Below are 57,671 nucleotides of genomic sequence, written 5' to 3' on the forward strand. Positions count from 1 at the left end.
AATGGATGGCTTAATTAGCCGTGGTGTATTAGAGAAAGTAGAATAATTTAGAGAAACCTGAAGAAACAAGTGAAAGTAGCTTGTTCCTTCAGGTTTTCTGTTTATTTGAAAGCAATAGCTTGTTGGCTGTGTCTTTGTTCCAAGTATTTTCTCATTATACGCCCGGCTTGCTTTACTTATTTAAAAAAAATAGTATAATGAAAAGCACTGAAAAGTTACGACCTTCAAATCGTGGATGATTTCAGAATCTAATTGAAATGATGGTGATAAAATGGCAGATAACAGCAAAACGCGTGTCGTGGTAGGCATGAGTGGCGGTGTCGATTCATCTGTCACAGCGTTGCTTTTAAAAGAGCAAGGCTATGATGTAATTGGGATCTTTATGAAAAATTGGGACGATACAGACGAAAATGGTGTCTGTACCGCAACTGAGGACTATAAAGATGTCGCAAAAGTAGCGGATCAAATTGGGATTCCGTATTATTCGGTCAATTTTGAAAAAGAATATTGGGACCGTGTGTTTGAATATTTTTTAGCAGAATATCGGTTAGGACGGACACCAAATCCAGATGTCATGTGTAATAAAGAAATTAAATTTAAAGCATTCCTAGATTATGCTATGCAACTAGGCGCTGACTATGTGGCAACTGGCCACTATGCGCAAGTAGAAACGGATGAAAATGGCGTAGTGCATATGTTACGTGGAATTGATAATAATAAAGATCAAACCTATTTTTTAAGCCAATTATCACAAGCCCAATTGGCAAAAACAATGTTTCCATTGGGTGGCATGGAAAAATCAGAAGTTCGTGCAATTGCTGAACGTGCTGGATTAGCCACAGCCAAGAAAAAAGACTCAACGGGCGTTTGTTTTATTGGTGAAAAGAATTTCAAAGAATTTTTGAGTAATTATTTACCAGCTAAAAAAGGCAACATGGTGACAGAAGATGGCGAAATCAAAGGACAACATGATGGTCTGATGTATTATACTATCGGTCAACGCCAAGGCTTAGGAATTGGTGGCGGCGGTAAAACACAAGAACCATGGTTTGTAATTGGGAAAGATTTAACTACCAATACATTATATGTGGGACAAGGATTTCACCATGAAAAACTATATGCAACACATTTAGAAGCCAGTGAGGTTCATTTTACTGTTGATACACCAATGCCAAAAGAGTTTGACTGTACGGCTAAATTCCGTTATCGTCAAGCAGATATCCCAGTGCATGTTTCCTTATCTGAAGATGGCACAAAAGCAACCGTTACGTTTAAGGAACCAGCGCGCGCAGTCACTCCAGGTCAAGCTGTTGTTTTTTATGATGGGATGGAATGCTTAGGGGGCGGCTTAATTGATCGCGCCTACCAAGATGAAAAAGAACTACAATACGTCTAAAAAGTTTCACGAGTTGTGAAACAAAAAGGATGAAGTTAACCAAAAGAAAAGCGGATATGCTGGTCATAAAACCAGTAAATATCCGCTTTTCTTTTTTGTTTTATATGCCTATTTTTTTTAAAATAAGAAAAAGAGAAAAATTAAAAATTAAAATTGTGGATAACTTTTCTGTGTATAACTCAGGCATCATTTTTCTCTTTTTTTAATTCGCCGGTGCTTCGACGAACCCATAGAAGGTTAAGGAGAACCAGACAAGAAGTGGAAATAAAGACCCCACGATAACCGAAAGCGGCAGATACGCTTGAACCAATCATAGGACCAATCACATTTCCTGTCGCTTGGAAAGATTGATTGTAACTGAAAATACGACCTGCAGCGTCACTTGGGGAATAACGAGTGATCAACGTTTGAACAGCTGGTAGTAAACAGGCATCGGAAATCCCAACTAAGAAACGAAGCATGGCAAGCTGCCAGACATTTTGAACAAAGGCCATTGGTAGATAAACGAAAATGGCTAAAATTAAGCCAATTGTCAAGATGCGTTCACTGCCAATACGATCGCCTAACCGGCCGAAACGAGGGGCGGCTATTAACGTTGCAATCCCTGGAATAGAAGCAATGACTCCGCTAATTAAGGTGACATTTCCGTGACCACCCAACAATTGTTGAATATATAAACTGATGATGGGACTAATTGAATTATTGGAAGCTTGAATGATTAATGTCGTAATAAACATTCCAAGAATCACGTGGGGATGTTCTAGTTTTTTTAAAATTTGTTTCCCAGATGCGGCTTGATTTTTTTCAATTGGCACAAACTCTTCATGGACAAAGACGAGACTCAAAACAAAAACGAGTAATAAAATCGTACCAGTAATGAAAAAGGTTGGCCGATAACCGAAAATAGAAGCAGTGACACCGCCCAATAGAGGACCAAGCAACGTGCCGGTAACAGAACCAGTTGCTAAAGTACCAAGCACTTGACCGCTTTTTTCCTTAGGTGTGCCTGTAGCAACTAACGCAGTTGCATTACTGATATAACCGGAAAAAACACCTTGTAATAAGCGCAAGCCAATCAATTGATAAACACTTGTGACTGCGCCCATTAAACTAATGACGATAGCCATCCCTAATGAAGCACGTAATAACATTAACTTGCGTCCTTTTCGGTCGGCTAAACGGCCCCACCAAGGAGAAACAATGGTCGTGACTAAAAAAGTGGAGGAGAACGTGATTCCGCTCCAAAAATTCAATTGTTGGTGGGTAAAAGTACCTAATGTGTTGATATAAAGAGGCATGAATGGCATCACTAAGCTAAAGCCAATACCAGCCATAAATGTGCCAAACCATAAAACAAGCAGATTTTTTTCCCAAGGTTGTCTTGGACGGAAAATTTTACTTTTAATTAATTCATACATTCTATTTCCTCACTTTCTAGTAAAGAAATTCAAATTTGGCTTTGGCGAGTCGTTGATCATTCAATGCTTGATGCAATTCATTCGCAAAAAAGCCTTCTTTTAAATTTAGTGGATTTTTTGTAGCGTATACATATAACGTATAGGTGTGCACACCAGAGCGAGGACTTAACCCCAGATAACGTTCGGTTAACTCAGGTAACGTTGCAGTGGCAAGCGCAGGAATCATCTGTTTCCCCAAAGGAGAAGCAAGACTATTTTTTCCTTGAATGGTAGGCTTGAGTGCTGTTCGACTAAAGTCTTCAGGAATCTCATTGGTTACAGGAACATTGGCAGCTAACCAATGAATAAAAGGGAAACCAATTAGAGGAATCGTGTCATAATCAATTAATTCCCAGGATAAATAGCGGGCTTCTTTAGGAATGGCCGCTAAAGAAATAGGAAAAGATAAAATAGGACGTTCGTGTAATAAAAATTCTGCACTGGTTCGTTTGCCATAACGATCGGCCAAATGAGAACGGTTGGTAATATGCATGCCAAACAGCCTTCTTTCAAAAATGATGTTTACAAATTATTATTATAAACTATAATTTATAGTTTAAAAAGAGTCAATAGATATGATAAACTAATACTTGTCCAAAATTTAAGAATTGGAGGCGTCAGAAAGATGGCAAAAAAACGGAATTTAACGAAAGCCAAAATCCTTGAAAGTGCCCGCAACCTAGCGGAAGAATTGGGCGTTCAACAATTAACCTTTCAAAATTTAGCCGTTGATTTAGGCATCAAGTATCCTTCACTCTATAATCACTTTAAAAATATTGCTGAAGTAAAAAATGCTCTAGTGGACTTGTTAATTCAAGAATTAAATGATGCATTGCGACGAGCCTTAGTGGGTAAGAGTGGCGCAGAAGCAATTCGGATATATGCTGAAACGTACCAACAATTTGCTTTTGAAAATTCTGCAGTCTATGAATTACTTATCAGTGTGCCGAAAACGCAAAACCAACAATTAATTGAAGGCATCCATGAAACCAATCAAATTATCTTACAACTTTTAGCTTTTTATCCATTTAATAATGAAGAACGACTGCATAAAAGCCGAGAATTACGTAGCTTAATCCATGGCTATATTACCTTACGTTTTTTAGGTTATTTTCAACGCGAAGAAGCCACGCCGGAAGAAAGTTATCGTCGCATGATTGAAGATTTTATTGCTTCTTTAGAAGTAGCAGGATAAAATAAATTTCAAAAATTTCTCAGTCCGAAACCAAATCCTTGCAACTTTTTCAGAAAGTGACTATGATACCTACAGTAGCAAAAAAAGGAGCGGTTCAATGTATCAAGTAATTACAATGTATGGCGACAATGAACCTTGGTGGTTTTTTGATGATTGGCAAGAGGACATTGTTCAAGAAAAAACCTTCGATAACTTGACCGATGCAGAGACATATTATGTGGAAGTTTGGCAAAAACTTTCTCAGAATTATACATACGTCAACACAAAGCCTAATTATTTAACGGCTTTCTGGAATGATGGGGAAGAACGCTGGTGTGAAGAATGCGATGAAGATTTACAACAATACTTCGGTTTAGCATTACTAGAAAATCATCATGCAGTTACTTTTGAAAATAAAGCTGAGTTTACCACAATATCCAATCATTTAGGCAAAACAAAATTCTGCAAACGGAAAGTTATTTGAAACGCATGAGTTTAAAGAAAAACCTCAGGGAATTTTCTTTAAACTCTTTTTCTATTCTCGGAATTTAGAGAAAATCGAGCTAATATTTGGTATAATACGAAAAGATAGCACTCAAAAAGGAGCGAAACTAGTGGTTGCAAAACAATTAATTATTGCTGAAAAACCTAGCGTAGCAAAAGATTTAAGCCGCGTTTTAGGAGCAAATCAAAAAAATAAGAATTATTATGAAGGACCTAACGTGATTGTCACCTGGGCTTTAGGCCATCTCTTAGGACTAAAAATGCCAGAAGATTTAAACAAAGAATGGCAAACGTGGCAAATGGAAACTTTACCGATGATTCCTAAGAATTTAGGGATTAAACCGTTACCGAAAACGGGACATCAATTAAAAGCGATTAAACAATTAGCTAATCGTAAAGATGTTTCTGAAGCCGTGATTGCCACCGATGCTGGTCGTGAAGGTGAATTAGTGGCCCGCTGGATTTTAGAATATGTCCGTTTTAACAAACCAGTCAAACGCTTATGGATTTCATCTCAAACAGACAAAGCCATTAAAGACGGGTTTAAGAAAATTCGCCCAGCGAAAGACTACGATAATTTGTATTACTCTGCCTTGGCACGCGCAAAAGCTGACTGGTTGGTGGGGCTAAACGTCACACGGGCCTTGACAGTGAAATATCAAGATAACTTATCCGCAGGTCGTGTTCAAACACCAACTTTAGCAATGGTACGCCAACAAGAAAAAACGATTGAACAATTTAAGCCTCAAACTTATTTTACTATCTCGTTAACTGTTGAATCAGAAAAAGCAAAGATGACCCAAAAAAATCCATACGCTTTGAAAGAACGGCAGGAAGCAGAACAATTAGTCAAAGAACTCTCAAAACAAAAGGGCTTAGTTACCGATATCCAAGAAAAAGTTAAAACAGAAAATGCGCCGTTACCATATGATTTAACCGAAATCCAGCGTGAAGCCAATCAGCGATTCCAATTTTCTGCAAAGAAAACGTTGTCTCTTGTACAAAGTTTATATGAAACCCATAAAATTGTTTCCTATCCTCGAACTGACAGCAAATATCTAACAACGGATATGAAAGGAACGATGAAAGAACGACTTCAAGCCATTGCTGATTTTTCACCAGAAGTGAAAGGCTACCTTAAAAATGGGGCTGTTGTTAAACAACAAAAAGTTTTCCAAAATGCAAAAGTCACGGATCACCATGGGTTGATTCCAACTGAACAACGTCCTCGTTATGAAAAGCTAAGCAATGATGAACAAAAAATCTATCAAATGATTGTTCAACGATTCTTAGGTTTGTTTGCTGAGCCAAATCAATCCAAACAAACAAAAGTTACAGTCGCTTTTGGAAAAGAAACATTTGTCTTTCATCAAAATAAAGTAGTTGTTGCTGGCTGGAAAACAACAGCCGAACAGCCGCTATCCACTGTCCAATGGCAAAAAGGCATGACCGTTGCGCCAAACTTTACCATTAACAAAGAATTAACGTCGCCGCCAAAACCATTAACCGAAGGAACGTTGTTAGGAAAAATGGAGAAACACAGTTTAGGCACACCGGCAACGCGAGCTGAAATTATTGAAAAACTGATTAAATCAGAATTGATGGAACGAACCAATAGCGGTTTAAGTGTCTCTGCCAAAGGAAAGCAACTATTAGACTTGGTGAATCCATCACTTGTGACACCTGAACTAACGGAAAAATGGGAAAAATCGCTCGAAGCAATCGCTTCGGGTCAACAAAAGAGTCAACTTTTCTTAAAGGATATTGAAGAGGATACGAAAAAATTAGTCCGTGAAATTAAACAAAGCGAGAAAAAATATCAAGATTTTTCCATTACGCAAAAAAAATGTCCAGATTGTGGCTCAAACTTACGGGAAAAAAATACAAAAGATGGGAAGATTTACGTTTGTACAAACCAAGAATGTTCTTATCGTCGGCGAAAAGATCCTAAAGTATCCAATCACCGTTGCCCACAATGCCATAAAAAAATGGTCATCATAGAAGGAAAAAATGGTCGTTCTTTCAAATGTAAATTCTGTTCGATTACTGAAAAAATTCCCGATAAAAAAGAACGAAAACAAAAAATGACTAAACATGAAGAACGTCGTTTGATGAAAAAATATTCACAACCAGACGAACCAGAAGAAAGTGCTTTAGCACAGGCTTTAAAAGCCGCTATGAACCAAGAGTAGCGATTTGACGAATGTTGGCTCTAAATAATCAAGTCATCCTTGTTGGTCTTTAGTAAACTTTCAAATAGAAAGAGAGGGACACGGATGCTCGTAAATTTGAATCAAGCAATGGATTATATTGAAGAACATTTAACGGAAGAAGTATCCTTCGATGAATTGGCGAAAAAGACAGGGATTTCTGTTTACCATTTTAAACGAACTTTTTCGTTTATTGCGGGGATGAGTCTGGCTGAGTATATTAAAAAGAGACGTTTGGCGGAAGCAAATTTAGCATTACTTGCTGGTGAAAAAGTGACAGATGTAGCTTTTAAATATGGTTATCAAAGTATTGAAGGATTCTCAAGAGCCTTTCGCGATTGGTCAGGACAAGCCCCTTCTGAAGTAATGAAAACACAAATCCAAAAAACGTTCCCTAAATTCTCTTTCTATATTGATATTAAAGGAGGACAATCAATGGATGTTAAATTGATTGAAAAACCAGCGTTTCAAATAGTCGGAGTTAGTCAGAAGGTTCCCTTGCAGTATCAAGGGGAAAATCAAGCAATCATGGAATTAGCACAGCGCATTACACCACAACAACGAGCGGAAATGCATACATTTGATGACATATATCCTTATCAAGTAGTAAATGCTTCTTTTGACTTTCAAGAGGGACGAACAACAGAAGGTGGAGAAATGACACACATGATTGGCTTTGCCACTTTGCAAGAAAATATCTATGAAGATTTGGAGCAACTAAGCGTACCTGCTCATACATGGGCGGTTTTTCCAAATGAAGGTCCTTTCCCACAAATTTTACAAGAAACCTGGGCAAGGATATTCTCTGAATGGTTGCCTTCATCTGGTTACCAAGTCGTTGCAGCACCAGAAATTTCGTTTACGCAATATCAAGGACCAGCAGAAGCTAAGTACAGTGAAATCTGGCTCGCTGTTACAGCTACTAAATAAAGAAGAGGTCGGGACAGAAGTGTTTAACTCCGAGAAATAAGAAGGAATTTCCGAAAATTGTTCTATAATTTTTGGAGAATTTCGGCTTATTTCCGAAGGAGTTGCTTCTGTTCCCGCCGTTTATCAATTTTTAAGCCTGGGACAAAAATCCAAAGTGATTTTTGTCCCAGGCTCTTTTCCGCCAATAAAGGAGAAAGTTTGGTATAATATATAATAAACGTGAAGAAAAAAATCAGACCTTCTAAACTGAAATCTAGCTATGGATAAGTGATGCGAATACGGAATCATGGAGAAAAAAATAATTCTCCGATGTTTTAGAGTCATGTTGTTTGGAATGGTACCAAAACAAAAAACTAGCTTTAAAGTATCACCCAGACAGTTTTAGAGTCATGTTGTTTAGAGTGGTACCAAAACAAGAAGCAAAAGAGAACATGATTGCCGTTTGTTTTAGAGTTATGTTGTTTAGAATGGTACCAAAACATTTATATTCAATCACAGTAGCAATACCTTGTTTTAGAGTCATGTTGTTTGGAATGGTACCAAAACTGATCGTGGATTTTCTGACAGGTTGGATCAGTTTTAGAGTCATGTTGTTTAGAATGGTACCAAAACAACAAACCCTTGTTCAGCATAATGACTATAGTTTTAGAGTCATGTTGTTTAGAATGGTACCAAAACCCAAGTTGGTACGATTACTCAAAAATTAGAGTTTTATAGCCATGTTGTTAAAAAACAAACTATCACCTCAAGCAATCCGTAATTTTCATCACAAGATTAGAATTTTTATCATCAAAGACGAGCTGCTTCAATTTTTGGAAACTAATCAAGTGATAAGTCAAAATGTTGATAGATTGAGATTAGTTCTTCCTTTTTTTAGGAAGGGCTTTTTTTATTGATAGAAGAAAGGGAAGAAATCTTGGTAGCACCTAAAAAAATTGTGAGAAATGCTTCTGTATTGTTTGGTTTCTGCCTCAGAAAGTTGTATACTTAGATTGGAATTATTCTATATTACATGCATTTTCACACTTTTTGGAAAAGTTCACTTGAATTTTCTTTTAGTTTCGTAGATAAAAGGAGTCATCGCTAATGGAAATGAACAATTCAGGTAAGCTTGTTTCTTTGTGTGGAGGCAAATCAGGGAGGAAATAATATGTTTGATATTGTAACATTGGCGAGAATCCAATTTGCGATGACAACAGTTTTCCACTTTTTCTTCGTACCGTTTTCAATAGGATTAGCACTTGTTGTAGCAATTATGGAAACAATGTACGTTGTGAAAAAAGAGGAACGTTATCGTAAAATGGCCAAGTTTTGGGGAAATATATTCCTATTAAGCTTCGCTGTTGGGGTTGTAACCGGGATTATTCAAGAATTTCAGTTTGGGATGAACTGGTCTGATTATTCTCGATTCGTCGGAGATATTTTTGGGGCACCGTTGGCTGTAGAAGCGCTCTTAGCTTTCTTCTTAGAGTCAACATTCTTAGGTTTGTGGATCTTTACTTGGGATAAAATGAATCCGAAAGTTCACGTAACCTTTATCTGGTTAGTCGTATTCGGTTCAATGATGTCTGCTTTCTGGATTTTAGTTGCCAATAGTTTTATGCAACATCCAGTAGGTTATGTCATCAATAATGGCCGTGCTGAAATGGTGGACTTTGTAGCTGTCATCAGCAATCCAAAAGTTTGGTATGAATTTTCACACGTTATCATGGGCGCCTTTACATTGGGCGGCATGGCAGTAGCTGGTATGGCTGCTTTCCAATTGTTGAAAAAACGGGATATTTCATTCCACAAAGCATCTATGCGCATTGGCTTATGGGTTACTTTGTTCGGTTCAATCGGCGTTTTATTAGCTGGCGACTTGCAAATGAAAGCTCTAATTGAAGGACAACCAATGAAATTTGCGGCGATGGAGGGGGCCTATGAAGACTCTGATGATCCTGCTGCTTGGACATTAATTGCTTGGGCAGATGAACGAGAACATAAACAAGTTTTTGGTATCGATATTCCATATATGCTAAGTATTTTATCGTATAACAAATTATCAGGTTCGGTTGATGGAATGGATACAGTCAACAAGCGTTTGGTAGAAAAATATGGGGATGATAAAAATTATTATCCACCAGTTAACACTTTATTCTGGAGCTTCCGTATCATGGCTGGTTTTGGTGCCTTAATGTTATTGGTTGCTGCCTTAGGACTATTCTTTACAAGGAAGAAAAAACCATCGCTGTACGAGAAGAAATGGATGCTGTGGATTGTTGCTTTATGTACGTTCGCACCATTCCTTGCGAATACAACAGGTTGGTTAGTCACTGAATTAGGTCGTTATCCGTGGACTGTCTATGGATTATTTACGATTGAACAAAGTGTTTCACCAAATGTATCGGTTGCTTCATTAATTACGTCAAATGTCATTTATTTCTTATTATTTGCTGGTTTAGGTAGTGTCATGGTTTACTTGGTCATTTTAGAATTACGTAAAGGACCAGACTATGAAGCGAAAAAATTAGCGAAAGAAAATGAACCAGCGTTGGATCCATTTGATAAGGGGGTATTTGGCGAATGAGTACACTACAATTATTATGGTTTGTCCTTATCGGCGTCTTGTTCTCAGGTTTCTTCTTCTTAGAAGGATTTGACTTTGGTGTTGGAATGGCCGTTCAAACGTTGGCACACAATGACGACGAAAAAGATCAAGTCGTTGCAACAATTGGACCTGTTTGGGACGGAAACGAAGTTTGGCTATTAACAGCGGGCGGCGCAATGTTTGCCTCTTTCCCATATTGGTATGCTTCATTATTTAGTGGCTACTATTTAATTCTATTTACGATTTTATTTGGCTTAATTATTCGCGGAGTTTCCTTTGAATTCCGCCACAACATGCCGGAAGGTAAACGTCGTCGGATGTGGAACTGGACGCTATCAATTGGTAGTTTCCTTGTACCGTTCTTCTTTGGTATTTTGTTTATCAGCTTAGTCCAAGGAATGCCTTTAGATGCAAACGGCAATATGCATGCGCAATTTACGGATTATTTTAATCTGTTTTCAATTGTTGGTGGAGTAGCCTTAACATTACTTTGCTACTTACACGGCATGAACTATATTGCTTTAAAAACAGAAGGCCCAATTCGCGAACGTGCTCGAAATTATGCAGAAATCTTATACGGCGTTTTATATGTCGGTTTAGTTGTTTTTGCAGTGTTGATGTACTTCAAAACGGACTTTTATGAAAAGAACTTTACGGTCACTTTAATTTTAACGTTAGCAATTGTGGTCTTAACGGTCATTGCCAATGTTGGGGTGTTTAAACGCAAAGAGATGTTAGCTTTTCTAGCGAGTGGTTTAACGTTAGTTGTACTAGTTGCTCTCTTGTTCAGTGGCTTGTTCCCACGTGTTATGATTGGTAGTGAAGGTTTTGATTTGTTGATTAAAGATGCAACAAGCACACCATATACACTAAAAATTATGACGTGGATTTCTTTAAGCATTTTACCATTCGTGTTAGCTTATACTGCTTGGTCCTATTATATTTTCAGAAAACGTATTTCACAGACAGCCGTACCAGAGGGGTATTAAAACTATGATTGATAAAGACATCTTACAGATGCCTAAAATCAAAAAAATTCTTGTCTTGCTTGCAGGTTTTTCTTTCCTGCAAGCAGTCTTTATAATTGGGCAAGCTTTTTTTCTTTCAAAAGCCATTGTCGGCCTTTGGAGTGGCGGGCATCTTAACCAACAACTACAGAGTATTTTACTCTTTTTTATTTTTTATCTTGGTCGACATGTTATTACGTATTTTCGTGAGAGAATGCTCGATACATTTAGTTATGAACGCTCAAAAGAATTACGCGAACAATTGTTAACCAAAATTTTCCGTTTGGGGCCAAATGTTGTTCAAAAAAATGGGACTGGAAATATGGTTACCATGGCTTTAGAAGGCATCAGTCAAACCGAAAATTATTTACAATTGATTTTGACAAAAATGATGAATATGATGATTATTCCTTGGATTATTTTGGCCTTTGTTTTTACACAAAATATTCGTTCAGGCGTAACATTGCTGATTGTTTTTCCGATTATTATTATTTTTATGATTGTGTTAGGTTATGCAGCACAAAGTAAAGCGGACAAGCAATATGCGGCGTTTCAAATGCTCTCCAATCATTTTATTGATTCCTTGCGAGGAATTGACACGCTGAAACTGTTTGGGTTGAGTAAAAAATATGCTGGGAGTATTTACCATACAAGTGAACGATTCAGAAAAGCGACCATGAGTACGTTGAAAATTGCTATTTTATCAACCTTTGCGTTAGACTTTTTTACGACATTATCGGTAGCTGTTGTGGCAGTTTTCCTTGGATTAAGTTTATTAAACGGCACGATTTTATTATTTCCTGCCTTGGTTACTTTAATTTTAGCACCCGAGTTCTTTTTACCGATTCGTGATTTTTCAAGTGATTATCACGCAACCTTAGATGGAAAAAACTCTTTTCAAGCGATCCAAGCGGTATTAGCATTGCCAGAAGCAGAACAGACCGATGTGCTCACGTTAGATGATTGGCATCAAGAAAGTCAGTTGTCAGTCACAGCGTTAAATTTTTCCTATGAAGATGCAACGCAAGAAGCGATTCAATCGTTGCAATTTTCTGTTGATGGTCGCAAAAAGATTGGAATTATTGGGGCGAGTGGTTCTGGTAAGTCAACGTTAATTAATTTATTAAGTGGCTTTTTATTGCCAACAGAAGAAACGAGTCAATTGGCGATAAATGGTCAGACGATTCCACATTTTTTACAAAAAGACTGGCAAAAACAAATCCTTTATATTCCGCAAGCACCATATATTTTCCAAGATACTTTGGCAAACAATATTCGCTTTTATACACCTGAAGCAACAGATGAGGCGATTCAGCAAGCGATTCAGTTAGTTGGCTTAGACGAGCTGGTTAAAGACCTTCCCGAAGGAATTCATACCTTGATTGGGGAAAGTGGTCGAATGTTAAGTGGGGGACAAGCGCAACGAGTAGCGTTGGCCCGCGCCTTTGTCGATCAAAAACGCCACGTCTTGCTGTTTGATGAGCCGACAGCGCATTTGGATATTGAAACAGAAGTTGAAATGAAAGAGCGCATGTTGCCATTAATGAACAATCATCTTGTCTTCTTTGCGACACATCGTCTGCATTGGATGGAAGAAATGGATTACATTTTAGTGATGGAAAAAGGTCAATTAGTGGAACAAGGAACGCTAGCAGAGTTGATTGAAAAAGATGGCTACTATGTTCAATTAATGAAGCAAATGAGAGGAGGACGCCAATGATGGAAAAACAGCCGACAACGAAAGACGTTTGGAAAAACGATCAATGGGTTCGTCCTTTCTTAAAACGCTATAAAAAAACCTTGTATTTTGCCTTACTTTTAGGCTTCTTGACGTTCTTTAGCGCAGGGGCATTAATGTTTACGTCTGGTTACTTAATCAGTCGTGCGGCTTCCTTACCAGAGAATATTTTATTAATTTATATTCCCATTGTTTTAACAAGAGCATTTGGGATTGGCCGTCCTGTTTTTCGTTATGTGGAACGTCTAACGAGTCATAACTGGGTGTTAAAAATGACCTCTGATCTGCGCTTGAAACTTTATAATGTGCTAGAAAAAGATGCGATTTTCTTTAAGACAAAATATCGCACTGGGGATATCTTAGGTTTGCTTTCGGAGGATATTAATCATATCCAAAACTTGTATTTACGAACGATTTTCCCAACCGTTATTGCTTGGATTTTGTATATCTTTTTAGTGATTGCATTAGGTTTCTTTTCTTGGTGGTTTGCTTTATGCATGTTACTGATGTTAGGAGTGGTTGTTTTTCTATTACCACTTGTTTCAGTTCTAGTGAATGGTGCGCGTCAAGAAAAACATAAATATGCCAAAAATGAGTTATATCAAACACTAACCGACAATATTCTAGGTGTGTCTGATTGGGTATTTAGTCAACGTGGCTCTGAATTCGTTGCTCGTTATGAAACAGATGAAGCAAACGTTCGTGCATTAGATGAAAAAATGAAGCAATTTAACCGTGGCCGAGACTTTGTTTTACAACTTCTGTTCGGTGTGATTGCGATTGCTGTCTTAGCTTGGACTAGTGTGCGGTTTCCAGGTAATCATGGGGGCGCAGCCAATTGGATTGGTGCCTTTGTTTTAACCGTTTTTCCGTTAATTGATGCTTTTGCTCCGCTACCTGCTGCAGCACAGGAAACAACGATTTATAAGGATTCCATTCGTCGTTTTAATGAGCTTCCTGAAGGGGAAGATGACTCAACAGAAGCGCCTGTTCAGCCAAATGGCACCAGTTTATCGATAGAACATTTGTCTTTTGCATATGAAAATCAAGAGAAAAAGGTATTAAATGACTTATCGTTAACAATTCCTGAAAAACAAAAATTAGCGATTTTAGGGCGCAGTGGTTCCGGAAAGAGTACGTTGGCTTCGCTCATTCGTGGTGATTTACGGCCTACTTCGGGAGAAATCCTTTTAGGAAACATCCCAACTGAGGCATTTGGTGAGACGATGACTGAATATATTGGGGTTATGCACCAAGCACCGTACCTATTTCGAACAACCATTTTAAATAATATTCGGATTGGTAGAGAAGAAGCAAGCGAAGCAGAAGTTTGGGCGGTTTTAGAAAAAGTGGGCTTAAAAGAAATGGTTGCCCAATTACCAGAAGGTTTACAAACAATGGTGGATGAAGCAGGTTTGCGTTTTTCTGGTGGCGAACGACATCGCTTGGCACTAGCACGGATTCTTTTGCAAGATACACCGATTGTGTTATTAGATGAACCAACTACTGGTTTAGATCCAATTACAGAACAGCAATTGCTGGAAACCTTTTTTGAGGCATTAAAAGATAAAACCGTCATCTGGATTACCCACCATTTGCAAGGCGTAACTTTGATGGATCAAGTGATCTTTATTGAAGATGGCCAATTAGAGATGAGTGGTACACCAGAAGAATTACTTGCAACCAATGCGCATTATCAGAAACTTTACCGAATTGATCGTGGCATTAGTTCTTTCGAGGAATAAAAAAACGACTGGTTGTTGATTAAAGCAAACAATCAGTCGTTTTTCTATTTCAATTAATGGCAATTCTTTCATAAAACGTTTAAAATGAACGATGTAATAAGAGCTCAGTTAAGGAAAGTAAGGTTTCTTTTGCTGTGCCATCAGGCAATTGTTGAATATCAGTGATTGCTTTGTTGGTTACTTTTTTAGCAAAAGCTTGTGCTTCTGTAACGCCATGATAGTCATTGACTAGCGCCGCAACTTCAGCTGCCTCTTCTAAGGTAATGGCGCGTCCTTTATCCAAATAAGGGCTGAATACGTCAGGCGCTGCTTGATAAGCGAAGAGAAGAGGTAACGTATAAACACCTTGTGACAAGTCTTCTAAAGCGGGCTTTTTCAAGGTTTCCGTGTCGGCAGTATAATCTAAAATATCGTCATAGACTTGAAAAGCAATGCCAATATGACGGCCAATTCGTTTAGCTAAACGTTGGACTTCTTTTGAACTATGACCGAAATAGGCCCCTTCAAGACAGCTTAGTGAAAAAAGTTCGGCTGTTTTGCCGTTGACACTTCTTAAATAAGCTGGAATCGACATGCGGCGGTCAAATCGATGACTCATTTGATCGAGTTCACCAAGTAATAACCGTTTCATTCCTTGTGCATTGATTTTCATAAATTCAGAGCCATTCATGGCATCTGCAATCAAAGTAAAGAATTCAGTGAATAGTAAATCACCTGTGTAAACAGCAACGTCTTTACCATATTGTGATTGAATAGTCACAGCGCCTCGGCGCAATGGAGAATCGTCAATAATGTCATCGTGAATCAACGTAGCCATATGTAGGATTTCCAAAGATGCAGCTATTTTTAATAGTTGTTGTTTCTCTTGTTTTTCTTCATCACCCAGTTGAGCAAAAAGAAAGAAAAAAGCGGGGCGTAATAATTTGCCGCCAGAACGAGCCAAAGTTACTAAGGCTTCTTCAATGTCTTCGTTGCGTGTATGCAACGTTTGTTCAATTAATTCACATGTTTCCGTTAAAGAACGTTCAACGTCAGGAAACGACTTCCAAAATGTGTTCATAAATATACTACGATCCTTTCAGTGGTTCAATACTATTTGATTGTATACGAATTGGCGACAGAAATACAGTAATTAAGTTTTAAAAGTAACAAAGTTTGTAAAAAAGTAGCGGAGGGATAGTTTGAATCGAGAAATATTTTTTGAATTAGTAGAATTAAAAGCAAAAACAGCGAGTGTTTTGCCATTTTTGTTAGGAATTTGTTTTAGTTGGTACCAATATGGGCGGCTTCATGTTGGTTATGTTTTAATTTTTTTCATTGCGATGTTTATTTTTAATATGGCGGTCGATATTTTAGATAATTATAATGATTACCATCATGCCACAGAAGTTCATGATTATAAGGAAAAAACGAATATTATCGGTCGAGAAAATTTATCTTTGCCATTAATACGCAAAATGATTTTTTGGATGATTCTCGTTTCTGCTTTAATGGGGATTGGGTTGTCATTTATTGTCGGCTGGCCGTTATTAATTATGGGTCTTTATTGTTACTTAATTGGTATTTTTTATTCATCAGGACCGAAACCTTTATCCAGTCTACCATTAGGGGAAGTTTTCTCAGGATTTACAATGGGGTTCATGATTACCCTTATTTGTGTCTACATTAATACGTTTGAAGTTTTCAATTGGTCAGCAGCTAATTTATGGGGGATTTTCTTAGTCGCCTTACCTAACACTTGTTACATTGCTAACTTAATGTTAGCAAATAATATCTGTGACTTAGAGGAAGATGAAAATAACAAGAGATATACATTAGTTCATTACCTTGGCAAAGCAAGTTCTTTGAAATTATTCGTCGGATTAAATACAATAGCAATGTTAGCCATTTTGTTAGCTGTCGGTTTAGGATTAACCCCGCCAACAATGTTACTCATGCTTTTAACTTTACCTTTTGTACGGAAACAAACCCAAGCCTTACTGAAGGAACAAGTGAAGAGTAAAACATTTGTTTGTGCTGTGAAGATCTTAGCTGTGGGAGCAACTGCACAAGTGCTATTTTTTGCCATAGGTTTGTGGTGGCTGTAAATTTTTTATAGAGTGGAAGGGAATCAAAATGAATAAGAAACATGTTGTTATTTTAGGTGCTGGTTACGCAGGCTTAAAAACATTACGCGAATTACAAAAAGGCGCCAAAGACGTCGAAATTACTTTAGTGGATCGTAACAACTATCACTACGAAGCAACGGATTTGCATGAAGTTGCTGCTGGAACACAACCAGCTGAAAAAATCACATACAATATTATGGATGTTGTCGATGAAAAAATGACCACCTTTATCCAAGGAACAGTTAAAACAATTGATGCTGCAACACAAACAGTTGCTTTAGAAGATGGCCAAACAATCAATTATGATTACTTAGTTGTTTCTCTTGGGTTTGAATCAGAATCATTTGGTATCCCTGGTGTGCAAGAACATGCTCTACAAATGGTAGATGTGAAAACGGCTTTAAACGTGTATGAACATATCCAAGAACAAATGCGTCAATACAAAGCAACTCAAAACGAAGAATTCTTAAAAATTGTTGTCTGCGGAGCAGGCTTTACAGGGATTGAATTATTAGGTTCTCTTGTTGAAAACAAACTAAAATTTGCTGAAATCGCAGGTGTCTCAGCAGATCAAATCCAAATTTATTGTGTCGAAGCAGTTACTCGCCTATTACCGATGTTTAACGAAAAACTTGCGAACTATGGTGTGCAATTATTAAAAGATTCAGCTATTCATTTATTATTAGGTAAACCGATTAAAGAAATCAAACCAGGCGCAGTTGTTTATCAAGATAACGAAGTAGGCGACTTGGCAGAACTTTCTGCTAAAACAATTATTTGGACAACGGGTGTTAGTGGAAGCCACGTTGTAGGCGATTCTGGATTTGAAGCTCGTCGTGGTCGTGTCATGGTTCAACCAGATTTAACAGATGCGAACCATAGCAACGTCTATATTATTGGTGACTGCTCAGCAGTGATGGATACAGAAACTAATCGACCTTACCCAACAACAGCACAAATCGCCTTGAAGATGGGCGCTCATGCTGCTAAAAATATTCAAGCACAATTGAAAGGGGAAGCAACTAAACCTTTCAGCTTTAAATCACAAGGTTCTGTTTGTTCTGTCGGAAATACACGTGCTTTAGGAATTGTTGGTAAAACAGACATTAAAGGATACCCAGCTTCATTCATGAAAAAAATTATCATGAACAAAGCGCTCTTTGAAACAGGTGGTACCAAAGAAATGATGGCTAAAGGTCGTTTCGACTTATACCATTAAGAATCAGCAAAATAAGAAATAATGGAACAGTGGTTGAGAGACCATTGTTCCATTTTTCTTAAATGAAAGTTTTTAAAAAATTTCCATGATTTTTCAAGTAAAATGAGGTGGGCACTTTTGTTCGATTCCATTTTTATGTATAATGAGAAGTGATGGAAAGAGGGAAGTTAAATGGCACAAAAAAGAGCAACAAATAAGAAAAAAAGTACGACAAAGAAAAAGACCAAAAAACAACAGCAACAACAAGAACGTTTAAATTATATGTTTCTTGGCCTGATTTTTATTTTATTCGGTGTCTTTGGACTCTTTCGCTTAGGGTTTTTAGGCACGTTATTAGCAAATTGTTTACGCTTAGTTGTAGGTAATACCTTTCCATTTGCAGCGATTTTACTAATCCTGTATGGCTTATTAGTCATGATTTATGGGAAAGATTTTCCGTTAAAAAGAGGGCGCCCTATTTTTGGAGCTGCTCTGATTTATATTAGTGTTTTGTTATTTTTCCATGCCTTTATGTTTCGAAATGTTAGTGGTAGTCAACCAGATATTTTAGGTAACACTTGGGAATTTTTGCAAAGCGATTTAAAAGCCAACCAAGTGACGCAAAACGTAGGGGGCGGTATGATTGGCGCGCTGCTTTATCAAGGAACGTACTTTTTGGTGGCACAATTTGGTAGCTATTTAATTGCTACATTGCTACTGTTAGCGGGTATTTTCTTGATGAGTATGTGGGATTTTCAGCAAATCGTTGATCATTTCCAAAGTATTCAAGATCGCCTAAGTCATGTTTCGGCAAAATCACAGGCGCGACAAGAAGAAAAAGAGGCGAAGCGAGCAGCGAAGAAAGAAGCCAAAGCTGCAGAACGCCAAGCAAAAATTGAAGCCGCTGCCCAACAAAAATTACAAGAGCGGGAACGCATGGAACAAGCGGCAGCCGAGCGCTTAACAAAAACACCAGTTGAAACCCACCAACCAATGGTGGAAGAACCGTCCGCACCAACGCCTGTTCAAATTGATTCGTTTCAACAGCAAAACCAGGCGATGCCTACTGTACCACCAATTGCAGCAACAAAACCGCAACGAGAGCAGGAAGAAGAGGCGGCAGATGAAGCTGGTGTTCTCGAATTTGAAATTTCTGAAGAAGCGGAAGATCGTGATTATCAACTACCACCAACTGATTTGTTAGATACAATTCAAGCAACGGATCAAAGTGGTGAATATGAAAAAATCGAAAAAAATATTGGCGTCTTAGAACAAACCTTCAAGAGTTTTGGTGTTGATGCTAAAGTGGTCAAAGCTAGTTTAGGACCATCTGTCACAAAATTTGAAGTTCAACCCGCTGTTGGGGTAAAAGTTAGCAAAATTGTTAACTTGACGGATGACATTGCTTTAGCGCTTGCGGCCAAAGACGTTCGTATGGAGGCCCCAATCCCTGGCAAATCACTAATCGGGATTGAAGTTCCTAATAGTGCAATTAGTACAGTATCCTTTAGAGATATTGTTGAGGCACAACCAAGTCATCCAGATAAACTACTAGAAGTACCTTTAGGTCGAGATATTTCAGGGATGGTTCAAACTGCGGATCTATCAAAAATGCCGCATTTATTAATTGCGGGATCGACAGGGAGTGGGAAATCGGTTGCTATCAATGGCATCATCACAGGTATTTTGATGCAAGCGAAACCCCATGAAGTAAAATTAATGATGATTGACCCGAAAATGGTGGAATTGAATGTGTATAACGGGATTCCTCATTTATTAACGCCAGTGGTTACTAATCCGAGAAAAGCGGCACAAGCCCTACAAAAAGTAGTTCAAGAAATGGAATTTCGTTATGAAAAATTTGCAGCAACAGGCGTCCGAAATATTACTGGTTACAATCAACTAATTCAACAGAAAAATGCGGAAGATGGCGAAAATCGTCCGATTCTGCCATTTATTGTTGTCATTGTGGATGAGTTAGCTGATTTAATGATGGTGGCAAGTAACGAAGTAGAAGATGCGATTATCCGCTTAGCCCAAATGGCACGGGCAGCGGGTATTCATATGATTTTAGCGACACAACGGCCAAGTGTGGATGTCATTACAGGAATCATCAAAGCAAATGTCCCTTCTCGAATGGCTTTTGCGGTCTCAAGTGGGACAGACTCGCGTACCATTATTGATACCAACGGGGCGGAGAAACTATTAGGTCGAGGCGATATGCTCTTCTTACCAATGGGAGAAAATAAACCAATTCGTATCCAAGGGGCCTTTATCTCTGATCAAGAAGTCGAACGAGTGGTTGCGTTTGTAACGGACCAACAAGAAGCTGAATATCAAGAAAGCATGATGCCAACAGATGAACCGACCACTTCAGGCGGTGGCGAAGCTCCTCAAGATGAGTTGTTTGAAGAAGCGAAAAACTTGGTGGTTGAAATGCAGACAGCTAGTATTTCGTTGCTACAAAGACGTTTTAGAATTGGCTATAATCGTGCGGCTCGCTTAGTAGATGAATTGGAAGCACACGGAGTTATTGGACCATCAGAAGGTAGTAAACCAAGAAAAGTCTTTCTACAAGCGGAATCAGAAGAGGCAGCACCTGAAACGCCAGAACAATAAACAAAAAGAACAAAAATAGATAAATTTATCTATTTTTGTTCTTTTTTTATAATTTCAGCAAAGCATCATGTTATAATCATCATTTTCTGGTAAAATAGAAAGGAATAGTGCGGTTGGGAGGGAGCGTATCATGAGAAGAAAGAGCGTGCTTTATTTAGAAGTAGCAGATCAGATTAAAGAAGATATTTTGAGTGGCAAGTATCCAGTAGGAACGTTTTTACCAACAGAAACAGAATTGGAAGAGATGTTTAACGTTAGTAAAATTACGATTCGGCGAGCAATCGAAATGTTAGCAACAGAAGAATTTGTTGAGAAAAAAAGTGGCCGAGGCACAACTGTGTTAAGCAATCGTCCCTATAATAAACTATCAAAAGCAGGGACATTCACTGAATTTTTGAATGAATCAGGTCAGAAAGTCACTAAAAAAGTTTTACAAGTTGAAAACTTGACGTTGTCAAAAGAGATGCCGGCTTATCAATTTTTAGGAGAAGAAGTGGTTCACCTTTCACGATTATATCTAATCGATGAACAACCCTATATTTATTTTAATTACTATTTGCCAGCTGCCATGAAAGACGTATCATTGACTGAATACAAAGAAGAATCCTTGTATCGTTTGATGGATCGCCATGCCATTGAAATTTATAAATTTGAAGACCGTTTTGAAGTTGCAACTTTGACAGAAGCAGAGCAAAAGATGTTGCAAACAACTGAAACAACGGGCTTAAAAAGAATTCGGCGGTCGTTAAGCCCAACAGGTCGTTGCGTAGAATATTCAGAAGCTATTTATAATACGAAGATTCATCCTTATGTGATTGAATATGAAGCATAACTTTTAAAAGAATAACAGTGCACTTACAGTAATGTAAGTTCATTGTTATTCTTTTCTATTGTCGTTTTTTTTCGTTTTCGATACACTAAATGAGTGAGAAGAATAGGAGTGGAAAATATGTTAGAAGTACAAAATTTGAAAAAAGTTTACGGAAACGAAATTAAATATGAAGCCTTAAAAGGGATTAATTTAACTGTCCAAGATGGTGAATTTATTGGTATTATGGGACCTTCTGGAAGTGGAAAAAGTACACTTTTAAATTTATTGGCAACAATCGATAGTCCAACAGACGGTGAAATACTTTTAAATGGAAAAAATCCAAACAATTTGAATCAAGAACAAATTGCTAAATTCCGTCGTACAGAATTAGGATTTGTTTTTCAAAGCTTTAATTTAATGCCAACATTAACCGTTGAAGAAAATATTATTTTGCCATTGACGCTTGATGGAGAAAAAGTCTCTGTAATGAAACGACAATTAGCAGAATTAAGTGAACGTTTGGGTATCAATCATCTGTTGAAAAAACGAATTGCAGAAATTTCTGGTGGACAAGCACAGCGTGTCGCCGTTGCGCGGGCAATGATTCATCATCCACAATTATTATTGGCTGATGAACCAACAGGAAACTTAGATACGAAATCATCTAAGGATGTGATGGGCTTGTTACAACAATTAAATGAAGAAGAAGCGGCGACTATTTTAATGGTGACCCATGATCCGCTAGCCGCAAGTTATTGCAAGCGCATCGTCTTTATTAAAGATGGTGAATTAATTGATGAAATTGTCCAAAATGGCAATCAAAAAGAGTTCTACGATTTAATCATGATGAAACTGGCTGAGATTGAAGGTGTCGATAATGAATTTTAATCAGTTTGTTATAAGAAATACGATTCGAAATAAGCATTTATACTTGGCTTATTTCCTAAGTACAATGTTTTCTGTGATGATCTTTTTTACGTTCACTGGTTTTGTCTTTCACCCAGCCTTAGCTAATGGTTTAAATCCTAAAGCACAAATGGGAATGACGGCTGCGGCTATTATAATCTATGGTTTCTCTTTCTTATTCGTTTTATACTCGATGGATGTCTTTATCCAATCTCGGAAAAAAGAGTTTGGAACCTTGATGATTCAAGGGATGAGTCCAAAACAGTTAAAGAAAATGATTTTTATTGAAAACTTAGTGATTGGTTTCTTTGCTACAATTTTTGGTAGCATTTTAGGTGTTGGATTTTCACAGTTTATTTTATGGATTAGCAATTTATTGATGCATCTAGGTTTAGGTTTTTATTTGCCAGTGATGCCGTTTATCATTACTGTCATTTCATTTGCGGTCTTGTTTTTAGTAATTTCTTTCTTTATTCAATTCCGCTTGCCAAAAGCGACACTTCAAGAGCTATTAAAAGCAGGAGAAATGGGTAAAGGTGAAATCAAAAGCTCTAAAGTTAAATCTTTCTTAGCCGTGTTACTTTTAATTGTCGGTTACGGAATTGCTTTAGTTGCTAAGGGACAGTTAGTTTTAATGGTGATGTTCCCAGTAATTTTCTTAGTTATTTTAGGGACAAAATTCTTATTTGACCAATTGAGTGTTTCTGTCATTGAACGTTTAAAACGGAAACCAAAAATCTTTTGGAAAAAAACCAATATGGTCGTTTTATCAGATTTGGCTTTCCGTATGAAAGATAATGCACGTTCGTTCTTCTTGGTTTCGGTGATTTCAACGGTCGCTTTTGCTGCCATTGGAACGTTATACGGCGTGAACGAGATGATTTTTAAAGGAATAAGTTCTGTACCGTACGAACTGACATTGTCTGATTCGACCAACCCAGAAAATCAAGAAATGAAACAATTTGCGACAAAAACATTCCAAGAAAAAAATATTCAGTTTGATCAGATTGATTACACAATGTACAAAACAAGTGCCGGTATCCAATTAATCAAAACATCTGAATATAATAAACTTGCAAAATTTATAGATGAACCAACTTTAACAGGTGAGAAAGTAGTTAATTTATCACAAAAAGATGCTCCTTCTGCTGCATCAGTAGATGTTAAATCTGTTAAATTGGGAAATGATCAAGTTTTAAACATTGATAAAACAGAAGAAACCAATGTATTACCGACTTTTGGCGGTGTGGTTGTTATCCCAGATAATACCTCAACAGATGGAATCAAAGCGGAAACAGAAACAATTTGGCAGCCCAAAGCAGGAACCAATCGTGAAGAATTGATAAAAGCAGAAAATATTATTGGTGACAAGTATCCCATGTTAGTAGGAACAGCTGCAATGTCGGCAGCCATTACGCAATATTATACGCCAGTTCTATTTGTCGGACTATTTATCGGTATCGTGTTCTTTGTCTCTGCGGGTAGTTTCTTATACTTCCGTTTATACAGTGATATGAATACGGACGTTGAAAAATTCAAGATGATTTACAAACTTGGTTTGACGAAAAAAGAATTGAAGAAAATGATTTACCAACAAGTAGGTATTTTATTCTTTACCCCAATTGTTGTTTCATTTATTCATGGAGCTGTTGCTTTGAAAGCAATGTATGCTGTCTTAGATCAGCCAATGCAGTTAGCTGGCTGGGAAGTTTTAGGTGTTTTCTTATTGATTCAGGTCGTTTACTATTTAATTGCCAGAACGTTCTACTTCAAAAAAGTTTATCACTTAGTGAAAGATTAATTATAAAAAATCGTTAAGCATGCACGCTTAACGATTTTTTTTGAGGCTCTTCGTGATATTGCATTCAAAGTGAGAATACGTTATAGTTATGAAGCGAATGTAATAGCAGAAATGAGGAAAAGAAATGCAGAAAGAATCCATTTATGGACTGACGAGAGAACAGCTTGTGGACTGGTTTTTAGTCCATGGCGAGAAGAAATTTCGCGCAACACAAGTGTGGGAATGGTTGTATACAAAACGTGTTGCTTCATTTAGTGAAATGTCGAACATTTCTAAATCGTTGATGACTTTATTAGAAGAAAATTTTTCATTAAATCCATTAAAACAAGTTATTGTGCAAGAAGCGCAAGATGGTACCGTGAAATATTTATTTGAATTACCAGATAAAAATATGATTGAAACAGTCTTGATGCGTCAAGAATATGGATTATCTGTTTGTGTGACCACTCAAGTTGGTTGCAATATTGGGTGTACATTTTGTGCTAGTGGGCTATTAAAAAAACAAAGAGATTTAACTGCTGGCGAGATTGTTGCCCAAATTATGTGGGTGCAACATTATTTCGATGAACGTGGGTTGGATGAACGTGTTAGCCATGTCGTTGTGATGGGAATTGGTGAACCATTTGATAATTATGCCAATGTCATGAACTTTTTACGAACGATTAATGATGATAAAGGCTTGGCCATTGGTGCCCGCCATATTACAGTTTCAACAAGTGGTTTAGTGCCAAAAATTCGTGAATTTGCAGACAGTGGACTACAAGTAAACTTAGCAATCTCATTACATGCTCCTAACAACGAAGTCCGTACATCAATTATGCGGATTAATCGTAGTTTTCCAATTGAAAAATTAATGGCAGCAATTGATGAATACATTGAAAAAACCAACCGACGTGTTACATTTGAATATATTATGTTGAGTCAAGTGAACGACCGACCAGAACATGCTCAACAATTAGCAGATTTACTACGGAATAAGAAAAAACTTTCTTATGTTAATCTGATTCCGTATAACCCAGTGAGTGAACACGATCAATATAGCCGAAGCTCTAAAGAAGCGGTTTTAAAATTTTATGATGTACTCAAAAAGAATGGCATCAATTGTGTTATTCGTAAAGAACACGGAACAGATATTGATGCGGCTTGCGGACAATTACGCAGCAAACAAATGAAAAAAGAAAAAGTCAAAAACCAATAACGTAGTTAAAATCGGATCAAAAAGGTTTCTTTTTGATCCGATTTTTTATTTATTTAATGAAAAATCGTAAATTTCTCAATTCTTGTTTATAAACAAAAGATGAATGCTCTAAAACTTTTATGACAAATTTTCTTTTTGTGGTTTTCAAACTTGAAATTCTAAAAGAAATAGCTATACTGAAAAGAGATCGTCACAGAATTTTTCATGAAAACAGCTATTATTTTCGTTATCTTTTCAAGAAAGTGAAAATTTTGTTACGCTTGTTTAGTTTAAATGAAATGAGGGAGTCTATGGAGAAAAAGCAATTAAAAAGAGAGATCACAACGTTTGGTGCGTTATCCACGGTAATGGGTACGGTGATTGGCGCTGGTGTTTTCTTTAAAGCTGCGAGTGTCGTTGGACACGCACAGTCAGCTAGTTTAGCTATCTTTGCTTGGGTGTTAGGTGGTGCCTTAACCATTTGTGCAGGATTAACCAGCGCCGAACTTGCTACAGCAATCCCTGAAACAGGTGGCGCCGTGAAGTATATTGAATATACATATGGTAAATTAGCTGGTTTTCTTTTAGGGTGGGCACAAAGTATCATTTATTATCCTGCCAACATTTCGGCGTTATCCATTATTTTTAGTACACAACTAATCAATTTGTTTCATCTATCGGCAAATTTATTGATTCCAATTGCCATTCTTGCGGGAACCAGTATCACGATAATTAATTTATTAGGAACAAAAATTGCTTCTTTGGTCCAATCCACGACATTGGTAGTAAAACTGATTCCAATTGCCTTGATTTCTTTAGTGGGGTTATTTACTCCAGGACAAGTAGCTGTTTCACTTTTTCCCATTGAAACAACAGCGAATACTGGCTTTTTAGTTGCTTTTAGTGGCGCCTTAGTCGCCACCATGTTTGCTTATGATGGCTGGCTAGGTGTGGGTAACGTGGCTGGTGAAATGAAGCGACCAGAAAGAGACTTGCCTAAAGCCATTATTTTTGGTTTGTTATTGATTACTTTAATTTATGCTTTAATTAATTTTGTGTTTCTAAAAACATTACCAATTGAGCAAATCGCTGGGAATTTGAATGCAGCTTCGGATGCTTCTGTGGCTATTTTTGGACCAATTGGCGGCAAAATCGTAACTATTGGGATTTTAATCTCTGTATATGGTGCGTTAAACGGCTACACAATGACAGGGATTCGAATTCCTTATGCCTTAGCCTTAGATAATCTGATGCCTTTTAGTCGTCAGTTTCAAAAGTTGTCTAAACGCTTTGTTGTTCCTTACGTTGCTGGAATTTTTCAGTTAGCCGTGGCCATTATTATGATGTTTTTCGGGACCTTCGATTTATTGACGGATATGTTAGTTTTTGTTATGTGGCTGTTTAATCTATTAATTTTCTTAGCCGTTTTTATTTTAAGAAAACGAGAACCTGAATTAAAACGACCGTATAAAGTTCCTGGCTATCCAATTATTCCAATTATCGCAAGTCTAGGTGGTATCTTCATCTTGGTTACAACAAGTATTACACAGCCTATTCTTGCATTGATTGGTATAGGGATTACGCTTCTAGGAATTCCAGTTTATTTAGTTAATAAACAAAAAACGAAGCCAAAAACGTAAACGATCCGATCTGATTCTGATAGTTTTTCTCAAAAATTTTGTGATTCAGAGAAATTTTTGAAAACTAAACGCAAGATTTTTTTAGTATAATATTAAGTGTCTAGGAGTTCCACTATTTTGGGGAAGATAGATGGACAGCGCAAACTTCAAAAAAAGAACCTTCATCTTATTGGTGAAGGTTCTTTTTTTTTTGCTGAAATCATAAAATAAATGCGTAGTTTATTAGTGAGAGGAGGAAATGAATGACTGAAAATGTAAAAAAATTGGCCCATCAATTAATTGAATGGGGCGTCCTTCATGGGGCGCAAGACGTTTATTTTTTACCCAATGATACCGAAATAGCCATCTCTTTTCGGACAGGGATGCAACGGACACTTTACACACAAGTTTCCGCAGAAATAGGCGAAAAGTTAATTTTCCACTTTAAATTTATCGGCGGCATGGATGTCGGAGAAAAACGAAAAGCGCAATTAGGCGCGACAACTTATCTAATTGGCGAGACGAAGCAACGCTTGCGTTTATCATCTGTGGGAGATTTTCAGAATCGAGAGAGCTTAGTGATTCGTTTTTTGCACCGATTTGGTGAACAAGCTGAACATTTTTTCTTTCCCCACCAGCTGAATGAAATTGAAGCATCTTCTCAGAAACGAGGACTTTATTTATTCAGTGGGCCAGTTGGTTCTGGGAAAACAACAACCATGTATCGTGTGGCTAAACAAAGAAGTGGCGAACAACAAGTGATAGCGATTGAGGACCCTGTTGAAATTGAGGAAAAGCAGTTTTTACAGTTGCAAACAAATGAAAAAATTCAGTTAACGTACGAAGCCTTGATCAAAGTTTGCTTGCGCCATCATCCTGATATTTTGATTATTGGTGAAATTCGTGATGGCGAGACGGCTCAAGCAGTTATTCGAGCCGCCTTAACGGGTCATACTATTTTTGCGACAATTCACGCCCGTAACTTATTGGGGGTGCAACGGCGTTTGATAGAATTGGGTGGCCCAGAGCATGAATTGGCTGAATGCTTGCAAGGTATCATTTACCAACAGATTTTGACAACCACGATTAATAAGGAACAAGTAGCGGGAATTCTTTATGATTATTTCTTCTTTAAGGAAGCTGTTATAAAGAGTAGTTGGCAAAAGAATCTAAGAAAGGCGTGGGCGTATGGGTTTATTACAGAAAAAACGTATTTTCAAGCCATCGAATAAACTAACGAAAAAACAACAGCAGCTTTTTCTGAAACTATTAGCGGATTTACTTGCCAATGGTTTTAATATACAAGAAAGTTTTTCCTTCATGAAAAAATCAAACGCATTACCTCAGCACAGTATAACTTTTTTAGTTGAAGGTTTTTCCTCAGGCATTGCCTTACAAGCTTTAGTCGAAGAATTAGGATTTTCAACAATGGTCTCGGCTCAATTATCGTTTGCTACCGCACACGGGGATTTGGTAGGGACACTACAAGCGATTTCCGAACATTTTTTTCAAACGGAAAAATATCGGCAACAGTTCTTTAAAATAATTAGTTATCCGCTGCTCCTGATTGTTTTTTTGATTCTCGTCATTGTTGGTATTCGGCAATTTTTATTGCCCCAATTAATGGAAAATGATGCCAATAGTTATTCTAAAAATATTGGGATTCTTCTGATTGTGTACAGTCCGTACATTCTGGTTACCTTAGTTTTTGTCCTCTCATTTAGTTTCTTTATTTTAAGCCGTTATTTGAAGCATCAGTCTGCTATTCAGCGAGCGTTCATTTATCTGAAATTGCCAATTATCCGTGGCCTTTATCGGGAATACGTCAGTGCTTTTTTTGCACTAGAATGGGGGAAGTTGCTTGCACAAGGATTAGAAATGAAAGAGGTCATCGATTTGATGCGCCATACAACCAATTACCCCTTAATGAAAGAATTAGCTGGAGCAATTAGTGAAGGACTGCTGGTTGGTGAAACCTTACATAGACAATTAGCTGCTTATCCTTTTTTTACAAAAGCATTGGGTTTAATGATTCAACAAGGAGAAGTAAAAGGAAAATTAGGCAAGGAGTTGATGGTTTATAGTAATGTCTGTTTCCAAGGTTTTTTCAAAAAAATTGAACGAGTCATTACTCTCGTTCAACCACTTATTTTTATCATAATTGCTTGTTTAATTATCGGTGTTTATGGGGCAATGTTGCTGCCTATTTATGGCAATATGGAAGGAGTTTTATAATGAAAAAGAAACAAAAATACGCAGGGTTTACATTATTAGAAATGTTGATTGTCTTATTGATTATTTCCGTATTGATTTTACTTTTTGTTCCTAACTTAGCGAAACATAAAGAAACAGTTGATAAAAAAGGCAATGAAGCAATCGTAAAAATTGTAGAATCACAAATCGAGCTCTACACACTAGAAAAAAATAAGACGCCTTCCTTAAATGAATTAGTCAACGAAGGCTACATTACTAAAGAGCAGTTAGATAAATATACAGCAGAAAAGCAATGAACAAGTCAGCAGGATTTACATTAATGGAAACACTTGCTAGTTTAACGATTGTTTGCTTTATGACTATGCTCCCAACACTCGCTATTCACCGCTGGCAAGAAACGTTAAAAATTGAACAGTTTCTTGCTACGGTAGAAAAACAACTTCGTTTTACGCAACAGCAAGCAATTGTTTTAGAGGAAACACAAGAAGTTTGGTTTTTTGAAGAACAACAAAGCTTTTCATTTCCAGATAAATTGAACCAATCAGCTAGAAGGACTTCGCTAGCTGTACCTGAAAAAATGACAGTGAGTGGCCCAAGCAAACTCAGTTTTCTTCATTCGTCAGGGAACAATGGCCGTTTAGTGAAATATATTTTTACTTGGACTGAAAAGAAACAGCAACTTATTTTACAATTTCAGATGGGGAGTGGCAAATATACGAAGAAAATTAACTATTTATAGCGGTTTTATTTTATTAGAGAGTCTCGTTAGTTTTAGTATTGTATGTGTGGTAGCAGGGATATTCTCCCTGACTATTACACAATTAATTCAGCAAAATTATCAACGGGAGCAAGAATTAACGCGCACTCGTCTAGGATACGAAGCAATTTTATTTTTAGAGCAGACGGGTGATTTACGTTTCAAAGAGCGGATATATCAAGGAGAAACTTACCGATTTTCTTTGATGGAGAACAAGGGAAGATGGATACTTAAAGTCACAGATTCAAGAGGAGCGATTTTGATTGGTCAATAAAAAATATGCGGGTTTTACGATGTTAGAGTGTTTAGTGGCACTAGTCGTTTTAAGTTGTATGTGTCAATTGTTTCAGTTGATGATTCAACAAAGTTTTATCGGAAATCAATATTTGAAAAACAATGATTCGAAATCCTGGCATATATTTTTAATTCAATTAGAAAAAGAATGTCAAAAGCTTGTTTTCCAAACAGGCTCTGCTCAAGAGATTTCTTTCCTCGACTCAGAAACAAACAAGACTATTTCAATTCAAATCAAAGAAGATAAAATTATTAAGCGAGTCAATGGTAAAGGCTATCAACCGCTGTTAATTGGTATCAAAAATGGACAGTTTAAAAATGAAGGACAATCGTTTACTTTGGAAGTTACTTTTACTTCTGGAAAAACATTTGATAGTTTTTTTCCGATAAAGGGAGAATTTTAATGAGGCAAAAATATTCAGGAAACTTATTGTTCACGGCCATGGCCTTTGTTTATTTGATGAGTTTTCTCGCCCTTCAGTTACTAGAAGAACGTCAGTTAACACAAAAATTTACGCAAGCTACCCAGGAATACTATGCAGGGAAAAGTATCCTTCATTTATTTCTTGCAGATATTAAACAAAATAGACGAAAGTTAAAAACAGAAGAAAAGCTCATGTACGAGCAAGTAACCCTCGATTATACATATAAAAATGAACAATTAAGAATAACTGTTTTATTAAACAAATCTGGTCGAAAATACCAATATCAAGAGAGAGTTTCTCATCAAAAAAAAGCGGAAACAATGCTGGAATAGCGTTGTTTTTCTACAAATTATTAGATTTTAGAAGAAAGACAGTAAAGGCATTGATTATTCTTTCTTTTTTCGTTAAAATAAAACAGGTATGGAAGTTGTTACATTTTGAATAGAATAGAGGTGCTAATTTGTTCCCAGAAAAAATTGAAGAGGCTTTCGAGCCAATGGAACAAGCAATCCAGTTATTGCAACAGTCATTGGATACTTCTTTTTTAGATGCGTATATTGAAAATGGTGAAAATATTTTAGATGATTTTCAAGTACGAGTACTTGACGGAGTACCTAATCCAGAGACAGTGAAACAATTAGAAACGCTGTATCATACGATTAAAAATATTGATTTAGCTCCTGAAGATGTGCGACGCTTGTCCCAATTACTTTTGTTAAAAGGAACGAGAAAAGAGCAGCTTCAAGCAAATCATCAATTGACGCCAGACGGTATTGGCTTTTTGTTTGTTTATTTAGTAGAACAATTAACAAATAAATCAGAGCCATTAAAAATTTTAGATCTTGCTTCAGGAATGGGAAATTTACTGTTAACGGTTCTGCTGAACCTTGAAACAGCTGGTTACAAAGTTTCTGGTTATGGTGTGGATATTGATGAAACACTTTTGGCAGTATCTTCTGTGAACAATGCTTGGTCACAAGCCAATATTCAGTTGTTCCATCAAGACGGATTGCAAGATTTGTTATTGGATCCAGTTGATTTAGCATTAAGTGACTTGCCGATTGGCTATTATCCAAATGATGAGCGAGCAAAGGGATTTGCTGCTGCTGCTGAGGAAGGCCATAGTTATGCGCATCATTTATTAATGGAGCAAGCTATGAAATACGTGAAGCCAGCAGGGTTTGGCTTATTCTTAATCCCGACCAATATTTTAGAGACTGAACAAAGTGAATTCTTTAAAAATTGGTTGACAAAAAATGTCTATTTACAAGGAATGATACAGTTACCTGATGAATTGTTTAAGTCAGAACAATCACGTAAAAGTATCTTGCTTGTTCAAAACAAGGGTGCAGATGCTGAGCAAGTGAAGGAAGTTTTGTTAGCAAAACTTGCCTCTTTGAAAGATATCAATAAAGTAACGGAGTTCTTTAAACAATTTGAAGCTTGGAAAGCTTCAAATTTAAAATAAAATAGTAACGAAGAGGAGAAAATTATGTCTAAAACAATTGCAATTAATGCAGGTAGTTCAAGTTTAAAATGGCAATTATACCAAATGCCAAATGAAGAAGTGATCGCTAAAGGAATCGTTGAACGTATTGGCTTAAAAGATTCTATCTTCACAATTAAATATGGTGAAGGACAAAAATATGAAGTAATTGTTGATATTGATAACCATGAAGTGGCAGTAAAAATGTTACTAGACCAATTAATCGACTTAAACATTTTAGGTTCTTATGATGAAATTACTGGGGTTGGTCACCGTGTAGTTGCTGGTGGAGAAGAATTTAAAGATTCTGTTGTTATTACAGACGAAGTATTAGAAAAAATTGAAGCTTTATCTGAATTAGCACCTTTACACAACCCAGCGAATGCAATGGGAATTAAAGCATTTAAACATATCTTACCAGAAATCATTAGCGTGGCAGTCTTTGATACGTCGTTCCACACAACAATGCCAGAACACAACTATTTATATAGTGTACCGCGTGAATATTATGAAAAATTTGCTGCACGTAAATATGGGGCACATGGAACAAGTCATCGTTATGTCTCTCAACGTGCTGCAGAAATGTTAGGTCGTCCAATTGAAGACTTAAAAATTATCACTTGTCACTTAGGAAATGGTGCTTCAATCACTGCAGTTGATGGTGGTAAATCAGTCGATACATCAATGGGCTTCACTCCTCTTGCTGGCGTTACAATGGGGACTCGTTCAGGGGATGTTGATGCGTCACTATTGCCTTATTTAATGACAAAACTTGGCTTGACTGATGTACAAGACATGGTTGATATTTTAAACAAAAAATCTGGTTTATTAGGTTTAACAAATGGTTTATCAAGCGACATGCGCGATATTCAATCAAACTTAGATAAACCTGAAGTTCAAACAGCATACAACATTTTTATCGATCGTATTCGTAAATACATTGGTAGCTATGTCACTGTTATGAATGGCGTTGATGCGATTGTCTTTACTGCTGGAATCGGTGAAAATGCAGTTGGCGTTCGTAAAGATATTATTGATGGCATGACTTGGTTTGGTTGTGAAATCGATGATGACAAAAATAATGTACACGGTGAAGAAGCAGTTATCTCAACTGATGATTCAAAAATCAAGCTTCTATTAGTACCAACTGACGAAGAGTTAATGATTGCCCGTGACGTAGAACGTCTAAAATAATTAAACGAACACACCTTGTGAGACGCTCTCACAAGGTGTGCTTAATAGGTAAATAAGAAAAAAACTGAGCCAACTATCAAAAGTGATAGTTGGCTCAGTTTCTTTTTATTTTTTATTTTTCTTCATTTTTTGGTAATTTGTTGTCTAAATCCGTCCGTACAACGAGAACATCGCAACTAGCGTTACGGATAACTGATTCAGAGACAGAGCCAATAAATAAACGCTCAACGGCATTTAATCCAGTTGCTCCTAACATAATTAAATCAATGTTGTATTCTTTTGGTAATTCTTTGGCAATAATGTTCTTAGGAGAACCATAGGCTAGAACGCTAGAGACTTTTGTTTGTCCCATATCCACCGCTTGTTGTTGGTAGGTGTCTAAGGTTTCTTTTGCCATTGACATTGCTTCTTCTGCTAGCGCACCATCAAAAGAGGACACTGATTGGAAAGAGCGCGTATCAACAACATGTGCTAATAGTAATTCAGCATCGTTTCGTTTAGCGACGTTGACCGCTTTTTTAAAGGCTAAGTCTGCTTCGTCAGAACCATCGATTGCTATCATAATTTTTTGATATTGTTGTAACATAATAACCGCTCCTTTCAGCGTAAAAAAAATCATTAATTGTTTCTATAATAATTGTAAAACAAATAAAGAAAAAAAGAAACTGAAACCGCTTCTTTTTTTCTGAATATTGGCATTTTTTTGTAAAAAAAGAGGTCGGGATAGAAGCGTTTAACTCCGAGAACCAAGTAGGTACTGTTTAACATCTATTTGCTTTGCAAATAGTGTTTCTCAGCAATAAGAAGGGATTTCCGAAAATTGTTCTTTAATTTTTGGAGACCAAGTAGGTATTGTTCATCATCGAAACACTACGTTCTTCGTGATTCTCAACAATTCCGGCTTATTTCCGAAGGACCTTCAACTCTTAGAGCTTTAGCTCTTAGAAGTTGTTGCTTCTGTTCCCGCCGTTTATCAGTTTTTGAGCGTGGAGCAAAAATCCAAAGTGATTTTTGTCCCACGCTCTTTAAATTCATCGTCTTTTATGACATTTTTTTTGCAAAAGTTAAACTAAACAACGTTGAAAGTAATAAAACAAAAAAGATAAAACCAATTGACAATAACGGGCGATTAAAAATAGCCGCTAGAACACCTAGAATGGCGATAATCAAGTAATAACGCCCAAAACGTTCGATAAACTGTTGACTTTCTGTTGCAGTTTCTTTTTTTAAGAGTGGTAAAAAAGCTGCACTTTTCTTCATCAAATAATAACTGGCTACGCCTGTGACAACGGCGAGTAATAGTACGAGTATACGAATCATCTTGTCCTCCAAAAAAAAACAACTTGCCAGAGCAAATTGTTTAGAAATCTTCATAAAAATGGTAAAATCCGTCGATGCCGGTAATCGTCCTAGAGTATTGAACCCGCAAGATAAGCAGGTGGGTTCCTCGATCGCAGTATTGAACTACCAAAAGAAAAGGCATGTTACCAACTTTGATACAAGCAGGATCCCTAGATATCAATAAAAATGTTCGGTCAACACAGTGAAAGGACAACGCGTACATCACAGATTTACCATCTTTATAATAGCATACTCTCTCAAAATCGGCAACGAGATTGTTTCTTTTTTTGAAAGCGTATTATTTTGTTATTTTTTCTGTTTCCATTCTTGGATACGCTTGAGTTGCTGATGTAAGGCTTGTTCATATTTACCAATATCAATCGGCTCGTAATAACGTGCCTCTTTTAATTTGTCAGGTAAGTATTGCTGATTGACCCAACCGTTTTCAAAATTATGTGGGTATTGATAACCAATACCACGGTTTAATTCTTTGGCTCCAGCATAGTGGGCATCACGCAAATGATCAGGAACGTCTCCCACAGAGCCTTGTCGAATATCTGCCAAAGCAGCATCAATCGCTGTGACTGCAGAATTTGATTTTGGCGATAAACATAAATCAATGACGACACTAGCTAGAGGAATCCTAGCTTCTGGAAACCCTAGCTTTTCGGCGGCTTGAACAGCGGTGACTGTCCGAGCGGCGGCCGCAGGATTCCCAAGACCGATATCCTCGTAAGCAATGACCATTAAACGACGACAAATAATCGGTAAATCACCTGCTTCAACTAAGCGACCCAAATAATGAAGTGCAGCATCTACATCGCTTCCTCGGATCGACTTTTGGAAAGCGGAAATCACGTCATAATGGGCATCGCCATCTTTATCATGGGTTAAGGCTTTTCGTTGCACGCACTCTTCAATAATCGGTAAGGTGATCTTAATTTCGCCTTGTTCATTTTTGGATGTTGATTTAACAGCTAATTCTAGTCCATTTAGCGCACTACGTAAGTCACCGTTCGTTGCGCGTGTCAAATGTTGTAATGCTTTTTCTTCTAAGTGGACGGGATAATCGCCTAAGCCACGTGTGCTATCGGTTAAGGCTTCTTGAATCGCTTGCTGAATGTCTGTTTCTGTTAAAGGCTTTACTTCAAAAATTTGCGTGCGACTACGAATCGCAGGATTAATTGTGATATATGGATTTTCGGTAGTGGCTCCAATCATAATAATTCGTCCGTTTTCTAAATGAGGGAGCAAAAAATCTTGTTTTGTTTTATCTAATCGGTGAATTTCATCAAGCAGTAAAATCACTGTGCCACTCATTTTGGCTTCTTCAGCAACGATTTGTAAATCTTTTTTGGTGTCTGTGGCCGCGTTCAACATGCGAAAGGCATAATTTGTTGAACCAGCGATTGCGCTGGCAATACTGGTTTTACCAGTACCAGGCGGCCCATAAAGAATCATCGATGAAAGCATTTTGGCTTCGACCATCCGACGAATAATTTTACCAGGGCCGACTAAATGTTGTTGACCAACTACTTCGTCTAAGTGACGAGGTCGCATTCGATAGGCTAAAGGTTGTTGCATAAAAGGACCTCCTTTTTCATAATCATCTTATTATAACATAAAGAACGTACATTCGCTTTTTGGTGGTTTTTTGGGTTTTAGATGGATATAGCGGAAGGTTTCGTGTATGATAGGGAGTGGTGAAAGAAATGAAAGAAACGATAAATATCTTTAACACAAAAACAACTGAAGAAGTGGCACAATACTTGTTAGGGATGTATTTAGAGCACGAAACAGCAACAGGCGTTTTAGGTGGGTACATTGTGGATGCAGAAGCTTATTTAGGTCCTGATGATGAGGCGGCCCATAGCTTTGGCTTGAGAAAAACGCCACGCTTACAAGCCATGTATGACAAACCAGGCACGATTTATTTATATACTATGCACACGCATTTAATTTTAAATATGGTGACACAAGAACAAGGCAAACCACAAGGGGTGATGATCCGTGCGATTGAACCTGTTGAAGGTGTTGACAAAATGATTGAAAATCGCCAAGGACGTCAAGGCGTGGAATTGACCAATGGACCAGGTAAATTAGTTGCAGCCTTAGAAATTGATAAGCAATTATATGGGCAGTCGATTTTTTCTAGTTCGTTACGGCTCGTGCCAGAAAAACGAAAATTTCCGAAAAAAATTGAGGCACTACCACGAATTGGGATTCCCAATAAAGGTCGTTGGACAGAGTTGCCTTTAAGATACGTCGTGGCTGGCAATCCATATATTTCTAAACAAAAAAGAACAGCAGTAGACCAAATAGATTTTGGCTGGAAGGATGAAGAAAATGAAAAAAGCAACAATGCTCACATACTTAGAGGAACAACTTGAAAAACACTTAGCAGATTACGAAGTAGGCCTTGATTGGGATCGCAAAAACCATACCATCGAAGTCATTGTTCGTTTATATGCAGAAAACAATGAACAAGTGGCGATTGATGATGTTGATGGTACGCTTTCAGAAGAAGAATTCATTGAATTTGAAGATGGTTTGTTATTTTACAATCCGCAAAAGTCAGTCGTTGATGACGAAGAGTATTTAGTCACAATTCCTTATGAAGGAAAAAAAGGGCTACGCAAAGCAGTTTTAGACGGATTCATTCACTATTTAAAAGTGGTTTTAGATGAAGGACAAAGTGATTTGTTAGACTTTTTATCAGATGAAACAGCGGAAGTTTTTGAATTGCATTGGGAGTCAGCAGATTTTGAAGCGATGATTAAAAAAGTGGCAGAAACAGAAAAAGAACAATGGATTGCGTATCCAAGTTATTAATTTAGAGGTGAGAACATGAAGTGGACAGAAGTAAAAGTAGAAACGGCTAGCGAAGCAGTTGAAGCAATTTCAAACATTATGATGGAAGCTGGCGCAAGTGGCGTGGCCATTGAAGATGCGTTGGACATTGAAAATTTTGAAAGTGATCTGTATGGGGAAATTTTAGATAAAGAGCAATTCACCCACATTAAAGCAGGGGCGATTGTGATGGCTTATTTTCCTGAAACAACCTTCTTACCAGAAATTTTACCATTTATGAAAGAAAATATTTTACGCTTGCCTGAGTACGGCTTATCCATTGGTAAAAACGAAATGACAATTAGTGAAGTAGCAGAAAGCGACTGGGCAACTGCTTGGAAAAAATATTATCATCCTGTCCGTGTCACACGATTCTTAACGATTGTGCCAAGTTGGGAAGCCTATCACGCGCAAGATGAAGCAGAAAAAATTATCACATTGGATCCGGGTATGGCTTTCGGTACAGGCACGCATCCAACGACTCGTTTAACCTTGCAAGCTTTAGAAACTGTTTTACGTGGTGGCGAAACAGTTCTAGATGTAGGAACGGGCTCTGGTGTTTTGAGTATTGCAAGTCGCTATTTAGGGGCTAAAGACGTCTACGCATATGATTTAGATGAAGTAGCAGTTGCAGCGGCAAAAGAAAATATGGATTTAAATCCCATTGCGGCCGATGTTCATGTGTCAGCCAATGATTTATTAAAAGGGATTGACCATTCTGCTGATGTAATCGTCGCAAATATTTTGGCAGATATTATTGTGTTAATGATTGAAGATGCTTGGCGCTTGCTAAAACAAGACGGTACCTTCATTATTTCTGGAATTATTGAAGATAAAAAAGCGATGGTTTTAGAAGCACTAACGAAAGTCGGTTTTGTGGTGGACCAACTCTTTAATCAAGGCGATTGGTATGCGATTATCTTGAAGAAACCAGAGGAAGAGTAAAATGCAACGGTATTTCATGAAAGAAGATTATCAAGAAAAAGATTTGTATAAAGTCGCAGATGAAAACTATCATCATATTGTGCGAGTTATGCGGATGACGCCGAATGATCGTTGTTATTTAGTATTTCAAAATAAAACTGCCATTTTAGCTGAGATTGTGGAAATTGATTCAACATCTGTTTACTTTAAAGAAATTAGTAAAGAAGAAATGGACAAAGAATTGCCAATTGAAGTGACGATTGCGTGTGGGTTACCAAAAGGGGACAAGTTAGAATGGATTGTTCAAAAAGGCACGGAGCTAGGTGGCAATCAGTTTATCGGCTTTCCTGCGAAAACTTCCGTTGTCAAATGGGACCACAAAAAAAGAGCAGCCAAAGAAAAAAGATTACAAAAAATTGCCACAGAAGCGGCGGAGCAATCGCATCGGCAGCAGACACCAAATGTTTCTTTGGTGGAAAAAACACAAGAAATCATTGCGCAATTTGACTCATATGACACAGTCTTGGTTGCGTATGAAGAATCAGCAAAACAAGGAGAAAAAAGTCAATTAGCACAAGTATTATCCACTTGCCAGCCAGGCGCACGTTTGTGTGTGCTCTTTGGACCTGAAGGTGGCTTTGCACCGCAAGAAATTGAACAATTTCTGCAGGCTGGGGCGAAACTTTGCGGGTTGGGTCCGAGAATTTTACGAGCAGAAACAGCACCATTGTATCTTTTAAGTGCAGTTAGCTACCAAATGGAACTTTTAAATTAAACGAAAGCCCGCCTGTAAAATTCTTGTAGGCATTCTCTTTGAATAAACAGAGAGTAAAAAAGCGACAGTGATTGAAATTTAAGGGAAATTTAGTATAATAGAGTTGTTGAAAGTGCTACTGTTTCAAGTGGTACTTTTCTTTTTTATTAAAATAGATAAAACGTGAACGAAGTGTTCTTTATCCAAAGGTCACCTTCATAGAGGAGTGAATACCATGCCAAAAGAAGAAATACTGACAGGCCCAGCGGTCATCAAAATTGTAAGTACCTATATGGGACCAGAACATGTTGAGTTGGTTCAAAAAGCATTAACTTATGCTGAAAAAGCACACGAAGGTCAAGTCCGACAATCAGGTGAACCTTACATCATCCATCCGATTCAAGTGGCAGGCATTCTGGCTGAATTACATATGGATCCCCATACTGTAGCAACAGGATTTTTACATGATGTTGTCGAAGATACGGACGTAACACTGGACGATTTAAAAGAAGAATTTGGCGAAGACATCGCAATGTTAGTCGATGGCGTAACGAAACTAGGAAAAATTAAATATAAATCTCATGAAGAACAATTAGCTGAAAATCATCGAAAAATGTTATTGGCAATGGCGCAAGATTTACGGGTTATTATGGTGAAACTAGCCGATCGTTTGCACAATATGCGCACATTAAAACATTTACGTGAAGATAAGCAACGACGGATTGCACAAGAAACTTTAGAAATTTATGCGCCTTTAGCACATCGCTTAGGGATTAGTCGAATTAAATGGGAATTAGAAGATACGGCCTTACGTTATATTAACCCCAACCAATACTATCGAATTGTTAATTTGATGCAAAGCAAACGCGATGAACGTGAAGCTTATGTGGCAGAAGCAGTCGAAGATATTCGTTTAGCTACGGAAGATTTAGAAATTTACGCAGAAATATATGGTCGACCAAAACATATTTATTCAATCTATCGTAAAATGAAGGACCAAAAGAAACAGTTTAATGAAATCTATGACTTATTAGCGATTCGTGTTATTGTCGATTCCATTAAAGATTGCTATGCCGTGTTAGGGGCGATTCATACACGTTGGACACCAATGCCAGGTCGCTTTAAAGATTATATTGCTATGCCAAAAGCGAATATGTATCAATCTATCCATACGACAGTTATTGGGCCAAAAGGGAATCCAGTAGAGGTCCAAATTCGGACCCATGAGATGCACCAAATCGCCGAATTTGGGGTGGCGGCTCACTGGGCCTATAAAGAAGGCAAAGCGGAAAAAATTGAAACAGATGAACTGACGAAGCAAGTCGATTGGTTCCATGAAATTATTGAATTACAAGATGAAAGCTATGATGCTTCTGAATTTATGCAAGGTGTGAAAGAAGACATTTTTAGCGACAAAGTCTATGTCTTTACGCCAAGCGGAGATGTAACCGAACTGCCAAAAGGCTCCGGACCACTAGATTTTGCCTACAGCATTCATACTGAAATTGGGAATAAAACAACCGGTGCGAAGGTCAACGGCAAAATGGTACAGTTAGACTATGTCCTAAAAAATGGGGATATTATTGAAGTCCTAACATCACCGAATTCTTTCGGACCTAGTCGCGACTGGTTGAAAATGGTTAAAACAAGTAAAGCTAAAAATAAAATCAAACGTTTCTTTAAAGAACAAGACCGTGAAGATAATATTATTAAAGGGCATGATGCTGTCATTAAATACATGACAGAAATCGGCTTTACACCAAAAGAATTTTTAACGAAGAATAAAATGGCGGAAGTGTTAGATAAATTTAAATTTCAAACGGAAGATGATTTATTTGCGGCAGTAGGTTATGGCGAAGTAAGTGCGCAAGTAGTGTGCAATCGTTTAACAGAAAAAGAACGCCGCGAACAAGAGTTGGAACGCCAACGTCAAGAAGCAGAAGAGTTGTTAAATCAGCCAGCTAAAAAAGAATCAGAAAAAATGAAAGTTCGTCATGAAGGCGGCATCGTGATTCAAGGGGTGGGCAACCTATTGATTCGTTTAAGCCGCTGTTGTAATCCAGTGCCTGGTGATGAAATCGTTGGTTACATTACCAAAGGACGGGGCGTTTCAATTCATCGTGCGGACTGTCCTAACGTACAACATCAAGAAGAATTAGCACAACGTCTAATTGAAGTTGAGTGGGAAGATACCGAGCACAGTCGCAAAGAATACGCTGCCGATTTGGAGATTTACGGCTATGATCGTAGTGGCTTACTAAGTGATGTTTTACAAGTCATTAGTTCGATGACAAAAAATTTAGTCGGCGTTGAAGCTCGTCCATCCAAAGATAAGATGGCCCAGATTCATGTTACTGTGAAAATTCAAAACCTTTCTCATTTAAAAACCATCGTTGACAAAATTAAAAGTGTACCAGATGTTTATAGTGTTCGTCGAACCAATGGGTAAGTGTTAAAAGTGAGGCAAAAAAGATGAAAGTAGTTATTCAAAGAGTCAGTCAAGCACAAGTTGCGATAGAAGAGCAGATAGTGGGACAAATCAAACAAGGCTTCATGGTGCTGGTGGGCATTCATCAAGAAGACACGCCAGAAGATGTGGCTTATGTTGTTGGCAAAATTAGTAAATTACGTGTTTTTGAAGATGACGAAGGAAAAATGAATCGCAGCATTCAAGAGATTGAAGGATCAATTCTGAGTATCTCTCAATTTACCCTCTATGCAAAAACTAAAAAAGGCAATCGTCCCAGTTTTATTGAAGCGGCTCGTCCAGATGTGGCGATTCCTTTGTATGAATTATTTAATCAACAATTAGAAGCAGAAGGAATAGCGGTAGCCACAGGAGAATTTGGCGCGGATATGCAAGTGTCGTTGACCAATGATGGTCCAGTGACCATTGTGATTGATACACGAGAAAAATAATTGATTTTCCTGTCGGAACCCCTTGACTTTCTAAGAGAACTTTAGTAGTTTATAGATAATATTAAAAATCTACGAAGGAACGAGTAAGTTTCATCTGTCTGCGAAGAGAGAGTTGCCGTGGCTGAGAGCAACTTCAACAGTGAAAGTGAAAGACATTCTGGAGATGGACGGAAGAAAAGCCGTCCCGTTACGAGCGTTAATCGTTGAGGAAAGAGTAAAATCTTTCAAAACTAGGTGGTACCGTGTAAAAGAGACTTTTACGCCCTTGTATGTTCAACATACAAGGGCTTTTTTCATTTTTAGAAAAAAGAAAATGGCGCACACATTTTTGTGGAATGATAGAAGGAGAGAAAGACAATGAGTTATCAAAAACCAAAAGGAACAAACGATATTTTGCCAGGAACTTCTGAAAAATGGCAATTTGTGGAAGAAACAGCTCGTTTGATTTTTAAAGATTATCAATACCAAGAAATCAGAACCCCGATTTTTGAACATTATGAAGTGATATCTCGCAGTGTTGGCGATACTACAGATATTGTTTCAAAAGAAATGTATGATTTTTATGATAAAGGAGACCGTCACGTGACGCTACGTCCTGAGGGGACAGCGCCAATTGTTCGGGCCTTCGTTGAAAATAAATTATATGGTCCAGAATATACGAAACCATATAAAACCTATTACATGGGGCCGATGTTCCGCTATGAACGCCCACAAGCTGGTCGTTTGCGTCAATTCCATCAAATTGGTGTGGAAGCATTTGGTAGTGAAAACCCAGCATTGGATGTTGAAATCATGGCTATGGCTTTGGACTTCTTCAAACAATTAGGCATCCAACAAATCAAATTAGTTATTAATTCCTTGGGGGATAAAGAAACACGTGCTACGTACCGTCAAGCATTAATCGATTATTTAGAGCCCCATATGGCAGAATTAAGCGAGGATTCACAGCGTCGCTTACATGAAAATCCATTGCGGGTGTTAGACAGCAAAGATAAAAAAGACAAGGTGATTGTCGCAGAAGCACCCTCCATTTTAGATTATTTAAATGAACCATCTAAAGCACATTTTGAAGCAGTAACTGATATGTTAGATTTACTAGAAATTCCTTATGAAATTGATAGTAATATGGTTCGCGGACTGGATTATTACACACACACAATTTTTGAGATTATGAGTGAAACGCCTAAAATGGGTGCGCAATCAACTATTTGTGCAGGAGGCCGATACAATGGTTTAGTTGAAGAATTAGGCGGCCCAGACACACCAGGTTTTGGTTTTGGTATGGGCATTGAGCGAGTGTTGTTAACAATGGAAGCTGAAGAAGTTGTGATTCCAGCGTTATCTGAATTAGACGCATATGTGGTTGGCATTGGTTCAGAAACCAACGTCGCAGCTTTGCAACTTGTTCAAAGCATTCGTAACTTTGGTTTCTCAGCTGATCGTGATTATATGAATCGCAAACCAAAAGCGCAATTTAAAACGGCCGATAAATTACAAGCAAAATTAGTTTTAACAATCGGTGAAAATGAATTGAATGAAGGCATTGTCAACGTAAAATCAATGGCAACACGCGAAGAAAAAGCCTTCCCGTTAAGTGCTATTCATGATTCATTTGATGAAGTGTATGACGAAATGATGACAAAAATGATTGAAGAATAAAAAGGAGAGATTGAGAAATGGCAAAACGCACAACCTATTGCGGCAATGTATCTGCCGAATTTATTGAAAAAGAAGTTGTATTAAAAGGATGGGTTCAAAAACGTCGTGACTTAGGAGGCGTTATCTTTATTGATTTACGTGACCGTGAAGGAATCGTCCAAGTGGTCTTTAACCCAGAAAAGTCAAAAGAAGCATGGGAAATTGCTGATAAATGTCGTAGTGAATACGTCATCGAAGTTAAAGGTCAAGTCGTTTATCGTGATAAAGAAGCGATTAATCCCAAAATGAAAACTGGCGAGTTTGAAGTGATGGCGACTGACATTACGATTTTAAATACTGCGAAAACAACGCCATTTACCATTGAAGATGACAATAACGTTAATGACGAATTGCGCATGAAATATCGTTATTTAGATTTACGTCGTCCATCAATGACAAACAACATTAAATTACGTCACCAAGTAACGAAAACAATCCGTCACTATTTAGATAATCATGACTTTTTAGACATTGAAACTCCTTATTTAGGCAAATCAACACCAGAAGGCGCTCGCGATTATTTGGTTCCTTCTCGTGTCCATGCCGGTCATTTTTATGCTTTACCACAATCACCACAACTCTTTAAACAATTATTAATGGGGGCAGGCTTCGATCGCTATTACCAAATCGTTCGTTGTTTCCGTGATGAAGATTTACGAGGCGACCGTCAGCCAGAATTTACACAAATCGATATCGAAACGACCTTTTTAACACCAGAAGAAATTCAAACATATACAGAAAATATGTTGGCTGAAGTGATGAAAGAGACAAAAGGAATTGAGATTTCTGTTCCGTTTCCACGAATGAGCTATGACGAAGCGATGGCACGCTATGGTAGCGATAAACCCGACACTCGTTTTGCTATGGAATTAATTGATGTTGCAGATGTAGTGAAAGACGTAGACTTCAAAGTTTTCCAAGCAGCGTTGGAAAATGGCGGACATGTGAAGGCTTTAAATGCAAAAGGCGCCGCAGATAAGTATTCTCGTAAAGATATGGATAACTTAGGTAAGTATGTGAGTCAATTTGGTGCAAAAGGCTTAGCTTGGTTAAAAGTTGAAGAAGATGGCTTAAAAGGACCGATTGCTAAATTCTTAACAGAAGTTAGTGATGAATTAATTGCTGCTACCAATGCAGAAGTCGGTGATATTTTAATGTTTGGTGCCGATAAACCTGAAATCGTAGCCGCTGCTTTAGGTGCGGTACGTACACGTTTAGGTAAAGAATTAGGTTTAATTGATGAATCGAAATTCAATTTCTTGTGGATTGTGGATTGGCCGTTGTTTGAATATGATGAAGAAGCTGGTCGCTATGTTTCTGCTCATCATCCATTTACACAACCAAAAGCAGAGGATGTGGACCGCTTAGCAACAGACCCAGCCTCTGTGTATGCGGAAGCTTACGATGTTGTCTTAAACGGCTACGAATTAGGTGGCGGCTCATTACGGATTCATACACAAGAATTACAAGAAAAAATGTTTGAAACGTTAGGTTTTACAAAAGAAGAAGCACAAGACCAATTTGGTTTCTTGCTAGACGCATTAGATTATGGCTTCCCGCCACATGGAGGGATTGCTTTAGGGCTAGACCGCTTAGCAATGCTATTGGCTGGGGAAGAAAATATTCGTGAAGTGATTGCCTTCCCTAAAAACGGGAAAGCAATTGACCCAATGAACAACGCACCAAGTTTAGTTTCTCCATTACAATTGTTTGAATTAAACATTGATGTAACAGCCATTGACGAATAAATGTTAAATCCAAAGAAAGAGTGACTTCATTGACGGATGAGGTCACTCTTTCTTTGGGAAGGAAAAAGATAACGAAAGACTTAAAAAGTGGCTGAGCTAAAAATCTGCCAATTGGCTGTTTTTTCTTTTTAGAAAACTTTGTATGATAACTGAGTGCATAAAGGAGCGAAACAAATGACAAAAATAATTTTAACAATTGGCGGTTCCGATCCTTTTTCAGGTGGCGGGATTCAAACAGATTTAAAAACGTTTGAAAATCATCAAGTCTTTGGCTTATCAACTTTAACTTGCCTTGCTACAGCCCCTAAGAATCATTTTCAGATTCATGACCTTGAGACTTCTTTGGTGAAAGAGCAACTCGCTTCCATACCTGCCGGGAGTTTAGACGGCATCAAGATTGGCTTGATTCACAGTGAAGAAAGTATGTTACAAATTGCAACCTTTTTGAAAAAGCACGCAGGTCTGCCGGTGGTGTTGGATCCTGTCTTGGCTTTTAAAGAAACGACTTCAGTTTATGAAAAAAGATACATGCAGTTATTGATTGAAAAACTTTTTCCATTCGCAACGATTATAACGCCTAATTTAAAAGAAGCAGAATTACTCATTGGCAGAAAATTAACAACCGTTGAAGAAGTCCAACAAGCGGCGGAAGAGTTAAACTCTTTAGGAGCGGCAACGGTGGTGATTAAAGGTGGTAATCGTTGGCTTGGCCAAGAAGCACGTGACTTTTTTTATGATGGACAACAACATATTCAATTGGTCAAAGAAAAAGTAATGGCCCACACCATTGATGGCGCTGGTTGTTCATTTGCCTCTGCAATTGGTGCGAATTTAGTTAAAGGATATCCGTTAATTGAAGCAGTTGATTTAGCAAAAACATACGTTCATGAAGCCATTGTTTCTGGGGTCCAGCTAAATGCAGCTTTTGGAAGTGTGTGGCATGAAGGATTACTAGCAGGAGGTGTGGCGGATAATGACAAGAAAAATTAGTCTATATGCAGTAATTACCGCTTTAACAGTGGCTGTGTCAATGGTCTTTATTATCCCCGTCCCAGCAACAAATGGCTTTGTTACATTGGCGGATGCAGGGATTTACATTGCTAGTTTACTTTTTGGTCCGATTGGTGGCTTGACAGTCGGAGCTTTAAGCGGTGGTTTAATTGATTTATTGTCAGGCTATCCACAATGGTTCGTTTTTTCGTTATTGATTCATGGCGGACAAGGTTGGTTAGCAGGGCACTTCTTTAATAAAAATAAAAAGATGCAAACGCTAGGATTACTTTTAGCTAGTCTCCTCATGATTAGCGGGTATGCTTTAGCGACTAGCTGGCTTTATGGCGTGGGTGCGGGGATTGCCTCTTTACCAGGGAATATCATTCAATCCTTATTTGGGGTGATTGTAGCATTGCCCCTTAGTCAAACATTAAAACGTGTGTTACCAAAAAATGGTCGTTTAGAAGAAAGAAGGATGAACAAATGACTATCGATGAAAAAATGTTAAAAGAACAGTTAGTGACAATTACAGAAGAAGTCATTACAGCAGGGAATTTAAAAAAAGGGGACCTATTCGTTTTGGGTTGTACCACCAGTGAGGTAGTAGGTGGCGTCATTGGTAAAAATTCCAGTGCCGAAGTAGGACAATGGATTGTCTCAACCTTAATTGAACAATTAGACAAAAAAGGCATCTCTTTGGCTGTCCAAGGATGCGAACATATTAATCGTGCTTTAGCGATGGAACGTCGTGTGGCTGAAGAAAAAGGCTTTGAAATTGTCTCTGTAGTACCGCAATTACATGCTGGCGGTTCTTGTTCAGTGGCTGCCTTTGAAAAATTTGATGAACCTGTGGAAGTGGAGCATATTGTTGCTCAAGCAGGGATTGACATTGGCGATACATCTATCGGTATGCATGTAAAACATGTGCAAGTTCCTCTTCGCTTGAGCATTCGAACGTTAGGTGCGGCCCATGTTACAGCATTATATTCTCGTCCTAAATATATTGGTGGACCAAGAGCCCATTATGAAACAACTCAAGAACGAAATCGTTAAGATTTCGTTCTTTTTTCATTTCTATAAACATTTGATGAATCTTCCGTAATTATTATAGGAATCTCTTTTTTTCTCTCGGTAAACCACGTATAATATGAAAAGAAATGTAATTTATTGAAAACCTGAAACGAGGCTATTATTTATGAAAAAAATTTATGACGGACTGCCAGTTCATGACTATACAACAAAATTTTCCGTGTCGATTGTCTATGCTATTCTTGCATCAATTGCCATGAACTTTTTCTATCAACCAGGAAATATTTATTCCAGTGGCTTAACAGGCTTGGCACAAATTTTAACAACCCTCTCAACAAAAATTGTCGGTTTTAATGTGCCTGTCTCCATTACATTGTATCTTTTAAACGTGCCGTTATTCTTTATTGCGTGGAAAAAAATAGGTAAGAAGTTTACAATTTTTACTTTCATTACCGTGACTTTAACTTCATTATTTATGCATATTGTTCCGCAAACGGTGATGACCCAAGATCCAATTATCTGTGCTATTTTTGGTGGGGCGATTTCTGGATCAGGAATTGGTTTTGTCTTAAAAAACGGGGTTTCTTCTGGGGGCTTAGATATTCTAAGCATTACCATTCGGAAAAAAACGGGGCGTTCCGTTGGCTCGATTTCAATTTATTTTAACGCACTAATTGTCTTCGTTGCAGGTTATTTATTTGGCTGGCAGTACATGTTCTACAGTGCGTTATCAATTTTTGTAAGTGGAAAGGTCACAGATGCTGTTTATACTAAGCAAAAGAAAATGCAAGTTATGATTGTCACTAAAAACCCAGATCGAGTCGTGGATGAGATTCAAAAGAAAATGCGCCGCGGTATTACAATTATTCATGAAGCGGAAGGGGCATATCGCCACGACCGCCAAACTGTTTTGCTAACTATTGTGACACGCTTTGAGTTGCCAAGTTTAGAAGCAGCCATGAAAGAAAGTGATCCGAATGCCTTTGTCAGCATCTCAGATAATGTTAAAATTTTAGGACGTTTTTACGAAGAAGATTACAAATAAAAGGGTATGAAGCAACGAGAGAATGGCTGTGTCTATTCTTTCGTTGCTTTTTTTGAAAAATAAGTAAAAAAAGCTTTGTGAGAGGACCTGAAATTCCCATTTAAACAAGAAGTTAATTGAAAGACGTTCGTGAATTCCTTTGCTTTTGGTTTAATTAGATCTAATTATTCGGAAATAAGTCGCTATTGTTTCCCACAAACGAATGCTTTGTTTGGATTTGAAAGAAAACGATGAAAAAAGAATCATTTTTATTGAAAAGACCCAAAAAAACTGGTACACTAAGTGTGTAATTGATAAGTACTTTTAATACTGTTATGAATAAATAGTAGGAAAAACGAACATCAATTCTATTTTTTTAAAGTTCATAGGTCGTTTTCAGTCTTACTTGGACATATTTCGACCCACAAAAGGAGCGCATCATGTTAAAAGAATTTAAAATGATTGAAGCAGTTGCTCCAGATATGCTCGATGTATTACAAGAAAGATTCCAAATTCTTCGCAATATTTATTGGATGCAACCTATTGGACGTAGAAGTTTATCAGAAACGATGGGAATTACAGAGCGAGTCTTGCGTACAGAAACAGATGTTTTAAAGCAGCTCAACCTGATTGAACCTTCAAAAAGCGGGATGACATTAACAGAACGCGGTTTGGAAGTCTACCAAGGCTTAGAATTAGTCATGAATCAATTGCTTGGTATGCACCAAATCGAAAAAGAAATGACACAGTACTTTGGCATTCAACGTTGTATCGTTGTTGCAGGAGATAGTGATATCCAAAAGAAAGTTCTTTCGGACTTTGGAGATGTCTTAACCAATACGCTGAATTTACTCTTACCAAATGGTGAGAATACAATTGCGGTTATGGGTGGGACAACAATGGCCATGGTGGCCGAAAATATGGGATCACTAGAAACTGAAAAACGTCATAATTTGTTTGTTCCAGCCAGAGGAGGGATTGGTGAAGCAGTTTCTGTCCAAGCCAATTCAATTAGTGCTGTAATGGCCAACAAAACGGGTGGTAACTACCGGGCGTTATATGTCCCAGAACAATTGAGTCGTGAAACGTATAATAGCTTATTACAAGAACCCTCGATTCAAGAAGTTCTTACGTTAATTAGTCATGCCAACTGTGTGGTGCACAGTATTGGTCGAGCGTTGCACATGGCGGCACGCCGAAAAATGTCTGATGACGAAATGGTTATGCTCAAACAAAAAAATGCCGTGGCAGAATCGTTTGGTTATTTCTTTGATGAAGAAGGAAAAGTGGTCTATAAAATTCCACGAATTGGCCTTCAATTAAAAAACTTACAAGAAATTCCTTATGTCGTCGCAATTGCGGGCGGCAAAACGAAAGCCAAAGCCATTCGCGCATATATGAAAAATGCACCAAAACAAACGTGGCTCATCACAGATGAAGCTGCCGCAAACGAGATTTTAAAAGGGGTAACCCTTTAAAATAAAAAATTTTTGATTTTCATAAGGAGGAAATCTTTAATGACAGTTAAAGTAGGTATTAATGGATTTGGACGTATCGGACGCTTAGCTTTCCGTCGTATCCAAGATGTAGAAGGAATCGAAGTAGTTGCAATCAACGACTTAACAGATGCTAAAATGTTAGCACACTTGTTAAAATATGACACAACTCAAGGCCGTTTCAACGGTACAGTTGAAGTTCACGAAGGTTCATTCAACGTTAACGGCAAAGAAATCAAAGTTTTAGCTAACCGTAACCCTGAAGAATTACCATGGGGCGAATTAGGCGTAGACATCGTTTTAGAATGTACTGGTTTCTTTACTTCTAAAGAAGCTGCTGAAAAACATTTAACTGCTGGTGCAAAACGTGTAGTTATTTCAGCTCCTGGTGGTAACGATGTACCAACAATCGTTTACAACACAAACCATGAAACATTAACTGGAGAAGAAACTGTAATTTCAGGCGCTTCTTGTACTACAAACTGCTTAGCTCCAATGGCTAAAGCTTTACATGACAACTTTGGTGTTGTTGAAGGTTTAATGACAACTATCCACGCTTACACAGGTGACCAAATGACATTAGACGGACCACATCCTAAAGGCGACTTCCGTCGTGCGCGCGCTGCTGCTGCAAACATCGTACCTAACTCAACTGGTGCTGCTAAAGCAATCGGCTTAGTAATCCCAGAATTGAACGGTAAATTAGATGGCGCTGCTCAACGTGTTCCTGTAGCTACTGGTTCATTAACTGAATTAGTTACTGTATTAGACAAAGAAGTTACTGTTGATGAAGTGAATGCAGTAATGGAAAAAGCTGCTAACGAATCTTATGGTTATAACACAGACGAAATCGTTTCTTCTGATATCGTAGGTATGACTTACGGTTCATTATTCGATGCAACTCAAACAAAAGTTATGACAGTTGGCGACAAACAATTAGTTAAAACTGTTGCTTGGTATGACAACGAAATGTCATACACTGCTCAATTAGTTCGTACTTTAGAATACTTCGCTAACTTATAAGATTTATTCTTATCATTAGTGAAATTTGAACAATTGTGAAATAATAAGCGGGGAAGCAACGCGCTTCTCCGCTTTCTTTTTTTAAAAAAGAAAAATCCTAAAATTGACAATACAGGAGGTCTACTCATGGCTAAAAAGACAATTAAAGATGTAGATTTAAAAGACAAAAAAGTCCTTGTCCGTGTTGACTTTAACGTTCCGTTAAAAGATGGCGTGATCACAAACGATAATCGTATCGTAGCGGCTTTACCAACAATCAAATACGTGATTGAAAATGGCGGAAAAGCAATTCTTTTCTCTCATTTAGGTCGTGTAAAAACAGAAGAAGACAAAGCTGGCAAATCATTAAAACCAGTGGCTGAACGTTTAAGCGAATTACTAGGTCAACCAGTTACTTTTGTTCCAGAAACACGTGGTAAAGAATTAGAAGACGCTGTTAACAATATGAAAGACGGCGACGTTTTAGTATTTGAAAACACTCGTTTTGAAGATGTTGACGGCAAAAAAGAAAGCGGCAATGACGCTGAATTGGGTAAATACTGGGCTTCTTTAGGCGATGTATTTGTCAATGATGCTTTTGGTACTGCACACCGTGCACATGCCTCAAACGTTGGAATTGCTTCAACTGGTATCCCAACAGTTGCTGGTTTCTTAATGGAAAAAGAAATTAAATTCATCGGCGAAGCTGTTGAAAATCCAAAACGTCCATTCGTAGCAATCTTGGGTGGCGCAAAAGTTTCTGACAAAATCGCTGTCATTGAAAACCTAATTGAAAAAGCCGACAAAATTTTAATCGGTGGCGGTATGGCTTACACATTCATGAAAGCACAAGGCTATAGTGTTGGTTTATCTTTACTTGAAGAAGATAAAGTGGACTTAGCGAAAAGCTTAATGGAAAAAGCTGGCGACAAATTAGTTTTACCGGTTGATACAGTTGTCTCTAAAGAGTTCAGCAATGACGCTCCTTTCCACACGGTTCCTTCAACTGAAATCCCAGATGATGAAGAAGGCTTGGATATCGGTGAAAAAACAATTGAATTATTCGCTAACGAATTACAAGGTGCGAAAACAGTTGTTTGGAATGGTCCAATGGGCGTATTTGAAATGAGTAACTTTGCCAAAGGAACAATTGGTGTTTGTGAAGCGATTGCTAATTTAGAAGACGCAACAACAATCATCGGTGGCGGGGACTCTGCTGCTGCAGCAATTCAATTAGGCTACGAAAACAAATTCTCTCACATCTCAACAGGTGGCGGAGCAAGTTTAGAATTATTAGAAGGCAAAACTTTACCAGGTTTAGCTTCTATTAACGATAAATAATCAGTTTAAAAGACAATATTTTTAAAAAAAGAAAAGGATGTGCTTTTCATGCGCAAACCAATTATCGCTGGTAACTGGAAAATGAACAAAACTTTAAGCGAAGCACAAAGCTTTGCAGAAGCAGTCAAAAATGCTGTTCCATCAAACGACGTTGTTGACGCTGTGATTGGATCTCCAGCATTATTCTTAGCTCCTTTAGCTTGGAACCTAAAAGATTCTGAAGTGAAATTAGCTGCACAAAACTGCTACTGGGAAAACGCTGGTGCCTTCACTGGTGAAAACTCACCAGCTGCAATTGCAGATTTAGGTGTGAACTATGTGATTATCGGACACTCTGAACGTCGCGAATATTTCCACGAAACAGATGAAGATATCAATAAAAAAGCCAAAGCAATCTTTGCAAATGGTATGACACCAATCTTCTGTTGTGGTGAAACTTTAGAAACGTATGAAGCTGGTAAAACAGCGGAATGGATCGAAGGTCAAATCACTAACGGCTTAGTTGGTTTATCAAACGAACAAGTTGCTTCAATGGTTATCGCTTACGAACCAATCTGGGCAATCGGAACTGGTAAATCTGCAGATGCTAATATTGCAGATGAAATCTGTGGTGTTGTTCGTTCAACAGTTGAAAAATTATACGGCAAAGAAGTTTCTGAAGCTGTTCGTATCCAATACGGTGGTTCTGTTAAACCAGAAAACATCGCTGAATATATGGCAAAAGAAAACGTTGACGGTGCTTTAGTCGGCGGCGCAAGCTTAGAAGCAGATTCATTCCTAGCTTTATTAGATGCTGTAAAATAAGAAATCATTAACGGTAACGTTTTCTCAATGACTTTTGCAAAAAAATGTTTGCATAGTTTGCAAGAATTAACTACAATCATACATGAGGGAATCCCCTTAGTATAAATACAAACTCAAAGGAGAGACAAAACATGTCAATTATTACTGATATTTACGCACGCGAAGTCTTAGACTCACGCGGTAACCCAACAATCGAAGTAGAAGTTTACACTGAAAGCGGAGCTTTCGGCCGTGGAATGGTTCCTTCAGGAGCTTCAACTGGTGAATACGAAGCAGTTGAATTACGTGATGGCGACAAAGCTCGTTACTTAGGTAAAGGTGTTACTAAAGCTGTAGATAACGTAAACAACATCATTGCTGAAGCAATCATCGGTTACGATGTACGCGATCAAATGGCTATCGATAAAGCAATGATCGATTTAGATGGAACTCCTAACAAAGGTAAATTAGGTGCTAACGCTATTCTTGGTGTGTCTATCGCCGTAGCTCGTGCTGCTGCTGATTACCTAGAAGTGCCTTTATATCATTACTTAGGCGGATTCAATACAAAAGTATTACCAACTCCAATGATGAACATCATCAACGGTGGATCACATGCTGACAACAGTATTGACTTCCAAGAATTCATGATCATGCCTGTAGGTGCGCCTACATTCAAAGAAGCTTTACGTATGGGTGCAGAAGTATTCCACGCATTAGCTTCAATCTTAAAAGGTCGCGGCTTAGCTACTTCAGTAGGTGACGAAGGTGGTTTCGCTCCTAACTTAGGTTCAAACGAAGAAGGTTTCGAAGTAATCATCGAAGCTATCGAAAAAGCTGGCTATGTTCCTGGTAAAGACGTTGTTCTTGCTATGGATGCTGCTTCTTCAGAATTCTACGACAAAGAAAAAGGCGTTTACGTTTTAGCTGACTCAGGCGAAGGCGAAAAAACAACTGAAGAAATGATCGCGTTCTACGAAGAATTAGTTTCTAAATACCCAATCATTTCAATCGAAGACGGCTTAGACGAAAACGACTGGGACGGCTTCAAAAAATTAACTGAAGTATTAGGCGACAAAGTTCAATTAGTTGGTGACGATTTATTCGTAACAAACACAACTAAATTAGCTGAAGGTATCGAAAAAGGTATCGCTAACTCAATCCTAATCAAAGTTAACCAAATCGGTACTTTAACTGAAACATTTGAAGCAATCGAAATGGCTAAAGAAGCTGGCTACACTGCAGTTGTATCTCACCGTTCTGGTGAAACAGAAGATTCAACAATCTCTGATATCGCTGTTGCAACAAACGCTGGCCAAATCAAAACTGGTTCATTAAGCCGTACTGACCGTATTGCTAAATACAACCAATTATTACGTATTGAAGATCAATTAGGCGATGTAGCTGAATACAAAGGCTTAAAATCTTTCTACAACTTAAAAAACAAATAATTCATTTAATGAATAACGCTTAAAGGGACAATTGGTTAATGAACCAATTCTCCTTATACTCGGACGTAAAAACACGCCTTTCTGCAAAGAAAGGCGTGTTTTTTTATATCTATAAAAATATTGAAAAAAATAGATTAGAAATAACTTCAACCGTACATCGCTCTATAATCACTTGTTTAAAAATAACAAAACATTAACAAAACAACATTATATAAAAATTTAATAAAACAAAATAATTGTTATTTTATAATTTTAGTATTGACTGGTTTCAGATAACGCTGTACGCTTAAAGAAATAGTATAGAATTTCACAAAAAAATGAAAACACAAATTTAACTTGGAGGATGTTGAGTAGTGAGCAACGGGAAAAAGATTTTTATTAGTCATAGTTCAAAGGATCAAGAATATGTGGATGCGTTTATCCAATTGTTGAAAAAGATAGATAAATGTAAAGCTACTTGTGCATTTTATTTAGAATCCTGAAATAATTTTAAAGGAGGTCTTAAAAATGAAAGTAAATTTATATAAAATTTTAACTGAAAAAGAGGAAGAATTTTTTGAGCAAATTAATTTAGAATATAAAATGGAAAGCGATGAAGTTCGTCAATATAGACAAAAAAGTGTACATATTCAGTTATATATTGATCGAAATAACTTAGAGGGAACTCCAAAATGGCAATGGATAATTGATGAATTAACAGAAGGAATACATCTAAAAACTTATGGAGCACCCAAAGGAATTTTAACAGTTTCTTTGGATGATGAGTTATATGCGTTTTCTTTTAGTCATGCGCATCATTGTGTTCATAAGTTTGCAGATAAAGAATTTGCCTTTCGTTTTGCGAGAAAGTTAGACTACAAAGAAGTAAAGCGTACAGCTAAAGCAGCGCCGCATAGTTCTAAGGTAAAGATGATTGATGCTTTTAAAGATAATAAATACTTCGATTTTGATAGTGGTGAAGCTTATTTAAAAGTTAAAGCTACCCAAAAATTACCAAGAGATTTTGGAATATATAAAGAAAATATCGAAATTGGGGATGCTTTATCTGTTGAGTTGAAAAATGACTGTCTAACACACATGTTAGCGCTTGTATTTTATGCAAAAAGAATCATTACATCTGAGAAAGAAGAAATAAAAATTCCATTATTGAAGAAATTGGACAAGAATGATGATAATCTTATTAAGAAATTAGATGGGAAATTAATAAAAAAAATAATTGATGGAGAAACACCTATTTATTTTTCAGATTTTGACATTATAGGAAACGTAGAGAGCTTTAATGATTATAGTACGGAATATACAGTACATTATTTAAATAGAAAACCGGTTTTTTTAGATGGATTTGACATCAATGATTTACGCATGTTCATTGAAAAAAACAAATTAATAGGCGAAGATATTTTTAAAATCTTTATAGGTAAAGAAATTGAAGGCAAGAGAAAAAAATATGAGATAAAGAAAATATTAGATTACACAGATGAAGAAGAGCGTTATACACTACTAAATGGTGAGTGGTATTCTTATAATAATGACTATCTAGATTATTTAAATGATTCACTTAGTGAAATTCCAGTAATCTATAATCCTGAGTATGATTTTTCTAAAAAAAGGCATGAAACTTTTTGTGCTAAGAAATATGAAGAAGAAAAAAATAGATCTGATTTTACTGGCAAAACAAAGAAAGAGATTAAAGAGTCAATAAAAAGAAAATACTATAAAGAAAGAGTTTATAATCTCTTGCTAGCAGAAGAAAATGAACATTTAGAGAATTATGATCGTCAGTTGACCAAACTATCTAATAATGAAGACATTGAGATTGCAGATATATACTGTAAAGAAACGCAAACATTATTTGCAGTTAAAATCGGTGATGCATCATCCAAGCTAAGTTATGCAGTTACTCAATCACTTGCTTCTTTAGACATTATTCGCTCAGGATTAGTAAAAGATATACCGTCTGTAGAAAAAATAGGTTTGTGGCTTGTATTAGACAAGAAGACTAAGTTGATTGAGCGAGAAAAAGGAATGCCAGACTTAACATATTTGAAAATGTTTTTATTCAAAAATTATTTAGACAATTGGAAAAAACATGTATTATATTCTTCTAAAAAGCCAGTTATCTATATAAACTATATGATAGAGTAGAGCAACTTAAAATTTGAGAAAAAGCTTCTCAGCGGTTGCCGCCGCTGAAGAAAACTAGTTCATTGCACAGGCTGATCGTTTCAGTAAAAATTTTAAAGATGCTAGTAATTTCACTGAAAATCGGGTACACTAAAATTAGCTAGTGTAACTAGCAAAAAAGGCAACTGGAATAGATAGGTTGTGCTGTCTATGAAGGGCTTTGTTTGTCAGGTGGTGCTGACATGCAAAGTGCCTTTTTTCTTTTTCTCAACATTTTAAGGACAAAAAACGATTGCAACATGTCACAATCGCTAACCTCGGAGAAAAAGGAATTTTTCTCCAATGGCCATTTCGATAACCTGTTGTGTGTTTCGAAACATTCAGAACGGTGGTGCGTTCTTTCAGTGCCTAATTATCCAATTCGTTTCTTGTTCCTCTATTTACAGTATACTGAATGAAAGCCTATTCTGCAATGATAGAATCAGGTTCCTGTGATTAAATAACATAAAAAATGGGCTCCTTATATAAAGAAAAATAACAAAAGAAATTTTTACTAGAAGAGTCAATTTTACTGCTTTTTAAAATTTTTTACGGCACTTATTCTTTTAACATGTATTAAAGTTTAAATTTAAGAGAAGTATAGTATAATGAGAAGGAGTTATTTTTTCAGAAAGTAGGAAAACCAATGACAAAACCGAAAATCTATACAATGACCTTTGCCAGTGTTTACCCGCTATACATCCAAAAAGTAGAACGTAAAAATCGAACGCAAGCGGAGGTTGACGAAATTATTTACTGGTTAACTGGTTATGATGAAAAAGGCTTGCAACAACA

54 protein-coding genes, 1 other RNA gene, 1 pseudogene and 1 CRISPR repeat array (2 of these 57 only partly in view) are annotated in these 57,671 nt (G+C 37.4%); of the genes and pseudogenes, 49 read left to right on the plus strand and 7 right to left on the minus strand.

Translation table 11 applies throughout. The features are described 5' to 3' along the window. Together AB3I72_RS03180 and mnmA are read left to right on the plus strand one after the other, a co-directional pair. Window positions 1-46 carry the 3' portion of a DUF1831 domain-containing protein gene (locus AB3I72_RS03180; protein ID WP_002356959.1) on the plus strand. The gene continues 299 nt to the left of window position 1, outside the view, so 46 of the gene's 345 nt are visible here — the last part of the coding sequence; its start codon lies off the left edge, out of view; its stop codon occupies window positions 44-46. Between the two features lie 225 nt (window positions 47-271). Then, window positions 272-1,396, plus strand: coding sequence for a tRNA 2-thiouridine(34) synthase MnmA (gene mnmA / locus AB3I72_RS03185; RefSeq protein WP_002362075.1), 1,125 nt, complete (start codon window positions 272-274; stop codon window positions 1,394-1,396). 179 nt (window positions 1,397-1,575) lie between these two features. Here mnmA and AB3I72_RS03190 read toward each other — a convergent pair whose 3' ends face one another. Beyond that, on the minus strand, window positions 1,576-2,814 hold the full coding sequence (locus AB3I72_RS03190) for a multidrug efflux MFS transporter (protein WP_368023556.1): 1,239 nt from the start codon (window positions 2,812-2,814) through the stop codon (window positions 1,576-1,578). Window positions 2,815-2,830: 16 nt separating this feature from the next. Beyond that, entirely contained in the window at window positions 2,831-3,346 is a 516-nt protein-coding gene (locus tag AB3I72_RS03195; protein ID WP_061101241.1) for a YbhB/YbcL family Raf kinase inhibitor-like protein, read from the minus strand. Window positions 3,347-3,478: 132 nt separating this feature from the next. On the opposite strand from AB3I72_RS03195, the gene AB3I72_RS03200 reads away from it, so the two are divergent. The 8 genes from AB3I72_RS03200 to cydC all read left to right on the plus strand — a co-directional run bounded on the left by AB3I72_RS03200 (window position 3,479) and on the right by cydC (window position 14,751). After that, window positions 3,479-4,048 carry a TetR/AcrR family transcriptional regulator gene (locus tag AB3I72_RS03200; RefSeq protein ID WP_002356965.1) on the plus strand — a complete coding sequence of 190 codons (570 nt, stop codon included), beginning with the start codon at window positions 3,479-3,481 and terminating at the stop codon, window positions 4,046-4,048. A 97-nt stretch (window positions 4,049-4,145) separates the two neighbouring features. Continuing rightward, on the plus strand, window positions 4,146-4,511 hold the full coding sequence (locus AB3I72_RS03205) for a DUF1033 family protein (RefSeq protein ID WP_061101240.1): 366 nt from the start codon (window positions 4,146-4,148) through the stop codon (window positions 4,509-4,511). 130 nt (window positions 4,512-4,641) lie between these two features. Next, window positions 4,642-6,723 (plus strand): DNA topoisomerase III, encoded by a 2,082-nt coding sequence (locus tag AB3I72_RS03210; protein WP_061101239.1) that lies wholly within the window; start codon window positions 4,642-4,644, stop codon window positions 6,721-6,723. Window positions 6,724-6,807: 84 nt separating this feature from the next. Then, a complete protein-coding gene (locus AB3I72_RS03215; protein ID WP_368023558.1) occupies window positions 6,808-7,671 on the plus strand; it encodes a GyrI-like domain-containing protein in 864 nt (287 codons plus the stop codon). Between the two features lie 311 nt (window positions 7,672-7,982). Next, a CRISPR array of direct repeats spans window positions 7,983-8,399; the repeat unit is 20 nt; unit sequence GTTTTAGAGTCATGTTGTTT. Window positions 8,400-8,821: 422 nt separating this feature from the next. Next, window positions 8,822-10,240 (plus strand): cytochrome ubiquinol oxidase subunit I, encoded by a 1,419-nt coding sequence (locus AB3I72_RS03220; protein WP_002356974.1) that lies wholly within the window; start codon window positions 8,822-8,824, stop codon window positions 10,238-10,240. Next, the gene (gene cydB / locus AB3I72_RS03225) at window positions 10,237-11,250 is read left to right on the plus strand and encodes a cytochrome d ubiquinol oxidase subunit II (protein WP_368023559.1); all 1,014 of its coding nucleotides are present in this window, start codon (window positions 10,237-10,239) and stop codon (window positions 11,248-11,250) included. The genes AB3I72_RS03220 and cydB overlap by 4 nt, the downstream gene beginning before the upstream one ends. 4 nt (window positions 11,251-11,254) lie before the next feature. Continuing rightward, entirely contained in the window at window positions 11,255-12,988 is a 1,734-nt protein-coding gene (cydD, locus tag AB3I72_RS03230) for a thiol reductant ABC exporter subunit CydD (protein ID WP_002419709.1), read from the plus strand. After that, a complete protein-coding gene (gene cydC / locus AB3I72_RS03235) occupies window positions 12,985-14,751 on the plus strand; it encodes a thiol reductant ABC exporter subunit CydC (protein WP_002364246.1) in 1,767 nt (588 codons plus the stop codon). The genes cydD and cydC overlap by 4 nt, the downstream gene beginning before the upstream one ends. 79 nt (window positions 14,752-14,830) lie before the next feature. On the opposite strand, the gene AB3I72_RS03240 is transcribed toward cydC, so the two are convergent. After that, entirely contained in the window at window positions 14,831-15,811 is a 981-nt protein-coding gene (locus tag AB3I72_RS03240) for a polyprenyl synthetase family protein (protein ID WP_002360015.1), read from the minus strand. Between the two features lie 121 nt (window positions 15,812-15,932). On the opposite strand from AB3I72_RS03240, the gene AB3I72_RS03245 reads away from it, so the two are divergent. From AB3I72_RS03245 to AB3I72_RS03325, 17 genes are all read left to right on the plus strand, one after another. Then, entirely contained in the window at window positions 15,933-16,838 is a 906-nt protein-coding gene (locus AB3I72_RS03245) for a prenyltransferase (protein WP_002360016.1), read from the plus strand. A gap of 28 nt (window positions 16,839-16,866) precedes the next feature. Further along, complete coding sequence (locus AB3I72_RS03250) at window positions 16,867-18,078, plus strand: NAD(P)/FAD-dependent oxidoreductase (protein WP_368023560.1); 1,212 nt, start codon at window positions 16,867-16,869, stop codon at window positions 18,076-18,078. 171 nt (window positions 18,079-18,249) lie between these two features. Then, window positions 18,250-20,676, plus strand: a complete 2,427-nt coding sequence (locus AB3I72_RS03255; protein WP_368023561.1) for a DNA translocase FtsK — start codon at window positions 18,250-18,252, stop codon at window positions 20,674-20,676. A gap of 130 nt (window positions 20,677-20,806) precedes the next feature. Then, entirely contained in the window at window positions 20,807-21,508 is a 702-nt protein-coding gene (locus AB3I72_RS03260; protein ID WP_002356983.1) for a GntR family transcriptional regulator, read from the plus strand. Between the two features lie 117 nt (window positions 21,509-21,625). Continuing rightward, window positions 21,626-22,375, plus strand: coding sequence for an ABC transporter ATP-binding protein (locus AB3I72_RS03265; protein ID WP_010822976.1), 750 nt, complete (start codon window positions 21,626-21,628; stop codon window positions 22,373-22,375). Then, window positions 22,365-24,194: an ABC transporter permease gene (locus tag AB3I72_RS03270; RefSeq protein ID WP_104806206.1), complete on the plus strand. Its 1,830-nt coding sequence runs from the start codon at window positions 22,365-22,367 to the stop codon at window positions 24,192-24,194. Before AB3I72_RS03265 ends, AB3I72_RS03270 begins: the two co-directional genes overlap by 11 nt. 124 nt (window positions 24,195-24,318) lie before the next feature. Further along, window positions 24,319-25,392: a 23S rRNA (adenine(2503)-C(2))-methyltransferase RlmN gene (rlmN, locus tag AB3I72_RS03275; protein WP_104806207.1), complete on the plus strand. Its 1,074-nt coding sequence runs from the start codon at window positions 24,319-24,321 to the stop codon at window positions 25,390-25,392. 290 nt (window positions 25,393-25,682) lie between these two features. Next, the gene (locus AB3I72_RS03280) at window positions 25,683-27,011 is read left to right on the plus strand and encodes an APC family permease (RefSeq protein WP_010816624.1); all 1,329 of its coding nucleotides are present in this window, start codon (window positions 25,683-25,685) and stop codon (window positions 27,009-27,011) included. Window positions 27,012-27,253: 242 nt separating this feature from the next. Beyond that, window positions 27,254-28,222 (plus strand): competence type IV pilus ATPase ComGA, encoded by a 969-nt coding sequence (gene comGA / locus AB3I72_RS03285; RefSeq protein ID WP_104806209.1) that lies wholly within the window; start codon window positions 27,254-27,256, stop codon window positions 28,220-28,222. After that, window positions 28,179-29,225: a competence type IV pilus assembly protein ComGB gene (gene comGB, locus AB3I72_RS03290; protein WP_176944377.1), complete on the plus strand. Its 1,047-nt coding sequence runs from the start codon at window positions 28,179-28,181 to the stop codon at window positions 29,223-29,225. Before comGA ends, comGB begins: the two co-directional genes overlap by 44 nt. After that, a complete protein-coding gene (comGC, locus tag AB3I72_RS03295) occupies window positions 29,225-29,500 on the plus strand; it encodes a competence type IV pilus major pilin ComGC (protein ID WP_002356991.1) in 276 nt (91 codons plus the stop codon). The genes comGB and comGC overlap by 1 nt, the downstream gene beginning before the upstream one ends. Next, a complete protein-coding gene (gene comGD / locus AB3I72_RS03300) occupies window positions 29,497-29,943 on the plus strand; it encodes a competence type IV pilus minor pilin ComGD (protein ID WP_086280243.1) in 447 nt (148 codons plus the stop codon). The genes comGC and comGD overlap by 4 nt, the downstream gene beginning before the upstream one ends. Next, window positions 29,909-30,235, plus strand: a complete 327-nt coding sequence (locus AB3I72_RS03305; protein ID WP_025186644.1) for a type II secretion system protein — start codon at window positions 29,909-29,911, stop codon at window positions 30,233-30,235. The genes comGD and AB3I72_RS03305 overlap by 35 nt, the downstream gene beginning before the upstream one ends. Then, entirely contained in the window at window positions 30,225-30,659 is a 435-nt protein-coding gene (gene comGF, locus AB3I72_RS03310; RefSeq protein WP_002357060.1) for a competence type IV pilus minor pilin ComGF, read from the plus strand. Before AB3I72_RS03305 ends, comGF begins: the two co-directional genes overlap by 11 nt. After that, window positions 30,659-31,012: a competence type IV pilus minor pilin ComGG gene (gene comGG / locus AB3I72_RS03315; RefSeq protein ID WP_368023563.1), complete on the plus strand. Its 354-nt coding sequence runs from the start codon at window positions 30,659-30,661 to the stop codon at window positions 31,010-31,012. The genes comGF and comGG overlap by 1 nt, the downstream gene beginning before the upstream one ends. 128 nt (window positions 31,013-31,140) lie before the next feature. Further along, window positions 31,141-32,148 carry a class I SAM-dependent methyltransferase gene (locus tag AB3I72_RS03320; protein WP_086280249.1) on the plus strand — a complete coding sequence of 336 codons (1,008 nt, stop codon included), beginning with the start codon at window positions 31,141-31,143 and terminating at the stop codon, window positions 32,146-32,148. Window positions 32,149-32,172: 24 nt separating this feature from the next. After that, the gene (locus tag AB3I72_RS03325) at window positions 32,173-33,360 is read left to right on the plus strand and encodes an acetate/propionate family kinase (RefSeq protein WP_002357064.1); all 1,188 of its coding nucleotides are present in this window, start codon (window positions 32,173-32,175) and stop codon (window positions 33,358-33,360) included. A 112-nt stretch (window positions 33,361-33,472) separates the two neighbouring features. On the opposite strand, the gene AB3I72_RS03330 is transcribed toward AB3I72_RS03325, so the two are convergent. From AB3I72_RS03330 to AB3I72_RS03345, 4 genes are all read right to left on the minus strand, one after another. Then, window positions 33,473-33,946, minus strand: coding sequence for a universal stress protein (locus AB3I72_RS03330; protein WP_002357065.1), 474 nt, complete (start codon window positions 33,944-33,946; stop codon window positions 33,473-33,475). Window positions 33,947-34,401: 455 nt separating this feature from the next. Further along, window positions 34,402-34,734: a hypothetical protein gene (locus AB3I72_RS03335; RefSeq protein ID WP_002357068.1), complete on the minus strand. Its 333-nt coding sequence runs from the start codon at window positions 34,732-34,734 to the stop codon at window positions 34,402-34,404. Between the two features lie 7 nt (window positions 34,735-34,741). Then, window positions 34,742-34,935: non-coding RNA, 6S RNA (gene ssrS / locus AB3I72_RS03340), on the minus strand. A 72-nt stretch (window positions 34,936-35,007) separates the two neighbouring features. Next, entirely contained in the window at window positions 35,008-36,285 is a 1,278-nt protein-coding gene (locus AB3I72_RS03345) for a replication-associated recombination protein A (protein WP_368023564.1), read from the minus strand. Between the two features lie 128 nt (window positions 36,286-36,413). On the opposite strand from AB3I72_RS03345, the gene AB3I72_RS03350 reads away from it, so the two are divergent. The 22 genes and pseudogenes from AB3I72_RS03350 to AB3I72_RS03455 form a co-directional block, all read left to right on the plus strand. Next, entirely contained in the window at window positions 36,414-37,091 is a 678-nt protein-coding gene (locus tag AB3I72_RS03350; RefSeq protein WP_244320059.1) for a DNA-3-methyladenine glycosylase, read from the plus strand. Then, a complete protein-coding gene (locus AB3I72_RS03355) occupies window positions 37,048-37,533 on the plus strand; it encodes a DUF3013 family protein (protein ID WP_368023565.1) in 486 nt (161 codons plus the stop codon). The genes AB3I72_RS03350 and AB3I72_RS03355 overlap by 44 nt, the downstream gene beginning before the upstream one ends. Before the next feature lie 15 nt (window positions 37,534-37,548). Beyond that, window positions 37,549-38,496, plus strand: coding sequence for a 50S ribosomal protein L11 methyltransferase (prmA, locus tag AB3I72_RS03360; RefSeq protein ID WP_368023566.1), 948 nt, complete (start codon window positions 37,549-37,551; stop codon window positions 38,494-38,496). A gap of 1 nt (window position 38,497) precedes the next feature. Further along, on the plus strand, window positions 38,498-39,250 hold the full coding sequence (locus AB3I72_RS03365) for a 16S rRNA (uracil(1498)-N(3))-methyltransferase (RefSeq protein ID WP_086280254.1): 753 nt from the start codon (window positions 38,498-38,500) through the stop codon (window positions 39,248-39,250). Between the two features lie 214 nt (window positions 39,251-39,464). Further along, entirely contained in the window at window positions 39,465-41,678 is a 2,214-nt protein-coding gene (locus AB3I72_RS03370; protein ID WP_368023568.1) for a bifunctional (p)ppGpp synthetase/guanosine-3',5'-bis(diphosphate) 3'-pyrophosphohydrolase, read from the plus strand. 23 nt (window positions 41,679-41,701) lie between these two features. After that, entirely contained in the window at window positions 41,702-42,148 is a 447-nt protein-coding gene (dtd, locus tag AB3I72_RS03375) for a D-aminoacyl-tRNA deacylase (RefSeq protein ID WP_002357080.1), read from the plus strand. A gap of 139 nt (window positions 42,149-42,287) precedes the next feature. Beyond that, window positions 42,288-42,509, plus strand: coding sequence for a hypothetical protein (locus AB3I72_RS03380; RefSeq protein WP_002383130.1), 222 nt, complete (start codon window positions 42,288-42,290; stop codon window positions 42,507-42,509). Continuing rightward, a complete protein-coding gene (gene hisS / locus AB3I72_RS03385; protein WP_368023569.1) occupies window positions 42,506-43,807 on the plus strand; it encodes a histidine--tRNA ligase in 1,302 nt (433 codons plus the stop codon). Before AB3I72_RS03380 ends, hisS begins: the two co-directional genes overlap by 4 nt. Window positions 43,808-43,824: 17 nt before the next feature. After that, a complete protein-coding gene (aspS, locus tag AB3I72_RS03390) occupies window positions 43,825-45,594 on the plus strand; it encodes an aspartate--tRNA ligase (RefSeq protein ID WP_368023571.1) in 1,770 nt (589 codons plus the stop codon). 153 nt (window positions 45,595-45,747) lie between these two features. Next, complete coding sequence (locus AB3I72_RS03395) at window positions 45,748-46,584, plus strand: bifunctional hydroxymethylpyrimidine kinase/phosphomethylpyrimidine kinase (protein ID WP_002394562.1); 837 nt, start codon at window positions 45,748-45,750, stop codon at window positions 46,582-46,584. Next, entirely contained in the window at window positions 46,568-47,074 is a 507-nt protein-coding gene (locus AB3I72_RS03400; RefSeq protein WP_002357086.1) for an ECF transporter S component, read from the plus strand. The genes AB3I72_RS03395 and AB3I72_RS03400 overlap by 17 nt, the downstream gene beginning before the upstream one ends. Then, complete coding sequence (locus tag AB3I72_RS03405; protein WP_002364165.1) at window positions 47,071-47,640, plus strand: TIGR01440 family protein; 570 nt, start codon at window positions 47,071-47,073, stop codon at window positions 47,638-47,640. Before AB3I72_RS03400 ends, AB3I72_RS03405 begins: the two co-directional genes overlap by 4 nt. Window positions 47,641-47,782: 142 nt before the next feature. Then, window positions 47,783-48,661, plus strand: coding sequence for a YitT family protein (locus tag AB3I72_RS03410; protein ID WP_002357090.1), 879 nt, complete (start codon window positions 47,783-47,785; stop codon window positions 48,659-48,661). A gap of 419 nt (window positions 48,662-49,080) precedes the next feature. Further along, window positions 49,081-50,118, plus strand: a complete 1,038-nt coding sequence (locus tag AB3I72_RS03415; protein WP_002357092.1) for a sugar-binding transcriptional regulator — start codon at window positions 49,081-49,083, stop codon at window positions 50,116-50,118. Window positions 50,119-50,157: 39 nt separating this feature from the next. After that, complete coding sequence (gene gap / locus AB3I72_RS03420; RefSeq protein WP_002357093.1) at window positions 50,158-51,159, plus strand: type I glyceraldehyde-3-phosphate dehydrogenase; 1,002 nt, start codon at window positions 50,158-50,160, stop codon at window positions 51,157-51,159. Window positions 51,160-51,285: 126 nt separating this feature from the next. Then, window positions 51,286-52,479: a phosphoglycerate kinase gene (gene pgk, locus AB3I72_RS03425; protein WP_002357094.1), complete on the plus strand. Its 1,194-nt coding sequence runs from the start codon at window positions 51,286-51,288 to the stop codon at window positions 52,477-52,479. 48 nt (window positions 52,480-52,527) lie between these two features. Further along, window positions 52,528-53,283 (plus strand): triose-phosphate isomerase, encoded by a 756-nt coding sequence (tpiA, locus tag AB3I72_RS03430; RefSeq protein ID WP_002362045.1) that lies wholly within the window; start codon window positions 52,528-52,530, stop codon window positions 53,281-53,283. Between the two features lie 131 nt (window positions 53,284-53,414). Then, window positions 53,415-54,713: a phosphopyruvate hydratase gene (gene eno, locus AB3I72_RS03435; RefSeq protein WP_002357098.1), complete on the plus strand. Its 1,299-nt coding sequence runs from the start codon at window positions 53,415-53,417 to the stop codon at window positions 54,711-54,713. 353 nt (window positions 54,714-55,066) lie between these two features. Continuing rightward, window positions 55,067-55,150: pseudogene (locus AB3I72_RS03440) on the plus strand (toll/interleukin-1 receptor domain-containing protein); the annotation flags it as partial. A gap of 70 nt (window positions 55,151-55,220) precedes the next feature. Then, entirely contained in the window at window positions 55,221-56,858 is a 1,638-nt protein-coding gene (locus tag AB3I72_RS03445; RefSeq protein ID WP_061101234.1) for a DUF6119 family protein, read from the plus strand. Between the two features lie 221 nt (window positions 56,859-57,079). Then, window positions 57,080-57,295, plus strand: a complete 216-nt coding sequence (locus tag AB3I72_RS03450; protein ID WP_002357102.1) for a hypothetical protein — start codon at window positions 57,080-57,082, stop codon at window positions 57,293-57,295. A gap of 227 nt (window positions 57,296-57,522) precedes the next feature. Continuing rightward, window positions 57,523-57,671: the start of a DUF2200 domain-containing protein gene (locus tag AB3I72_RS03455; protein ID WP_002419678.1), read on the plus strand. It continues 202 nt past the right edge of the window; only the first 149 of its 351 coding nucleotides appear in the window; it begins with the start codon at window positions 57,523-57,525; the stop codon falls past the right edge of the window.

The sequence above is a fragment of the Enterococcus sp. GC34 genome (assembly GCF_040886645.1).
Lineage (GTDB): Bacteria > Bacillota > Bacilli > Lactobacillales > Enterococcaceae > Enterococcus > Enterococcus faecalis.

Bases quoted from the DNA above. Each gene is read 5' to 3' on its own strand.
- mnmA (WP_002362075.1), top strand. From the start codon at position 272: ATGGCAGATAACAGCAAAACGCGTGTCGTGGTAGGCATGAGTGGCGGT.
- AB3I72_RS03190 (WP_368023556.1), bottom strand. From the start codon at position 2,814: ATGTATGAATTAATTAAAAGTAAAATTTTCCGTCCAAGACAACCTTGG.
- AB3I72_RS03195 (WP_061101241.1), bottom strand. From the start codon at position 3,346: ATGCATATTACCAACCGTTCTCATTTGGCCGATCGTTATGGCAAACGA.
- AB3I72_RS03200 (WP_002356965.1), top strand. From the start codon at position 3,479: ATGGCAAAAAAACGGAATTTAACGAAAGCCAAAATCCTTGAAAGTGCC.
- AB3I72_RS03205 (WP_061101240.1), top strand. From the start codon at position 4,146: ATGTATCAAGTAATTACAATGTATGGCGACAATGAACCTTGGTGGTTT.
- AB3I72_RS03215 (WP_368023558.1), top strand. From the start codon at position 6,808: ATGCTCGTAAATTTGAATCAAGCAATGGATTATATTGAAGAACATTTA.
- AB3I72_RS03220 (WP_002356974.1), top strand. From the start codon at position 8,822: ATGTTTGATATTGTAACATTGGCGAGAATCCAATTTGCGATGACAACA.
- cydB (WP_368023559.1), top strand. From the start codon at position 10,237: ATGAGTACACTACAATTATTATGGTTTGTCCTTATCGGCGTCTTGTTC.
- cydD (WP_002419709.1), top strand. From the start codon at position 11,255: ATGATTGATAAAGACATCTTACAGATGCCTAAAATCAAAAAAATTCTT.
- cydC (WP_002364246.1), top strand. From the start codon at position 12,985: ATGATGGAAAAACAGCCGACAACGAAAGACGTTTGGAAAAACGATCAA.
- AB3I72_RS03240 (WP_002360015.1), bottom strand. From the start codon at position 15,811: ATGAACACATTTTGGAAGTCGTTTCCTGACGTTGAACGTTCTTTAACG.
- AB3I72_RS03250 (WP_368023560.1), top strand. From the start codon at position 16,867: ATGAATAAGAAACATGTTGTTATTTTAGGTGCTGGTTACGCAGGCTTA.
- AB3I72_RS03255 (WP_368023561.1), top strand. From the start codon at position 18,250: ATGGCACAAAAAAGAGCAACAAATAAGAAAAAAAGTACGACAAAGAAA.
- AB3I72_RS03260 (WP_002356983.1), top strand. From the start codon at position 20,807: ATGAGAAGAAAGAGCGTGCTTTATTTAGAAGTAGCAGATCAGATTAAA.
- AB3I72_RS03265 (WP_010822976.1), top strand. From the start codon at position 21,626: ATGTTAGAAGTACAAAATTTGAAAAAAGTTTACGGAAACGAAATTAAA.
- AB3I72_RS03270 (WP_104806206.1), top strand. From the start codon at position 22,365: ATGAATTTTAATCAGTTTGTTATAAGAAATACGATTCGAAATAAGCAT.
- rlmN (WP_104806207.1), top strand. From the start codon at position 24,319: ATGCAGAAAGAATCCATTTATGGACTGACGAGAGAACAGCTTGTGGAC.
- AB3I72_RS03280 (WP_010816624.1), top strand. From the start codon at position 25,683: ATGGAGAAAAAGCAATTAAAAAGAGAGATCACAACGTTTGGTGCGTTA.
- comGA (WP_104806209.1), top strand. From the start codon at position 27,254: ATGACTGAAAATGTAAAAAAATTGGCCCATCAATTAATTGAATGGGGC.
- comGB (WP_176944377.1), top strand. From the start codon at position 28,179: ATGGGTTTATTACAGAAAAAACGTATTTTCAAGCCATCGAATAAACTA.
- comGC (WP_002356991.1), top strand. From the start codon at position 29,225: ATGAAAAAGAAACAAAAATACGCAGGGTTTACATTATTAGAAATGTTG.
- comGD (WP_086280243.1), top strand. From the start codon at position 29,497: ATGAACAAGTCAGCAGGATTTACATTAATGGAAACACTTGCTAGTTTA.
- comGG (WP_368023563.1), top strand. From the start codon at position 30,659: ATGAGGCAAAAATATTCAGGAAACTTATTGTTCACGGCCATGGCCTTT.
- AB3I72_RS03325 (WP_002357064.1), top strand. From the start codon at position 32,173: ATGTCTAAAACAATTGCAATTAATGCAGGTAGTTCAAGTTTAAAATGG.
- AB3I72_RS03330 (WP_002357065.1), bottom strand. From the start codon at position 33,946: ATGTTACAACAATATCAAAAAATTATGATAGCAATCGATGGTTCTGAC.
- AB3I72_RS03335 (WP_002357068.1), bottom strand. From the start codon at position 34,734: ATGAAGATTTCTAAACAATTTGCTCTGGCAAGTTGTTTTTTTTTGGAG.
- AB3I72_RS03345 (WP_368023564.1), bottom strand. From the start codon at position 36,285: ATGCAACAACCTTTAGCCTATCGAATGCGACCTCGTCACTTAGACGAA.
- AB3I72_RS03350 (WP_244320059.1), top strand. From the start codon at position 36,414: ATGAAAGAAACGATAAATATCTTTAACACAAAAACAACTGAAGAAGTG.
- AB3I72_RS03355 (WP_368023565.1), top strand. From the start codon at position 37,048: ATGAAAAAAGCAACAATGCTCACATACTTAGAGGAACAACTTGAAAAA.
- prmA (WP_368023566.1), top strand. From the start codon at position 37,549: ATGAAGTGGACAGAAGTAAAAGTAGAAACGGCTAGCGAAGCAGTTGAA.
- AB3I72_RS03365 (WP_086280254.1), top strand. From the start codon at position 38,498: ATGCAACGGTATTTCATGAAAGAAGATTATCAAGAAAAAGATTTGTAT.
- AB3I72_RS03370 (WP_368023568.1), top strand. From the start codon at position 39,465: ATGCCAAAAGAAGAAATACTGACAGGCCCAGCGGTCATCAAAATTGTA.
- dtd (WP_002357080.1), top strand. From the start codon at position 41,702: ATGAAAGTAGTTATTCAAAGAGTCAGTCAAGCACAAGTTGCGATAGAA.
- hisS (WP_368023569.1), top strand. From the start codon at position 42,506: ATGAGTTATCAAAAACCAAAAGGAACAAACGATATTTTGCCAGGAACT.
- aspS (WP_368023571.1), top strand. From the start codon at position 43,825: ATGGCAAAACGCACAACCTATTGCGGCAATGTATCTGCCGAATTTATT.
- AB3I72_RS03400 (WP_002357086.1), top strand. From the start codon at position 46,568: ATGACAAGAAAAATTAGTCTATATGCAGTAATTACCGCTTTAACAGTG.
- AB3I72_RS03405 (WP_002364165.1), top strand. From the start codon at position 47,071: ATGACTATCGATGAAAAAATGTTAAAAGAACAGTTAGTGACAATTACA.
- AB3I72_RS03410 (WP_002357090.1), top strand. From the start codon at position 47,783: ATGAAAAAAATTTATGACGGACTGCCAGTTCATGACTATACAACAAAA.
- AB3I72_RS03415 (WP_002357092.1), top strand. From the start codon at position 49,081: ATGTTAAAAGAATTTAAAATGATTGAAGCAGTTGCTCCAGATATGCTC.
- gap (WP_002357093.1), top strand. From the start codon at position 50,158: ATGACAGTTAAAGTAGGTATTAATGGATTTGGACGTATCGGACGCTTA.
- pgk (WP_002357094.1), top strand. From the start codon at position 51,286: ATGGCTAAAAAGACAATTAAAGATGTAGATTTAAAAGACAAAAAAGTC.
- tpiA (WP_002362045.1), top strand. From the start codon at position 52,528: ATGCGCAAACCAATTATCGCTGGTAACTGGAAAATGAACAAAACTTTA.
- eno (WP_002357098.1), top strand. From the start codon at position 53,415: ATGTCAATTATTACTGATATTTACGCACGCGAAGTCTTAGACTCACGC.
- AB3I72_RS03445 (WP_061101234.1), top strand. From the start codon at position 55,221: ATGAAAGTAAATTTATATAAAATTTTAACTGAAAAAGAGGAAGAATTT.
- AB3I72_RS03450 (WP_002357102.1), top strand. From the start codon at position 57,080: ATGCAAAGTGCCTTTTTTCTTTTTCTCAACATTTTAAGGACAAAAAAC.